Annotated in this window: 39 protein-coding genes, 5 tRNA genes and 2 pseudogenes; 29 read left to right on the top strand and 17 right to left on the bottom strand. The window is 71.6% G+C overall.

Annotated features, from left to right (window positions below; all coding sequences use genetic code 11):
- From ADL34_RS28350 to ADL34_RS28315, 8 genes and pseudogenes are all read right to left on the bottom strand, one after another.
- On the bottom strand, positions 1 to 427 hold a 427-nt coding region (locus ADL34_RS28350), incomplete at its 3' end, for a GTP-binding protein (protein ID WP_060881415.1).
- Entirely contained in the window at positions 408 to 977 is a 570-nt protein-coding gene (locus ADL34_RS28345) for a DUF742 domain-containing protein (RefSeq protein WP_062666611.1), read from the bottom strand. The genes ADL34_RS28350 and ADL34_RS28345, both read right to left, overlap by 20 nt.
- A gap of 95 nt (positions 978 to 1,072) precedes the next feature.
- A complete protein-coding gene (locus ADL34_RS28340) occupies positions 1,073 to 1,486 on the bottom strand; it encodes a roadblock/LC7 domain-containing protein (protein WP_004983065.1) in 414 nt (137 codons plus the stop codon).
- A 10-nt stretch (positions 1,487 to 1,496) separates the two neighbouring features.
- On the bottom strand, positions 1,497 to 4,757 hold the full coding sequence (locus tag ADL34_RS28335; RefSeq protein ID WP_062666613.1) for a nitrate- and nitrite sensing domain-containing protein: 3,261 nt from the start codon (positions 4,755 to 4,757) through the stop codon (positions 1,497 to 1,499).
- 385 nt (positions 4,758 to 5,142) lie between these two features.
- A pseudogene (locus ADL34_RS28330) lies at positions 5,143 to 5,666 on the bottom strand (GTP-binding protein).
- Entirely contained in the window at positions 5,647 to 6,045 is a 399-nt protein-coding gene (locus ADL34_RS28325) for a DUF742 domain-containing protein (RefSeq protein ID WP_003997626.1), read from the bottom strand. The pseudogene ADL34_RS28330 and the gene ADL34_RS28325 overlap by 20 nt, the downstream one beginning before the upstream one ends.
- Before the next feature lie 113 nt (positions 6,046 to 6,158).
- A complete protein-coding gene (locus ADL34_RS28320; protein WP_055624380.1) occupies positions 6,159 to 6,572 on the bottom strand; it encodes a roadblock/LC7 domain-containing protein in 414 nt (137 codons plus the stop codon).
- A 9-nt stretch (positions 6,573 to 6,581) separates the two neighbouring features.
- Complete coding sequence (locus tag ADL34_RS28315) at positions 6,582 to 10,301, bottom strand: nitrate- and nitrite sensing domain-containing protein (protein WP_062666616.1); 3,720 nt, start codon at positions 10,299 to 10,301, stop codon at positions 6,582 to 6,584.
- A gap of 618 nt (positions 10,302 to 10,919) precedes the next feature.
- On the opposite strand from ADL34_RS28315, the gene ADL34_RS28310 reads away from it, so the two are divergent.
- The 10 genes and pseudogenes from ADL34_RS28310 to ADL34_RS28265 all read left to right on the top strand — a co-directional run bounded on the left by ADL34_RS28310 (position 10,920) and on the right by ADL34_RS28265 (position 15,822).
- On the top strand, positions 10,920 to 11,090 hold the full coding sequence (locus tag ADL34_RS28310) for a hypothetical protein (RefSeq protein WP_179199268.1): 171 nt from the start codon (positions 10,920 to 10,922) through the stop codon (positions 11,088 to 11,090).
- 165 nt (positions 11,091 to 11,255) lie between these two features.
- The gene (locus ADL34_RS28305) at positions 11,256 to 12,041 is read left to right on the top strand and encodes a fumarylacetoacetate hydrolase family protein (RefSeq protein ID WP_062666621.1); all 786 of its coding nucleotides are present in this window, start codon (positions 11,256 to 11,258) and stop codon (positions 12,039 to 12,041) included.
- Complete coding sequence (gene gltX / locus ADL34_RS28300; protein ID WP_079034078.1) at positions 12,034 to 13,521, top strand: glutamate--tRNA ligase; 1,488 nt, start codon at positions 12,034 to 12,036, stop codon at positions 13,519 to 13,521. Before ADL34_RS28305 ends, gltX begins: the two co-directional genes overlap by 8 nt.
- Positions 13,522 to 13,646: 125 nt before the next feature.
- Complete coding sequence (locus ADL34_RS28295) at positions 13,647 to 14,321, top strand: DUF4241 domain-containing protein (RefSeq protein ID WP_062666625.1); 675 nt, start codon at positions 13,647 to 13,649, stop codon at positions 14,319 to 14,321.
- A gap of 71 nt (positions 14,322 to 14,392) precedes the next feature.
- Positions 14,393 to 15,218 (top strand): annotated as a pseudogene (locus tag ADL34_RS28290) (HAD family hydrolase).
- Positions 15,219 to 15,309: 91 nt separating this feature from the next.
- Positions 15,310 to 15,381 (top strand) — tRNA-Gln (locus ADL34_RS28285).
- Positions 15,382 to 15,421: 40 nt separating this feature from the next.
- A tRNA-Glu gene (locus tag ADL34_RS28280) sits at positions 15,422 to 15,494 on the top strand.
- A gap of 62 nt (positions 15,495 to 15,556) precedes the next feature.
- Positions 15,557 to 15,629 (top strand) — tRNA-Glu (locus ADL34_RS28275).
- Positions 15,630 to 15,649: 20 nt separating this feature from the next.
- Positions 15,650 to 15,721, top strand: a tRNA-Gln gene (locus tag ADL34_RS28270).
- Between the two features lie 28 nt (positions 15,722 to 15,749).
- Positions 15,750 to 15,822, top strand: a tRNA-Glu gene (locus tag ADL34_RS28265).
- A gap of 281 nt (positions 15,823 to 16,103) precedes the next feature.
- Here the strand turns inward: ADL34_RS28265 and ndgR are convergent.
- Positions 16,104 to 16,820, bottom strand: a complete 717-nt coding sequence (gene ndgR, locus ADL34_RS28260) for an IclR family transcriptional regulator NdgR (protein ID WP_055623332.1) — start codon at positions 16,818 to 16,820, stop codon at positions 16,104 to 16,106.
- 203 nt (positions 16,821 to 17,023) lie between these two features.
- Here ndgR and leuC point away from each other — a divergent pair, with 203 nt between their 5' ends.
- The 4 genes from leuC to ADL34_RS28240 all read left to right on the top strand — a co-directional run bounded on the left by leuC (position 17,024) and on the right by ADL34_RS28240 (position 20,341).
- A complete protein-coding gene (gene leuC, locus ADL34_RS28255) occupies positions 17,024 to 18,454 on the top strand; it encodes a 3-isopropylmalate dehydratase large subunit (protein ID WP_062666627.1) in 1,431 nt (476 codons plus the stop codon).
- A gap of 6 nt (positions 18,455 to 18,460) precedes the next feature.
- Positions 18,461 to 19,054 (top strand): 3-isopropylmalate dehydratase small subunit, encoded by a 594-nt coding sequence (leuD, locus tag ADL34_RS28250; protein ID WP_062666629.1) that lies wholly within the window; start codon positions 18,461 to 18,463, stop codon positions 19,052 to 19,054.
- A gap of 263 nt (positions 19,055 to 19,317) precedes the next feature.
- On the top strand, positions 19,318 to 19,548 hold the full coding sequence (locus ADL34_RS28245) for a hypothetical protein (RefSeq protein ID WP_062666631.1): 231 nt from the start codon (positions 19,318 to 19,320) through the stop codon (positions 19,546 to 19,548).
- A gap of 139 nt (positions 19,549 to 19,687) precedes the next feature.
- Positions 19,688 to 20,341, top strand: a complete 654-nt coding sequence (locus ADL34_RS28240) for an HU family DNA-binding protein (protein WP_062666633.1) — start codon at positions 19,688 to 19,690, stop codon at positions 20,339 to 20,341.
- Between the two features lie 70 nt (positions 20,342 to 20,411).
- Here the strand turns inward: ADL34_RS28240 and ADL34_RS28235 are convergent, their stop codons facing one another.
- Positions 20,412 to 20,615, bottom strand: coding sequence for a hypothetical protein (locus tag ADL34_RS28235; RefSeq protein ID WP_055623327.1), 204 nt, complete (start codon positions 20,613 to 20,615; stop codon positions 20,412 to 20,414).
- A 70-nt stretch (positions 20,616 to 20,685) separates the two neighbouring features.
- Positions 20,686 to 21,324 (bottom strand): 2-phospho-L-lactate guanylyltransferase, encoded by a 639-nt coding sequence (gene cofC / locus ADL34_RS28230; protein ID WP_062666635.1) that lies wholly within the window; start codon positions 21,322 to 21,324, stop codon positions 20,686 to 20,688.
- Positions 21,325 to 21,536: 212 nt separating this feature from the next.
- Between cofC and ADL34_RS28225 the strand changes: the two genes are divergently transcribed.
- The 3 genes from ADL34_RS28225 (at position 21,537) to ADL34_RS28215 (ending at position 24,605) form a co-directional block, all read left to right on the top strand.
- A complete protein-coding gene (locus ADL34_RS28225) occupies positions 21,537 to 22,325 on the top strand; it encodes a lysophospholipid acyltransferase family protein (RefSeq protein ID WP_062666637.1) in 789 nt (262 codons plus the stop codon).
- The gene (locus tag ADL34_RS28220) at positions 22,322 to 23,332 is read left to right on the top strand and encodes an NAD(P)H-dependent glycerol-3-phosphate dehydrogenase (protein WP_062666639.1); all 1,011 of its coding nucleotides are present in this window, start codon (positions 22,322 to 22,324) and stop codon (positions 23,330 to 23,332) included. Before ADL34_RS28225 ends, ADL34_RS28220 begins: the two co-directional genes overlap by 4 nt.
- A gap of 115 nt (positions 23,333 to 23,447) precedes the next feature.
- On the top strand, positions 23,448 to 24,605 hold the full coding sequence (locus tag ADL34_RS28215; protein ID WP_062666641.1) for a D-alanine--D-alanine ligase family protein: 1,158 nt from the start codon (positions 23,448 to 23,450) through the stop codon (positions 24,603 to 24,605).
- A gap of 19 nt (positions 24,606 to 24,624) precedes the next feature.
- Here ADL34_RS28215 and ADL34_RS28210 read toward each other — a convergent pair whose 3' ends face one another.
- Together ADL34_RS28210 and ADL34_RS28205 are read right to left on the bottom strand one after the other, a co-directional pair.
- Positions 24,625 to 25,134, bottom strand: coding sequence for a DUF3515 domain-containing protein (locus tag ADL34_RS28210; RefSeq protein WP_062666643.1), 510 nt, complete (start codon positions 25,132 to 25,134; stop codon positions 24,625 to 24,627).
- 20 nt (positions 25,135 to 25,154) lie between these two features.
- Positions 25,155 to 25,388, bottom strand: coding sequence for an Lrp/AsnC family transcriptional regulator (locus ADL34_RS28205; RefSeq protein ID WP_055623321.1), 234 nt, complete (start codon positions 25,386 to 25,388; stop codon positions 25,155 to 25,157).
- 206 nt (positions 25,389 to 25,594) lie between these two features.
- Here ADL34_RS28205 and ADL34_RS28200 point away from each other — a divergent pair, with 206 nt between their 5' ends.
- Both ADL34_RS28200 and thiD read left to right on the top strand, forming a co-directional pair.
- Entirely contained in the window at positions 25,595 to 26,563 is a 969-nt protein-coding gene (locus ADL34_RS28200) for a thiamine-phosphate kinase (RefSeq protein WP_062666645.1), read from the top strand.
- Positions 26,560 to 27,342, top strand: a complete 783-nt coding sequence (gene thiD, locus ADL34_RS28195; protein ID WP_062666647.1) for a bifunctional hydroxymethylpyrimidine kinase/phosphomethylpyrimidine kinase — start codon at positions 26,560 to 26,562, stop codon at positions 27,340 to 27,342. Before ADL34_RS28200 ends, thiD begins: the two co-directional genes overlap by 4 nt.
- 158 nt (positions 27,343 to 27,500) lie before the next feature.
- Here the strand turns inward: thiD and rpmB are convergent, their stop codons facing one another.
- The gene (gene rpmB / locus ADL34_RS28190) at positions 27,501 to 27,686 is read right to left on the bottom strand and encodes a 50S ribosomal protein L28 (RefSeq protein ID WP_004924906.1); all 186 of its coding nucleotides are present in this window, start codon (positions 27,684 to 27,686) and stop codon (positions 27,501 to 27,503) included.
- A gap of 255 nt (positions 27,687 to 27,941) precedes the next feature.
- Between rpmB and ADL34_RS28185 the strand changes: the two genes are divergently transcribed.
- Positions 27,942 to 29,609 carry a DAK2 domain-containing protein gene (locus ADL34_RS28185; RefSeq protein ID WP_062666648.1) on the top strand — a complete coding sequence of 556 codons (1,668 nt, stop codon included), beginning with the start codon at positions 27,942 to 27,944 and terminating at the stop codon, positions 29,607 to 29,609.
- 15 nt (positions 29,610 to 29,624) lie between these two features.
- Here ADL34_RS28185 and ADL34_RS28180 read toward each other — a convergent pair whose 3' ends face one another.
- Both ADL34_RS28180 and ADL34_RS28175 read right to left on the bottom strand, forming a co-directional pair.
- A complete protein-coding gene (locus tag ADL34_RS28180) occupies positions 29,625 to 32,564 on the bottom strand; it encodes a hypothetical protein (RefSeq protein ID WP_062666650.1) in 2,940 nt (979 codons plus the stop codon).
- Positions 32,564 to 34,399, bottom strand: a complete 1,836-nt coding sequence (locus ADL34_RS28175) for an HSP90 family protein (protein WP_062666652.1) — start codon at positions 34,397 to 34,399, stop codon at positions 32,564 to 32,566. The genes ADL34_RS28180 and ADL34_RS28175 overlap by 1 nt, the downstream gene beginning before the upstream one ends.
- A 190-nt stretch (positions 34,400 to 34,589) precedes the next feature.
- On the opposite strand from ADL34_RS28175, the gene recG reads away from it, so the two are divergent.
- The 8 genes from recG (at position 34,590) to mutM (ending at position 41,869) form a co-directional block, all read left to right on the top strand.
- Entirely contained in the window at positions 34,590 to 36,794 is a 2,205-nt protein-coding gene (gene recG, locus ADL34_RS28170) for an ATP-dependent DNA helicase RecG (protein ID WP_062666654.1), read from the top strand.
- A gap of 106 nt (positions 36,795 to 36,900) precedes the next feature.
- On the top strand, positions 36,901 to 37,488 hold the full coding sequence (gene rsmD / locus ADL34_RS28165; RefSeq protein ID WP_062666655.1) for a 16S rRNA (guanine(966)-N(2))-methyltransferase RsmD: 588 nt from the start codon (positions 36,901 to 36,903) through the stop codon (positions 37,486 to 37,488).
- A gap of 26 nt (positions 37,489 to 37,514) precedes the next feature.
- A complete protein-coding gene (gene coaD, locus ADL34_RS28160) occupies positions 37,515 to 37,994 on the top strand; it encodes a pantetheine-phosphate adenylyltransferase (protein WP_062666657.1) in 480 nt (159 codons plus the stop codon).
- A gap of 58 nt (positions 37,995 to 38,052) precedes the next feature.
- Positions 38,053 to 39,162, top strand: coding sequence for an ATP synthase F0 subunit B (locus ADL34_RS28155; RefSeq protein WP_062666660.1), 1,110 nt, complete (start codon positions 38,053 to 38,055; stop codon positions 39,160 to 39,162).
- A 142-nt stretch (positions 39,163 to 39,304) separates the two neighbouring features.
- Positions 39,305 to 39,946, top strand: coding sequence for a YceD family protein (locus tag ADL34_RS28150; protein WP_062666662.1), 642 nt, complete (start codon positions 39,305 to 39,307; stop codon positions 39,944 to 39,946).
- Positions 39,947 to 39,948: 2 nt separating this feature from the next.
- Complete coding sequence (gene rpmF / locus ADL34_RS28145; RefSeq protein WP_003951102.1) at positions 39,949 to 40,122, top strand: 50S ribosomal protein L32; 174 nt, start codon at positions 39,949 to 39,951, stop codon at positions 40,120 to 40,122.
- A gap of 19 nt (positions 40,123 to 40,141) precedes the next feature.
- Positions 40,142 to 40,927, top strand: a complete 786-nt coding sequence (gene rnc / locus ADL34_RS28140) for a ribonuclease III (protein WP_062666663.1) — start codon at positions 40,142 to 40,144, stop codon at positions 40,925 to 40,927.
- A gap of 81 nt (positions 40,928 to 41,008) precedes the next feature.
- On the top strand, positions 41,009 to 41,869 hold the full coding sequence (gene mutM / locus ADL34_RS28135) for a bifunctional DNA-formamidopyrimidine glycosylase/DNA-(apurinic or apyrimidinic site) lyase (protein WP_062666665.1): 861 nt from the start codon (positions 41,009 to 41,011) through the stop codon (positions 41,867 to 41,869).
- On the opposite strand, the gene ADL34_RS28130 is transcribed toward mutM, so the two are convergent.
- Entirely contained in the window at positions 41,842 to 42,243 is a 402-nt protein-coding gene (locus ADL34_RS28130) for a winged helix-turn-helix transcriptional regulator (protein ID WP_062666667.1), read from the bottom strand. The two genes, mutM and ADL34_RS28130, sit on opposite strands and share 28 nt — an antisense overlap.
- Before the next feature lie 193 nt (positions 42,244 to 42,436).
- Between ADL34_RS28130 and ADL34_RS28125 the strand changes: the two genes are divergently transcribed.
- The gene (locus ADL34_RS28125) at positions 42,437 to 43,024 is read left to right on the top strand and encodes a flavodoxin family protein (RefSeq protein ID WP_062666669.1); all 588 of its coding nucleotides are present in this window, start codon (positions 42,437 to 42,439) and stop codon (positions 43,022 to 43,024) included.
- Positions 43,025 to 43,121 lie beyond the last annotated feature (97 nt).

Genomic DNA, 43,121 nt, shown 5'->3' with positions numbered 1-43,121 from the left:
CGAAGCCGTTGAGGGCGATGACGAAGGGCAGGCCGCTGTTCTCGAAGTAGTCGACCGCGGGGAAGCAGTCGGCGAGACGGCGGGTGTCCACCAGCACGATCGCGCCGATGGCGCCGCGCACGAGGTCGTCCCACATGAACCAGAAGCGGTCCTGGCCGGGCGTACCGAAGAGGTACAGGATCAGGTCCTGGTCCAGGGTGATACGGCCGAAGTCCATGGCCACCGTGGTGGTGGTCTTGTCCCCGGTGTGGGTGAGGTCGTCGATGCCCGCCGAAGCAGACGTCATCACGGCCTCCGTGCGCAGCGGGTTGATCTCCGAGACGGCGCCGACGAACGTGGTCTTGCCCACGCCGAAGCCGCCCGCCACCACGATCTTCGCGGAGGTGGTGGAGCGGGAAGGACCGCCGCTAGAGCTTGCGAAGTCCACTGAGCACCCTTTCGAGCAGTGTCACGTCTGGCTGGCCGCCGGCGTTCTCGTCGCCGCCGGGCTGATGGATCGCGACCAGTCCTGCCTCCGCCAAGTCGGCGACGAGGATCCTGGCCACGCCGAGGGGGATCGTGAGGAGGGCCGAGACCTCGGCCACCGACTTGATCTCCCGGCAGAGGTTGCAGATCCGCTGATGCTCGGGCAGCTGGCCCTGCATCTGGTGCGGCTGCGCGGTGGTGTGCACCAGCGCCTCGATGGCGAGCTGGTAGCGCGGGCGGGTCCGGCCGCCGGTCATGGCGTACGGACGCACCAGGGGGTTGTTCGACGCCCCGGCGGGCGTCGGCTCAGGGGCGCGTCGCTGCGGCTGCACCGGCTGGATGCGCGGCGCCGGCGGCTGGTCGTACGGCGAGGGTCCGGGACCCTGCGGGGCGTACGGCTGCCGCTGGTTCGGCTGGGAGGGGAAGTACCGGTTCTGGGAACCGTCGTTCTGACCCTGGGCAGGGCCGTACGACCAGTTGCCCGATGACGAACCGTCTGGGGGTGTTGCCACTTTCTCTCCTCCTCCGACTGTGCCTGGCACCCATCATGTGGAGCCGCGTCCCGAAACCTTACGGCCCCGGGACGCCAAGACGCACCGCTGTCCGTTCAGTTGAGCAGGCTCCCTTGGAGTTCCGCACGCAGATCCGGCGTCAGGACCGTACCGGCGCGGTCGACCAGAAGCGCCATCTCGTACCCGATGAGGCCGATGTCCGCCTCGGGATGTGCGAGGACGGCGAGGGACGAACCGTCGGAGATGGACATGATGAAGAGGAATCCCCGCTCCATCTCCACAACCGTCTGGTTCACGCTGCCACCCTCGAAGATGCGCGAGGCACCGGCGGTCAGCGAGGTCAGACCGGAGGCGACGGCCGCGAGCTGGTCGGCGCGGTCGCGCGGGAAGCCTTCGGACATCGCCAGAAGGAGTCCGTCGGCGGAGACCACCACCGTGTGGGACACCCCGGGGGTGTTGTCCACGAAGTTGGTGATCAACCAGTTCAGGTTCTGCGCCGCCTGGCTCATCGGGCTCACACTAACGCTCCTGGTTGTAGGTGCTGTCAGGACCGAAGCCCTGGCCGTTCGTTTCACTTCCCGCGCTGCGACCCCGCTGGACACCGCGGCGCAGGTTGCTCAGCCTGCCCCGGACGTCCTCGGGAGCACGGGAGACCTGTGGGCCCCCCTGGGGGGTGGTTTCGGCGGCTCCCTGGACCAGGTTGGCCTTCGGGACCCGCCGCGGCAGGCCGGAGGAGGTGACCCCGCCCGCCTTGGGCTTGCGGAGCGCCGAGGCCTGCTGCCAGCGCTCGTCGTTCTGGGAGCGCCAGGCGCTGTCGCCGTTGCTCTCCGGTGTGGGAGCCGGTGCCGGCGCGTCCTGCCGCGCGGGCCGCGTGCCGTTGGTGCCGCTCGCGGCGGCGCCGCGACGCGGAAGCCCGGCGTCGGTCATTGCGTGGGGCGCGGACTGGGCCGGTCCCGGACGGTCGAAGCCTACGCCGTCGGACTCGCCGGCGTCACTGGCCTGCGCGGATTCCGCTTCCGGAGCGTACTGCTCCTGGTAGCCGTCGCGGTAGCCGCTCTGCTGGGGCCAGTCGTCCTGGTGGCGGCGCTGGTCGAAGGCGGTGAAGCCGTCCTGCGCGGACCCGTTGCGCGCCACCGGCTCCTCGGCCGTGGGCTCCGCATAGCCGGAGTCCGGGTAGCCGTTCGGGGACGAGAACGTTTCGTCGCGCGGGAGGCCGCCGTTCGGCGCGTAGTACGTGTCGTCGTACGACGCCTGCTGGGGCTCCTCGTAGGCGGAGTGCTGCTGCTCGCCGTACGCCTGCTGCTGGTCCTCGTAGGACTGCTGCCGCTGCTCGTCGTACGCCTGCTGCTGGTCGTAGCCGTCCTGCTGCCCCGCGTAGCCGTTGCGCTCGTCGTAGGCGGGCCGGCCGAACTCGTCGTAGGCGGGCGCCTCGGTGCCGTCCGGGCCCTGCGCCTCGGCCTCGAGGGCCGCGCGGCGCTCCTCGCGCATCAGCGAGCGGCCGACCGGGTCGAGCTCGCGGATGTCGTCCGGGACCTCGGTGTAGGCGCTGTCGTCGAAGCCGAGCTCGGCCGCCGTGCGCATCGGCTGGCCGAAGTTCTCGCCCTGGTACTGCTGCTGCTCCGGGATGATCTGCGAGACGGTGAACTCGTCCTGCAGCGGCTGCTGTTCGCCGCCGCCGCCACCGTGCGTGATGGCGTCCGGGAGCATGACCAGCGAGGTGGTGCCGGCCTGCTCGCCCGAGGGGCGCAGCTGGACGCGGATGCCGTGCCGGTCGGACAGCCGGCCGACCACGAACAGGCCCATGCGCTGGGATATCGCCGCGTCGACGGTGGGCGGGTTCGCCAGCTTGTGGTTGATGTCCGCGAAGTCCTCGGCGGTGAGGCCGATGCCCTTGTCGTGGATCTCGATCATCACGCGGCCGTCGGGGAGACGGGTCGCGGTGACGCGCACCTTGGTCTGCGGCGAGGAGAACGTGGTGGCGTTCTCCAGCAGCTCGGCGAGCAGGTGCACGAGGTCGGTGACCGCGCGGCCGTGGATCTCGGCCTCCGGGACGCCGGACAGCTCGATGCGCTCGTACTGCTCCACCTCGGAGGAGGCGGCGCGCAGCACGTCGACCAGCGGGACCGGCTGGTCCCAGCGGCGGCCGGGCTCCTCGCCGGCGAGGACCAGGAGGTTCTCGCCGTTGCGGCGCATACGGGTCGCGAGGTGGTCCAGCTTGAAGAGGTTCTCCAGCTGGTCCGGGTCGGCCTCGTTGTTCTCCAGGTCGGTGATCAGGGTCAGCTGGCCCTCGATCAGCGACTGGTTGCGGCGCGACAGGTTGGTGAAGATCGCGTTGATGTTGCCCCGCAGCAGGGCCTGCTCGGCGGCGAGCCGGACGGCCTCGCGGTGGACCTGGTCGAAGGCGCGGGCGACTTCGCCGATCTCGTCGCGGGTGGTGATCGGGATGGGCGCGACCCGGGTGTCGACGCGGCCGGGGTCGGTGCGCGAGAGCTGGTCGACCAGCATCGGCAGGCGCTGCTCGGCGATGCCGAAGGCGGCGTTGCGCAGCTGGCGCATCGAGCGGGACATCTGGCGGGCCACCATGCCGGCCAGGATGAACGCGGCGAGCAGGGCGACCACGACGGCGGCACCGGTGATGAGCGCGTCGGTCTTGGCGTCCTCGGAGACGCTCGCGGCCTCGTCCACGGCCTTGCTGACGAGGTCGGTCTCGATCTCGCGGTAGCCCTCGAACTTGGCGGTGGAGGCGCCCAGCCACGCCTTGGGCGTGACGCCCTTGGCGGCGAGCTGCTCGGGGGTGAAGGTGCCCGCGGCGATGCCCTGGAGCATGGCGTCGGCGGCCGGCATGGCGGTGTAGGCGCCGCCCTGCGTGGAGCTGCTGTCACCGGCGTCGACGGCGGGGCCCTTGTCGCCGATCTTCTTTCGCTGCGCGGCCATGATGCCGTCGAGCTGATCGACGTCGTCCTGGGTGGCACCCGAGACGAACTCGTTGATCGCGATGCCCTCGAGGTAGCGGTACGACACGAGGGAGACGCTCTGCTGACGGACCACGGCCTCCTTGGTGCTCGGCCGGATCAGCATGTGCACGCCGATCGAGCGCTGGAGGGAGACGGCTGCCTTGGCGAGCGAGACGGCGTAGACGGTGCGGCCGTAGGAGGTGATGTTGCCGGTGCCCAGACTGAGCTCGTTGGCGAACTCCATCAGGGAGTGCTGGACGGCGACGTAACCCTCTTCGGTCTTCACCGGGTCCATCGCCTTGGTGTAGGCGGCCTGGCGCAGGGGCGACAGCTTGGTCTCGTTGGACCGGAAGAGCTGCATACGGCGGTCGAGCGCGGCCGTGTGCGGGAGGTTCTGTGCCGCCTGGTCGAACTTCTCCTTGGCGCTGTCGGTCGCCGAGCGCAGCTGCGTCACGGTGTCCGTGGTGCCCTTGCCCTGGAGCAGGTCGGCCGCGGTGAGGTCGCGTTCGTCCAGCAGGGCGTTGCCGTATTCCTCGGCGGCGCGCACCAGGAGGGCCACGTTCTCGGCGTCCTCGGCCTGCTGCCAGGTGTCGATCGAGCTCTTCACCTGGAAGCCGCCCATGACGAGGCCGACCATCACGGGTATGAGCAGGATCGCGTTCAGCCTGGTGGGCACACGCCAGTTGCGCGGCGAGAAGCGGCCGCCGCTCTGGGCCGGCGCGGCCGTGGGCTCGGATCCTGGCACAGGGGCGGGCGCCGCTCCGCGCGGCGGCGGGGTGAAGTTGCCCCGGGCCGACGGCTCGGGACTGTTCTTGCTTCGCCTCACTCGACCAACAACCTTCCGGCGGGGTCGGCACCTAGGTCGTGCCGCTGTGTCTCAGAGCCCATCGCCTTGAAGTACGCATTACTGATGAGTACGTCTTCGGCCAGTGGGCAGTTCTGGCATTCCAGCACGGGGGCCCGCGCTCCTCCAAACAGTGGAAGAGGAGGATTCCATGCGATGTAAGTCCCAGATAAAACGGTCATAAAGAGCGAGCCCCGTCAAAAGACGGGGCGGTTGTGCGCGCAGCGAGACCGGTTGACCGCGACGAGTTGCCGTACCACCCGATTCCTCTGCCGAAACGTTATGAACAGCGGAGCCGACCGTGTCAAAGGCCACAGCCGGCTCCGGGACATCTACGACAAGTGCCGTATGTGCCCGCAGACTTCCACTACCGCAGCCGCGCCATGAGCGCGTGCTCCACCAGCGTGATCAGCGCACTCTTGGCATCGGCCCGGTGCCGGGCGTCCGTCGTGATGATCGGCGCGTCCGGTCGAAGCCGTTGAGGGCGATGACGAAGGGCAGGCCGCTGTTCTCGAAGTAGTCGACCGCGGGGAAGCAGTCGGCGAGACGGCGGGTGTCCACCAGCACGACGGCGCCGATGGCACCGCGCACCAGGTCGTCCCACATGAACCAGAAGCGGTCCTGGCCCGGCGTACCGAAGAGGTACAGGATCAGGTCCTGGTCCAGGGTGATACGGCCGAAGTCCATGGCCACCGTGGTGGTGGTCTTGTCCCCGGTGTGCGTGAGGTCGTCGATCCCCGCGCTCGCGGAGGTCATGACGGCCTCCGTGCGCAGCGGGTTGATCTCCGAGACGGCACCCACGAACGTGGTCTTGCCCACGCCGAAGCCACCCGCCACCACGATCTTCGCGGAGGTGGTCGCCCGGCTTGGTTCAGAGCTTGCGAAGTCCACTGAGCACCCTTTCGAGCAGCGTCACGTCCGGTGCGCCACCGTTGTTCTCGTCGCCACCCGGCTGGTGGATGGCGACCAGGCCCGCCTCGGCGAGGTCCGCCACGAGGATCCTGGCCACGCCCAGCGGCATGGACAGGAGGGCGGAGACCTCGGCGACCGACTTCACCTCGCGGCACAGGTGGCAGATGCGCTGGTGCTCCGGGAGGAGCCCCATCAGCGCCGCCGGGTCGGCCGTGGTGCTGATCAGGGCCTCGATGGCCAGCTGGTAGCGCGGCCGGGTCCGGCCGCCGGTCATCGCGTACGGACGTACCAGCGGCTGGTCGCCCTCATCCTCGTACGGCTCCGCGTACGGATCATGAGAGGCGGTGGGCGGGGTCATGAATCCTCCGGGCTGGGACACAAGTCGGTCGGTCAAGCCGTCGGGTGAGGGGCCAGTGGGGGGATTGTGGCGGCCGGACGGTGATTTGGTGAGACGGGTGGATCCGGGAGATGTCAGTGGAGCAGACTGCCTTGCAGTTCGGCACGCAGGTCGGGGGTGAGGACCGCGCCCGCACGGTCGACCAGGAGTGCCATCTCGTACCCGACGAGGCCGATGTCCGCCTCCGGGTGAGCGAGGACGGCGAGGGACGACCCGTCCGAGATGGACATGAGGAAGAGGAATCCCCGCTCCATCTCGACGACGGTCTGTGCGACGTCCCCGCCTTCGAAGATCCGGCTGGCTCCTGCCGTCAGCGAGGTCAGACCCGACGCGACGGCCGCCAGCTGGTCGGCACGGTCGCGGGGGAAGCCCTCCGACATGGCCAGCAGAAGGCCGTCGGCGGACACGACGACGGTGTGGGACACCCCGGGGGTGTTGTCCACGAAGTTGGTGATCAACCAGTTGAGGTTCTGTGCCGCTTGGCTCATCTGGCTCAACTAACGCTCCTGCTGGTGAGTGGGGCTCGGGAAGCTGCCGGTCTGGCCGCTGCCGGCCTGGCGGCCCTGAGCGATGCCCCGACGGAGATTGGTCAGCCGGCCGCGTACGTCATCGGGCGCACGCGAGACCTGCGGACCACTTTGGTGCTGTTGCTGCTGAGCCGTGCCGGGGACGAGGTTCGCCCGGGGCACCCGGCGCGGCAGGCCGGAGGTGGTGACTCCGCCCGCGGCGGGCTGCCTGACGCGTTCAGCCTGCCGGACGAGGTCGTCGTTCGGTGAGCTGCGCCAGGCGGTCGACGCGGAGCGCTGGGGGGCGGAGGACGGCTGGGGCCGCTCCGCGGGGGCCGGACGCTCCTGCTGCGGAGCGGCGGCGGGGGTGTCGGTGCCCGGCTGGCGTCCCTGCGGACCGCCGTGGAACCAGTTGGTCTCGAGCGTGTCGTACAGCGGGGTACGGCCGTCGCCGGGACCGGTCGCCGGCGGCAGGGCCTCGGGCTCCTGACGCACGGGACGCTGCTGCGGGCGCTGCGGCGGCACGGGGGGCTGCTGACCGGCGCCGTAGCCGGTGTTGCCGCCGTACGAGCCGTTGCCGTTGACCTGGGGCCGCTCGAACTGGCCGGTCGACTCCGGGCTCTGCCGGCCCGGCAGCGAGTGCCGACCGGTCGAGCTGTTGTCGTAGGCCTGCGGCACGGCGAACTGGCCCGTCTGCGAGGCGTTGTACTGCCCCGAGCCGTTGGTGCCGAAGACGTCCGGGCGGACGAACTGGCCGGTGTCCTGCTGCGCGTCGGCACCGGGGCGGGCGAACTGACCCGTGTTCTGCGGGTCGTAACCGCCGGGCGCCTGGGCGTCGAAGTCCGGGCGGGCGAACTCCGAGGTGGAGGCCGGGCCCTGCCGGTCGTCGATCCGCGGCATCCGCGAGGTCTGCTGCGCCGGGTCCTCGTCGTGCCCGCGCGGGGTGTCGAGCGAGGCGCGCGGCACCGGGGGCTGCGCGTTCTCGTCGCTCCAGCTGGGACGCGAGGGCTGGTTGCCGCCGGGCAGCTCGGCCCGCGCGCCACCGCGCGGCGGCAGCTGCGGCCGGCGGCCACGGCGGGGGCCCTGCTCGCCGGCGGCGGGCTGCGCCTGCGGAGGTGTCGGGGCGCCCTGGCGGGACTGGTCGCGTCCGGGGGCGGTCCCGCGGGAGCCGAACATGTCCTGACCGGAGCCGTTGCTCTGCATGCCCTGCCCGGCGCCCTGCGAGGGGCCGCCGTACCCGGCACCGGCCTGCGCCGGCCGGCCCTGCGCGGGAGCACCGGGACCGCCCTGCGGTCCGCGCGGCGCGCCCGGTCCACCCTGCGCACCGGCGCCGTCACGTCCGGGCAGCGCCGCACGCGGGCCCTGACCGGCGCCGAGCCGGCCACCGCCCGGGGCACCGCCGCCGAGGGCACCGCCACCCGGCGCACCCCCACCGAAGGCACCGCCACCGGACTGCACCTGACGGCGCGCGGCGGCAGCGCCGGCGGCGGCCTGCGCGGCGGCGGGGCCGCCGGAGGCACCGGGGCCGTTCGGGCCGGGCTTGGCACCGGCCGGCTTCTTGCCGCCCTGGGCGACGTCGACGGGCAGCATGACCAGCGCGGTCGTACCACCGGAGTCCGACGGGCGGAGCTGGATGCGGATGCCGTGGCGCTGCGACAGACGGCCGACCACGAACAGACCCATGCGGCGGGAGACGGAGACGTCCACGGTGGGCGGCGAGGCGAGCCGCTCGTTGATCGCCGCGAGGTCCTCGGGGGAGAGGCCGATACCGGTGTCGTGGATCTCGATCAGCACACGGCCGTCGGGCAGTGCGTGACCGGTGACCTTGACCTTGGTCTGCGGCGAGGAGAACGAGGTCGCGTTCTCCAGCAGCTCGGCGAGGAGGTGCACGAGGTCGTTGACCACGCGGCCGGCCACTTCGGTGGTCGGCACGGCGGCCAGCTCGATGCGCTCGTACTGCTCCACCTCGGACGCGGCGGCGCGGAGCACGTCGACCAGGGGGACCGGGCGGGTCCACCGGCGGCCGGGCTCCTCACCCGCGAGGACGAGGAGGTTCTCACCGTTACGGCGCATACGCGTCGCGAGGTGGTCGAGCTTGAACAGCGAGGACAGCTGGTCCGGGTCGGCCTCGCGGGACTCCAGTTCGGAGATGAGCGAGAGCTGACGCTGGATGAGGCCCTGGGAGCGGCGCGAGAGGTTGGTGAACATCGCGTTGACGTTGCCCCGCAGGAGGGCCTGCTCGGCGGCGAGGCGGACCGCCTCGCGGTGCACGTCGTCGAAGGCCGCGGCCACCTGGCCGATCTCGTCCCGGGAGTGCACACCGACCGATTCCACGGACGTGTCGACGTCCTGCGGGTCGGCCTCGGAGAGCTGCTTGACCAGCTCGGGCAGACGGTCCTGGGCGACCTTGGTGGCGGTCTCCTCCAGCCGGCGCAGCGAGCGGATCATGGAGCGGGCCACGACGAAGGCGCCGACCAGCGACACACCGAGCACGAGCAGGATCAGCGCACCGGAGATGATCGCCTCGCGCTCCGACTCGTTGCGCAGCTCGCGGGCCTTCTGCTCCATCTCCTCGAGCAGCGTGGTCTCGATGGCGCGCATGCCCTGGATCTTGGTGGTGCTGTCGTCCACCCAGTCCCGGTAGGAGCGCTTGTCCAGCGAGGCGAGGCCGGTGGCCGAGGTCAGGGCGCGGGTGGCGTAGGTGTCACTGGCCTTGATCGTCGGGTTGCCGTCACCGATCGGCTTCAGCAGCTCCTCGGCGGGCTCGCTGCCGTAGATGCTCTTGAAGGAGCGGAGCTCGGACTTCTGGCTCTCCAGCGCGGAGTCGGCGTAGAGGCGGTCGTTGTCCGAGAGGTCGGCGTCGGTGGTGTTGTTCGCCGGGAGGGCCGCCGCGAGGACCGCGCGCTGGATGGAGGCGTACTCCTTGGCGGAGGAGAACGACGCCAGGGCGCGGGTGCTCTGGATCATGTCCGGGTTGCTGGTCGCCTCGGCCATGTCCTGGGAGAGGTCCAGCAGGTGGGTGATCAGCCGGTGGTAGGCCTCCACGGTCTGCGTGGAGTTGCCGTCGGCCTGGTACGCCGTGCCGCGGACCTCGGAGAGCGTGCCGAGTTCGCGGATGAGCTGGACGATGTTGTCGCGGACGCCCTTGAGGCTGCCGTCCTTGCTCTGGTCGTCGATCTCCTCGGAGGCGTCGCGGAAGCTCTGCGCGGCGCGGTCCGTCTTGTCGCGGTAGCCCTTGACCGTGTAGTCGGTCGACTTGGCGCCGTGGGCGAGCGGACCGGCGGACTGGTCGCGCTCCTCCTGGAGCGCGTGGGCGAGCTCGGTGGCCCGCTTCGTCATGTCCGTCAGCAGCCGCATGTTCTCCAGCTGCTGGATGTCGTCCATGTTGTCGCTGATGCGCAGGGCGCCCAGCGAGGTGGCCGCGACCACGGGGAGCGTCAGCAGCGCGACGAGGCGCGTGGAGATACGCCAGTTGCGCAGGGCTATTCGTGAGCCCGGGCCGACCTCGCCCCTGGCCGGCTTCTTCGTCGGAGGCGGGGGAACCGCGGCACCCGGGGACGCCGACACGGCGGGGCGCCCGGAGCGCTCACCGCTGTCGACCGACGGGGCCGGGCCCTGGGTCTGGGCGTGCTGGGGCGAGGGACCTCGGTCGGTCCCGCCGTGCTCCGGCTCCGCCGAAGCGCTGCCATCCCTCTTGAAACGTCCCTGCACTAGCGTCGCAACCTCTGGACCAGGCGCCCTTCCGCGTGAGCGGTCGGACACGGTGTCGGCGTATTGGGGAGCGTCCTGAACACGCTCCCTGGTGGTCGTGAGTGACCGGCGCTGGCTCCCCCTTCTCGCCGCCACTCGGCGCGTCGATGCGCCCCCTGTGCGCCGGCTCGATCCTGCGGCGGTCCGTGGAATTCCAGCACAGTGCAGGATTCCCAACAAGGCCCGTAGGTCGAGCCGTGACATACGTGACACCGCGTGAGTACGGGATTACCTGCCGTGGAACCTTATTCGCCCCAGAACGGACATAGGTCCGCGAGTCGCTTTCGCGTGAAAGGTGCCCCAGTCGCGATGATCAGGAGCGGAATGATGGGTTCAGAGGGCGATTGTCCGTTTCCTCGCCTGGGAGGGCAGGCCTGAATTGCCCGGATTGGGTATCGGGGCGTGAGCAAACTCACACCCAGATCAAGGGGTCTTCACGACTTCTCCGGGAAGCGGATGTTTAGCCTGACGCTTTACAAGAGGGATGTTTCTGCCCACTCGCGTCCGGACGCAGGCCCCGAGAGGCCCGTATCCGGGCGCTTCGTCACGACAGGACTCAGTACGACCGTGAAGACGACGATGATCCACACCATAGCCAACCCGCGGCGCACGAAGCTGGCCCACCTCGACAGCGCCGGCGAACTGCGTCTCCCCGAGCAGCCGGAGCACTCCCTCGACCTCCCCGCTCAGACCGCCAATCCCAAGCGCACCATCCTCCAGGAACTCCCCGCGACCACCGTCGCCGGTTAGTACGGACACGGGCGGCATGTCGTTCATCGTGGGACGACCGCCCGTCGGAGCTATCCGTCACGACGGCCCAGGCGTCCGCGCCGCTCGCGCGAGGCGCGGACGCCTCACCGCGCTAGCCTGGAGCGTCAGACTCCAGCCGGCTTCAAGTGAGGGGCGCAGGATCCCGTGCGCATCGCCAGATTCTCCATCGACGGGAACGTCGCCTTCGGCGCGGTCGAGGGCGACAGGCCGGACGAATACGTCCTCGACATCATCAAGGGCATCCCGTTCACGGACTTCGAGCTCTCCGGCACGAAGGTGCCGCTGAGCAAGGTCAGGCTGCTGCCGCCGGTCCTCCCCAACAAGGTCGTGGCCTTCGGCCGCAACTACGCCGAGCACGCCCGTGAACTCGGCAACGAGGTGCCCGACGCCCCGTTCGCCTTCTTCAAGCCGTCCACCTCGGTGATCGGTCCCGGCGACGAGATCCAGTACCCGTCCTTCACCCAGGACCTCCACCACGAGGCGGAACTCGCCGTCGTCATCGGCCGGCTGTGCCGGGAGGTCCCGCGCGAGCGCGTCAAGGACGTGATCTTCGGCTACACCTGCGCCAACGACATCACCGCGCGGGACGTCCAGAAGCGCGAGAAGCAGTGGGCGCGGGCCAAGGGCTTCGACAGCTCCTGCCCGCTCGGCCCCTGGGTCGAGACCGGACTGGACATCGGGACGGCGTCCGACCTGACGATCCAGCTCACGGTCAACGGCGAACAGCGCCAGCTCGGCCGCACCAGCGAGATGATCCACTCCATCGAGGACCTGGTCGTCAACATCTCCGAGGCCATGACGCTGCTCCCCGGCGACGTCATCCTCACGGGCACCCCGGCAGGCGTCGGACCCCTCAGCGTCGGCGACGAGGTCGCCGTCACCATCGAAGGCATCGGCACTCTCACCAACAAGGTTGTCAAGCGTGGCTAGCGCATCAGGCTCCCCAGTACGCGTCCGTTTCTGCCCGTCGCCCACCGGTAACCCCCACGTGGGCCTGGTCCGCACCGCCCTGTTCAACTGGGCGTTCGCCAAGCACCACCAGGGCACGCTGGTCTTCCGTATCGAGGACACCGACGCGGCCCGCGACTCCGAGGAGTCCTACAACCAGCTGCTGGACGCCATGCGCTGGCTGGGCTTCGACTGGGACGAGGGCCCCGAGGTCGGCGGCCCGCACGCGCCGTACCGCCAGTCGCAGCGGATGGACCTCTACAAGGACGTCGCCGCCAAGCTGCTGGACGCCGGCCACGCCTACCACTGCTACTGCTCCCAGGAGGAGCTGGACACCCGCCGCGAGGCCGCCCGCGCCGCCGGCAAGCCGTCCGGCTACGACGGGCACTGCCGCGACCTCACCGGCGCCCAGGTCGAGGAGTACAAGGCCCAGGGCCGCACGCCGATCGTCCGCTTCCGGATGCCCGACGAGCCGATCACCTTCACGGACCTGGTCCGCGGCGAGATCACCTACCTCCCGGAGAACGTCCCGGACTACGGCATCGTCCGTGCCAACGGCGCCCCGCTGTACACGCTGGTCAACCCGGTCGACGACGCGCTCATGGAGATCACCCACGTCCTGCGCGGCGAGGACCTGCTCTCCTCCACGCCCCGCCAGATCGCCCTCTACAAGGCGCTCGCCGAACTGGGCATCGCCAAGCAGACCCCGGCCTTCGGCCACCTGCCGTACGTGATGGGCGAGGGCAACAAGAAGCTCTCCAAGCGCGACCCGCAGTCCTCGCTGAACCTCTACCGAGAGCGCGGCTTCCTGCCCGAGGGCCTGCTCAACTACCTGTCGCTGCTCGGCTGGTCGCTCTCCGCCGACCAGGACATCTTCGGCATCGACGAGATGGTCGCGGCCTTCGAGATCGAGGACGTCAACCCGAACCCGGCCCGCTTCGACCTGAAGAAGTGCGAGGCGATCAACGCCGACCACATCCGCCTGCTCGACGTGAAGGACTTCACCGAGCGCTGCCGCCCGTGGCTCCAGGCCCCCGTCGCCCCGTGGGCCCCGGAGGCGTTCGACGAGGCCAAGTGGCAGGCGATCGCCCCGCACGCGCAGACCCGCCTCAAGGTCCTGTCCGAGATCACCGACAACGTCGACTTCCTGTTCCTGCCGGAGCCGGTCTTCGACGAGGCGTCCTGGACCAAGGCCATGAAGGAGGGCAGCGACGCCCTGCTCCGCACGGCCCGCGAGAAGCTGGACGCCGCCGACTGGTCCTCCGCCGAGTCGCTGAAGGAGGCCGTCCTGGCCGCCGGCGAGGCCCACGGCCTCAAGCTCGGCAAGGCGCAGGCCCCGGTCCGTGTCGCCGTCACCGGCCGCACGGTCGGCCTGCCGCTCTTCGAGTCCCTGGAGGTCCTGGGCAAGGAGAGGACGCTCGCCCGGATCGACGCGGCGCTGGCGAAGCTGTCCGCGGCCTGATCCGCACGCGTGCCCGTGAGGGGCGGCACCCGCATCGCGCGGGAGCCGCCCCTGCGTCGTCGGCGATGTCAGTGGGCCCCACTACGGTCGTCCCACCGAGTCCTTGATCAGGAAGGCGCGCCGCCATGCCGATGTCCCCTCGCGACTACACCTGGCTGTTCACGCCGGGCAGCACGTTCAGCCACTCCTCCGGGACGACCGGCGTGACCCACGTGGCCGACGGCGGCGAACTGGACCTGCCCACCGGCCGGGTCGTCGCCTGCGACCCCTTCGTCTACCTCGGCACCGGCGACATCGAGCCCTTCACGGTCACCGTCGCCCCCGGCCGCTACCGCGTCGAGGCCGCCGTCGCCACCCTCACCCGCGCCGGCGAGGCCCCGTCCGACCACCCGCACCGCCGGGTGGCGGCGGCCCGCCTGGTCATCCGCGACGAACCCACCGTGACGTGGGAGTTGGCCCTGCTCCCCGGCCAGGACCCGGCCGACCTCGGGGACGACGAGTTCTACGGCTACGGCGTCGACGCCGGCACCGGCTGCTTCTACGACGCCGCGGCCGAGCAGGGCTTCCCGGAGGCGCAGGAGGACGAGGGGCCGCTGTGGGACGCCTTCGAGGACAGCGACTGGTCCGGGGGACCCCATCTGATCAGGTCCCCCGGCACCGGGCACACCCTGGCCGCCTTCACCTCGGGCTGGGGCGACGGTGCCTACCCGACCTGGACGGGCCGCGGCGCCGACGGCGAGGTCACCTGCTTCGTCACCGACTTCCTCGTGGCCCCGGCCGAGGCCGGCGCCCCCGTCTGACCGGCCCGGTCTGACTGCCCGCGCGGCACGATCCCCGGACAGGCCGCGCAGGCGCGCGCTACCGTCGGATCATGGGCATTCGCGCGGTGGTCTGGGACGTGGACGACACGCTCTTCGACTACACCGCGGCCGACCGAGCCGGGATGCGCGCCCACCTGGCGGCCGAGGGGCTGCTCGAGCGGTACGGGAGCGCCGAGCGGGCCCTGGCGCTCTGGCGCGAGGTCACCGAGGCGCAGTGGGCCCGCTACGCGGCCGGCGAGGCGACCTTCCAGGGGCAGCGCCGCGACCGGGTGCGGGTCTTCCTCGGCGAGGAGCTGGGCGACGCCGGGGCGGACGCCTGGTTCGACCGGTACGTCGCCCACTACGAGACGGCCTGGGCGCTGTTCCCGGACGTCCTGCCGGTCCTGGACGCCCTCGCGGCCAGCCACCGGCACGCCGTCCTGTCCAACTCCAGCCTGCACGTCCAGGACCGCAAACTGCGGGTGCTGGGCGTCCACGACCGCTTCGAGGCCATCCTGTGCGCCGCCGAGCTGGGCGTGTCCAAGCCGGAGGCCGGTGCCTTCCACGCCGCCTGCGCGGCCCTGCGGCTCGCCCCGGACCAGGTGGCCTACGTCGGCGACCATCCGCTGATCGACGGGCGGGGCGCCGCCGACGCCGGGCTGCTGTCGGTCTGGATCGACCGTCACCGCCGGGCTGCTGTCGGTCTGGATCGACCGTCACGGCGTCGACGGGCGGGGCGCCGCCGACGCCGGGCTGCTGTCGGTCTGGATCGACCGTCACGGCGTGTACACCGCCGATGACGCGGCCGCCGGCCCCCACCGGATCGCCTCGCTCGCCGAACTCCCGGCGCTGCTCGGCGCCGATACCCGTTTTGGAGCCCGGCCCACGTTCAGGTAATGTTCTTCCTGCGCCGCCGGGGAGCGGGCCGAAAGGCCGGGAACCGGGGGAGCGAACTAGAACAAGATCCCCTCAGGGGCTTGCGTTCCAGTGGCCTATGGTGTAATTGGCAGCACGACTGATTCTGGTTCAGTTAGTCTTGGTTCGAGTCCAGGTAGGCCAGCTCGCAGAGCTCATCTGCGCCGCGGAGACCAATCCGCAAAGCCCCCGTTGTGTAGCGGCCTAGCACGCTGCCCTCTCAAGGCAGTAGCGCCGGTTCGAATCCGGTCGGGGGTACAGATCCTTCCCGCGAGGACGGTTCGGGTAGCTCCCGCCGACCTCGATGCAGGATCGCTAGGGCCCCCGTTGTGTAGCGGCCTAGCACGCCGCCCTCTCAAGGCGGTAGCGCCGGTTCGAATCCGGTCGGGGGTACAAACTGGTCTAAACCACATTGGTCTATGGTGTAATTGGCAGCACGACTGATTCTGGTTCAGTTAGTCTTGGTTCGAGTCCAGGTAGACCAGCTCGGATCTGCGGAAACGTACGATCCTCGCCCCCGTTGTGTAGCGGCCTAGCACGCCGCCCTCTCAAGGCGGTAGCGCCGGTTCGAATCCGGTCGGGGGTACAGCGAGAAGGCCCTCCGCTTCGGCGGGGGGCCTTCGCCGTGTTCCCGCTCACTCGAAGCCGTACCGCCGCTGGGCCGGCCGGTGCGGGGCCTGGAGCATCGGCTCAACAACCGGGCGCAGGGCAGCGGCAGTTGAGGGTCCCAGTCGTGGCCGAGGCGCGGTGGGGCCACCACGGGAGCGCGTTCTCGTAGCGCCAGAGGTTCCGTCGGTCCGGGAGCCGCCGCGGCGTTGGGGCGGCTCCCGGACCGACGGCGTGGACCGTCGGGAGGGGGAGGGGCGGTCAGCCCGTGCGGCGCAGGGCCTCGGACAGCCGGGAGGCGGCGTCGATGACCGCCTGGGCGTGCATGCGGCCGGGGTGGCGCGTGAGGCGCTCGATGGGGCCGGAGACCGACACGGCGGCCACCACGCGGTTCGACGGGCCGCGCACCGGCGCGGAGACGGACGCGACGCCCGGCTCGCGCTCGCCGATCGACTGGGCCCAGCCGCGGCGCCGGACGCCGGAGAGGGCGGTGGCCGTGAAACGGGCGCCCTGCAGGCCCCGGTGCAGCCGCTCCGGCTCCTCCCAGGCCATCAGGATCTGCGCGGACGAACCCGCCTTCATCGTCAGCGTCGAGCCGACCGGGACCGTGTCCCGCAGACCGGACAGGCGCTCCGCCGCGGCGACGCAGATGCGCATGTCGCCCTGGCGGCGGTAGAGCTGGGCGCTCTCGCCCGTGACGTCCCGCAGATGTGTGAGGACCGGGCCGGCGGTCGCGAGGAGACGGTCCTCACCCGCCGCCGCGGCCAGTTCCGCGAGGCGGGGGCCGAGAATGAAACGGCCCTGCATGTCGCGCGCCACCAGTCGGTGGTGTTCCAATGCCACGGCCAGTCGATGGGCCGTGGGTCGTGCGAGTCCGGTGGCCGAGACAAGTCCCGCGAGGGTGGCCGGGCCGGACTCCAGGGCGCTCAGGACAAGGGCTGCCTTGTCCAGGACGCCGACGCCGCTACTGTTGTCCATGCAACGATACTCGCGTCTCACTCTGTGAAACGCAAGTTCAATTTCTCGTGGAACACGCCACTCTGGATGTCACGAAGGCACAGCGGCCCGTGGACCAGAACGGGCCTGGCGGCGGACGTCCGGAAGCAGGGGCACGGACGGCGGTCGCCTTCTCAAGATCTCTAGTTGGGCCGGTGGACCGTAGACCGGCCGAAGGGAAAGCGATGGGTAGGACACTCGCGGAGAAGGTCTGGGACGACCACGTCGTCCGGCGCGCCGAGGGCGAGCCCGACCTCCTCTTCATCGATCTGCACCTGCTGCACGAGGTGACCAGCCCGCAGGCCTTCGACGGTCTGCGCAAGAGCGGCCGGCAGGTGCGCCGGCTCGACCTCACCATCGCGACCGAGGACCACAACACCCCGACCCTCGACATCGACAAGCCCATCGCGGACCCCGTCTCCCGCGTCCAGCTGGAGACCCTGCGCAAGAACGCCGCCGAGTTCGGCGTCCGGCTGCATCCGCTGGGCGACGTCGAGCAGGGCGTCGTCCACGTCGTCGGCCCGCAGCTCGGCCTGACCCAGCCGGGCATGACGGTGGTCTGCGGCGACTCGCACACCTCCACGCACGGCGCGTTCGGCGGCCTGGCGTTCGGCATCGGCACCTCCCAGGTGGAGCACGTGCTGGCCACCCAGACGCTGCCCCTGACCCGCCCGAAGACCATGGCCATCACGGTCGACGGCGAGCTGCCCGAGGGCGTCACCGCCAAGGACCTGATCCTGGCGATCATCGCCCGGATCGGCACTGGCGGCGGCCAGGGCTACGTCCTGGAGTACCGCGGCTCCGCCATCGAGAAGCTCTCGATGGAGGCCCGCATGACCATCTGCAACATGTCGATCGAGGCCGGTGCCCGCGCGGGCATGATCGCTCCCGACCAGACCACCTTCGATTACCTCGAGGGCCGTCCGCACGCGCCGAAGGGCGAGGACTGGGACGCGGCCGTCGCCTACTGGAAGACGCTGAGGACGGACGACGACGCCGAGTTCGACGCCGAGGTGGTCATCGACGCCTCCGAGCTGTCGCCGTTCGTCACCTGGGGCACCAACCCGGGGCAGGGCGCGCCGCTTTCGGCGTCCGTCCCCGACCCGGCTTCGTACGAAGACGCTTCGGAGCGCCTGGCCGCCGAAAAGGCCCTGGAGTACATGGGGTTGGAGGCCGGCCAGTCGCTGCGCTCCATCAAGGTGGACACCGTCTTCGTAGGCTCGTGCACCAACGGCCGCATCGAGGACCTGCGCGCCGCCGCCGAGCTGGTCAAGGGCCGCAAAGTCGCCGACGGCGTACGGATGCTGGTCGTCCCCGGCTCCGCGCGGGTCGGTCTGCAGGCCGTCTCCGAGGGCCTGGACGTCGTCTTCAAGGAGGCCGGCGCCGAGTGGCGGCACGCGGGCTGCTCGATGTGCCTGGGCATGAACCCCGACCAGCTGGCCCCCGGCGAGCGCTCGGCGTCCACGTCCAACCGCAACTTCGAGGGCCGGCAGGGCAAGGGCGGTCGTACGCATCTGGTGTCTCCGCAGGTCGCGGCGGCCACCGCGGTCCTGGGCCACCTGGCCTCCCCGGCCGACCTGTCCGACGCCGAGACCCGTACGCCCGCTGGAGTCTGATCAGTCATGGAAGCATTCACCACGCACACCGGCCGGGCCGTCCCGCTGCGCCGCTCGAACGTCGACACCGACCAGATCATCCCTGCTCACTGGCTCAAGAAGGTGACCAGGGACGGCTTCGAGGACGGGCTGTTCGAGGCCTGGCGCAAGGACCCGGAGTTCGTGCTCAACCGCCCCGAGCGCGAAGGCGCCACGGTGCTGGTCGCCGGCCCCGACTTCGGCACCGGCTCCTCCCGTGAGCACGCGGTGTGGGCGCTGCAGAACTACGGCTTCAAGGCCGTGATCTCGTCCCGCTTCGCCGACATCTTCCGCGGCAACTCGCTGAAGAACGGCCTGCTCACGGTCGTGCTGGACCAGAAGATCGTGGACGCGCTGTGGCAGCTCACCGAGAGCGACCCCACGGCCGAGGTCACGGTGGACCTCGAGGCGCGCGAGGTGCGCGCCGAGGGCATCACCGCCTCCTTCGAGCTGGACGAGAACTCCCGCTGGCGGCTGCTGAACGGCCTCGACGACATCTCGATCACCCTGCAGAACGAGGCCGACATCGCGGCCTTCGAGGCGAAGCGGCCGTCGTTCAAGCCGCGCACCCTCCAGGGCTGATCCGGACGCCGCGCAAGGCGACTTTCGGCCACGCCAACACACCCGCAGTACCCCCGATCGGTCCGATCGGGGGTACTGCCATGTCTGCACCCGAACGGCCCTGCGCGTTCCCGGCGCCGCTCACAACACCCCACGTTATGGCGGGTGTTGCGGGGGTACGCGAGGGGAGTCACCGCGGCTTCCGCAAGTGCCCGGAAGGCCAACTGAGGCCGGAGTTGCACCCCTGGCAGGCGACAACTCGCCCCAGATGGCACAATCTGTGCATGGAACACGACGGCCAACTCGAGCTCTATGCGGCGGTCGCGGACCAACTCAAGGAAGCGCACGCGACTGTGCGCGCACTGCAAGTCCCGGAGGGCGTACGGATGGCGCTGACCCGGAAGCTGCTGGTCATTACGGCCGCGGCCAAGCACGACGTCGCCGAAGCGGCAAGGCGTCTGGAGCGGTTCGTCGCGGACCTCGACGCGGGGCGATTCCCCGAAGAGGAACGCTGAGAACACCTTCGAGGCAGTCGAGTCTGTTGCGGCACAAGGGTGATTAGCCCGTTTCGTGTTTGATTTGCGGTATATATCTGCCTAACGTGCGAAAAAGCTTGAACACTTTCGTTCTGGCGATGTCTCCGAAGGGGAAGACGTGAACAAGGCGCAGCTCGTAGAAGCGATTGCCGACAAGATGGGCGGCCGCCAGCAGGCCGCCGATGCTGTCGACCACGTACTGGACGCCATCGTCCGCGCCGTCGTGGCGGGGGAGCGGGTCTCGGTCACCGGCTTCGGTTCGTTCGAGAAGGTCGACCGCCCGGCCCGGTACGCCCGCAACCCTCAGACGGGCGAGCGGGTTCGGGTCAAGAAGACCTCGGTTCCCCGCTTCCGCGCCGGTCAGGGCTTCAAGGACCTGGTGAGCGGCTCGAAGAAGCTGCCGCGCGGCGGAGAGGTCTCCGTGAAGAAGGCGCCCAAGGGCAGCCTGACCGGCGGCGCCTCGGCCACGGTCAAGAAGGCCGCCGCCAAGAAGACCACCAAGGCCGCCGCGAAGAAGACCACGGCCGCCGCCAAGAAGACGACGGCGAAGAAGACCGCGGCGACGGCGAAGAAGACGGCCGCGAAGAAGACGCCGGCGAAGAAGACGACGACGGCCGCCGCCAAGAAGACGACGGCGAAGAAGACCACGGCGACGGCGAAGAAGACGGCGGCCAAGAAGGCCCCGGCGAAGAAGGCCACCGCCAAGAAGGCGCCCGCCAAGAAGTCGACGGCTCGCAAGACCACCGCCAAGGCGACCGCCCGCAAGAGGTAGAACCGCAGGGGCACTCACGCGCCGGGCCGGACTCCGCACGGAGTCCGGCCCGCGGCGTTTCCGGGCCCCGTCAGAAGGTCTGGAGCGTCACCAGCGTCACGCGCAGCGAACCGCCGTCGCCCTCCGTCTCGATGCGGACCCGCTGTCCGGGCCGCAGCAGCCGCAGGCCGCCCGCGTCGAAGGCCGGGGCGTCGAAGGGGACCGGTGTGCCGTCGTCCAGCAGCACACTGCCGGAGCGGGTGTCGGCGTCGTAGGTGTATGCGGTGGCCTGCATGTTCGCAGCCTATGCGCTCTGCCGGGGGGCCGCGAGGGGGTGTTCGCCCGGCACGGTGCCGCTCCGGACCCTACGCGCCCTCGGTGAGCAGCCCGGCCGCCACCTGGGCCGTGCGCGGGCCCACACCCAGCGCCAGGGCGGCCCGCAGATCCGCGCCGGTGTCCACGTCCTGGCGTACGGAGTCCACCTCATGGAGGCGCAGTTCCCGTGCGCCGGAGGCGTGGTGCCGGGAGCGCGAGTTCTCCCCGAACTCAGGCCCCAGCGCGTTTCCGGGCGCCGCCGTCAGCAGCGTCGTACCGGTGCCCGCCGCGTCGGCGAGAAAAGCGCGCGGGAATTCCGCCGCCGCGTCCAGGACCCGGGCCAATTCCAGCGGGCGCAGCGCGGGGAGGTCGGCGTTCAGCGCGGCCACCGGCGCCTCGGGGCGGGAGGAGCGCACGGCGGCGGCCGCGTGCGTCAGTGCGGCGTTGAGACCGCCGCGCGGTTCGTCGGGGACGATGTGCGCGCCGAGCAGCGCCAGCTCGCGGCCCGCCCGCACGTCGTCCGTGACGACGGCCACATCCTTCACCGCCGAGCAGGCCAGCGCCGCCGCGACGGTGTCCTGGGCGAAGGCGAGGGCGAGCTCCGGGCGCAGTGCTCCGGCCGCGGTGTCCGACAGCCTGCTCTTCGCCCGTGCCAAGGGCTTCAGGGGTACGACCAAGGTCCACTGCACCGGCGTTCCGTCTCTCTCTCGTCGCCGTCATTGTCGCGCAGCCGGCGCCGGGGGCGTCCGGCGGCCGCGGCCCCGGCGGCGGACGGAGGGCCCGGGAGGGGTGGGGGGCGCGCAACGGGCGGGCGTAGTGTTCTCGACAGACCGGCGGCCTGGGGCGACACTTGTGCGGCCCCCCGGCCCGATGTCTTTGATTCCTAGAGGAAGGTGTCCGCGTGCCCCGCCGCAGAATCGGCTTCTGGTACCGCTTCGCCGCGGTGATCTGCAAACCGCCGCTGGTGGTTCTGATCAAGCGGGACTGGCGTGGAATGGAGCACATTCCGGCCGAGGGCGGATTTATCACCGCGGTGAACCACAATTCGCACATCGATCCCTTCGCGTACGCGCACTTTCAGTACAACACCGGCAGGGTTCCGCGATTCCTGGCGAAGAGCGGCCTTTTCAAGAAGGGATTCGTCGGTGCCGCGATGCGCGGTACCGGGCAGATCCCTGTCTACCGGGAGACCACGGACGCGCTGAGCGCCTTCCGAGCGGCGATCGACGCGGTCGAGCGCGGCGAGTGCGTGGCGTTCTACCCGGAGGGCACCCTCACTCGCGACCCGGACCTGTGGCCCATGACCGGCAAGACCGGTGCCGCGCGGGTCGCCCTGCAGACCAAATGCCCGGTGATCCCGGTCGCCCAGTGGGGCGCCAACGAGCTGCTGCCGCCGTACGCCAAGAAGCCGCACCTGTTCCCGCGCAAGACGCACCGCGTGCTCGCCGGCCCTCCGGTCGACCTCTCGGCGTTCTACGACCAGGAGATGACTCCCGAGCTGCTGAAGGAGGCGACCGAGGTCATCATGGCCGCGATCACCCGCCACCTCGAGGAGATCCGCGGGGAGAAGGCGCCCGACGTGCCCTACGACCCGCGCCGTGAGCGCATCGAGCAGCGCCGCAGGACCACCGCGCAGAGCCGGCGGCCCCGGGAGGAGCAGGCCGAGCAGGAGGAGGGGCAGGGCACGTGAGCAAGCCCGTCAAGGCGGCCGTCATGGGCACGGGATCGTGGGGCACCGCCTTCGGCATGGTCCTCGCCGACGCCGGCTGCGAGGTGACCCTGTGGGCCCGGCGCGCCGGCCTGGCCGACGCGGTCAACTCCACCCGGACCAACCCGGACTACCTCCCCGGCGTCGAACTGCCCCGCAACCTGCGGGCCACCACGGACGCCGCCGAGGCCACCCGCGACGCCGACTTCACCGTCCTCGCCGTCCCCTCGCAGACCCTGCGCGCCAACCTCGCCGACTGGACCCCGCTGCTCGCCCCGGGCACCGTCCTCGTCTCCCTGATGAAGGGCGTCGAACTCGGCTCCGCGATGCGGATGAGCGAGGTCATCGAGGACGTCGCCAAGGTCGGCCCGGACCGCATCGCCGTGGTCACCGGACCCAACCTGGCGCGGGAGATCGCCGCGCGGATGCCGGCCGCAGCGGTCGTCGCCTGCACCGACGAGGCGGTCGCCCAGCGGCTCCAGGCCCACTCCCACACGCCGTACTTCCGGCCGTACACCAACACCGACGTGGTGGGGTGCGAGCTGGGCGGCGCCGTGAAGAACGTCATCGGCCTCGCCGTCGGCATCGCGGACGGCATGGGTCTCGGCGACAACGCCAAGGGCTCCCTCATCACCCGCGGCCTCGCCGAGACGACCAGGCTCGGGATGGCGCTGGGCGCCGACCCGCTGACGTTCTCCGGGCTCGCCGGCCTCGGCGACCTGGTGGCCACCTGCTCCTCGCCGCTGTCGCGCAACCACACCTTCGGCACCAACCTCGGCAAGGGCATGACCCTGCAGGAGACCATCGCGGTCACCAAGCAGACCGCCGAGGGCGTCAAGTCCTGCGAGTCAGTGCTGGATCTGGCCCGCAGGCACGGGGTGGACATGCCGATCACGGAGACCGTCGTCGGCATCGTGCACGAGGGCAAGCCGCCCGTCGTCGCGCTGAAGGAGCTGATGTCGCGCAGCGCGAAGCCGGAGCGGCGCTGAGCGGCCGGGGCCGGGAGCACGGCGCCGCCGCGCACCCTTTCGGGGCATCTCTCGAACCGCCACCCGTCAACGGACGCTGACTCGGCCCCGTACCACCGGGTACTCTCATCGCGATATGAGCACCGAGAACCTCCCCCAGAGCCCCGACCGGCCGGCGCGCAAGCCGCGGGTGGCCGTCGTCTTCGGCGGACGCAGCTCCGAGCACGGGATCTCCGCGGTCACCGCGGGAGCCGTGCTGCGCGCGATCGACCGGACCACGTACGACGTCCTGCCGATCGGCATCACGCAGAGCGGCCGCTGGGTGCTCACCGCCGACGATCCGGACCGCATGGCGATCAGCGATCGCAGTACGCCCAGCGTCGACCAGCTCGCCGAGTCGCACGACGGCGGTGTGGTGCTGCCCGTCGACCCGGCGAACCGCGAAGTCGTCTACAGCGAGCCCGGTTCGGTGCCCAAGGCGCTGGGCGAGATCGACGTCGTCTTCCCGGTGCTGCACGGCCCCTACGGAGAGGACGGCACCCTGCAGGGGCTGCTGGAGCTCTCCGGTGTGCCGTACGTGGGTTCGGGCGTGCTCGCCTCGGCCGTGGGCCAGGACAAGGAGTACATGAAGCGGGTGTTCACGTCGTTCGGGCTCAAGGTGGGCCCGTACGTGGTGATCCGGCCGCGTGAGTGGGAGCAGGACGAGTCCGCCGCCCGCAAGAAGATCATCGACCTCGCGGGCGACCACGGCTGGCCGCTGTTCGTGAAGCCCGCCCGCGCGGGCTCCTCCATCGGCATCACCAAGGTCGACGACCTGTCCGGCCTGGACGAGGCGATCGCCGAGGCGCGCCGGCACGACCCGAAGATCCTCGTGGAGGCGGCCCTGCGCGGCCGGGAGATCGAGTGCGGGGTGCTGGAGTTCGAGGACGGCCCGCGGGCCTCCGTCCCCGCCGAGATCCCGCCGCCGGACGCCCACGCGTACTACGACTTCGAGGCCAAGTACATCGACTCGACGCCCGGCATCGTCCCGGCGCCGCTGACGGCCGAGGAGACGGCCGAGGTGCAGCGCCTGGCGGTGGACGCGTTCGAGGCGGCCTCGTGCGAGGGCCTGGTGCGGGCGGACTTCTTCCTCACCGAGGACGGGGAGTTCGTGATCAACGAGATCAACACGATGCCCGGCTTCACGCCGATCTCGATGTACCCGCAGATGTGGCAGGCCAGCGGTGTCGCCTACCCGGAGCTGATCGACCGGCTCATCAAGGCGGCCCTGCGGCGCTCCACCGGACTGCGCTAGCGGACATCCGGGCGGGGGCTCAGTCGGCGATCCCTTCGGGGATCGCCTTCTTGATGGCCGGGGCCAGGTCGATCAGCACGCCCGAACTGTCCCGGCCCCCGGGCACGTCCACCTCGACGTACGCCCTGCGCAGGGCCGAGGTGAACCGGTACCCCCCGTCGTCGCGCTTCTCCATCAGCCAGCGGACGCCTTCCACACCGCCGGCCACGGCGTCGGGGTCCCTGCCCTCGGCCACCCTCGGGTCCAGCATCTTGGGCGGCCGTTCCACACCGCACCGCAGTATGATCGCCGGGTCTCCCCAGCCCGCGGTCAACGCGGACGCGGGCGAGGGATCCTCACGGTCCGCCCCGTCCACCTCGGCCGGCAGCGCCTTGTCGAGGTTCCGGCACAGCTCCGTGGCTTTCGCACCGGGACTGGGAACCGCCGCCGACGCACCGCCGTCTGCTGAGGAGCAGCCCGCGGCGGTGACGAGAACGGCGAGTGCGGGCAGCCCGAGGACGACAGCGCGCCGGTGACGGAAAGAGTTCACCGGCCAAGGGTAGACGGGGGCTACAGATGGACGACGGGGCAGGTCAGCGTGCGGGTGATGCCGTCCACTTGCTGGACCTTGGCGACCACCATGCGGCCGAGGTCGTCGACGGTGTCGGCCTGGGCGCGCACGATGACGTCGTACGGTCCCGTCACGTCCTCGGCCTGGATGACTCCAGGGAGCTTGCCGATCGTCTCGGCGACGGTCGACGCCTTGCCGACCTCGGTCTGGATCAGGATGTACGCCTGTACCACGGAACCTCCAGGGCGGCCACGAGGATCATGTGGGGAAAAGGAACGCCACGGTATCGCGTCGCCGCTCGCCGCGGGGAGACCCGAGAGGGCCGGGGCTTGCGCGCCGGGGTGCACGCACGGCAGAAGTTGACGTGCACCTCGACCGTAGCGAGGGCAGCAGAGACGCGCGACCGGGTGCGAACAGGGACAGAAGGGGCGTAAGGGCAATGAAGGGCACTGTTGGTGAGCTAGGGGAGTTCGGGCTCATCAGGGAGCTCACCTCCCGTCTCACCACCACCCCGGCGGTCCGGGTCGGCCCGGGCGACGACGCCGCGGTGGTGGCCGCCCCCGACCGCAGGGTGGTGGCCAGCACCGACATCCTCGTCGAGGGGCGGCACTTCCGCCGCGACTGGTCCACCGCCTACGACGTCGGCCGCAAGGCCGCCGCCCAGAACCTCGCGGACATCGCCGCCATGGGCGCGGTGCCCACCGCGCTGCTGCTCGGGCTGGTCGTGCCGGCCGAACTCCCGGTGACCTGGGCGAGCGAGCTGATGGACGGCCTGCGCGACGAGTGCCAGGTCGCGGGCGCCTCGGTGGTCGGCGGCGACGTCGTGCGCGGCGACTCCATCACGGTGTCCATCACCGCCCTCGGCGATCTGCGCAACCAGGAGCCCGTCACCCGCGCCGGCGCCCAGCCCGGCGACCTCGTCGCCGTCACCGGCTGGCTGGGCTGGTCCGCCGCCGGATACGCCGTCCTCTCCCGGGGCTTCCGCTCGCCCCGCGCCTTCGTGGAGGCGCACCGGCGCCCCGAGCCGCCCTACCACGCGGGTCCGGCCGCGGCCGGACTCGGCGCGACCGCCATGTGCGACGTCAGCGACGGCCTGATCGCCGACCTCGGGCACATCGCCGAGGCCAGCAAGGTGCGCATCGACATCCGCTCCGGCGCCATCGACATCCCCACCCAGATGAACGACATCGGGCAGGCCGTCGGAGTCGACCCCATGCAGTGGGTGCTGACCGGGGGAGAGGACCACGCGATCGTGGCGACCTTCCCGCCCGACGTGAAGCTCCCGGCCCGCTGGAAGGTCATCGGGGAGGTCCTCAACCCGTCGGCGCTCCCGCAGGTCACGGTCGACGGGGCGCCCTGGACCCGCAAGGGCGGCTGGGACCACTTCGGAGGGGACATCGAGTCGTGATACCGGGTGTGCTCACGGTGGCCGGGTCCGACTCCGGCGGCGGGGCCGGCATCCAGGCCGACCTGAAGACGATGCTGGCGCTGGGCGTGCACGGCATGAGCGTGATCACCGCGGTCACCGCGCAGAACTCGCTCGGCGTCCAGGGCGCCTGGGAACTGCCGGTCGAGGCGGTCCGCGCCCAGTACCGCAGCGTCGTCGACGACATCGGCGTGCGGGCCGTGAAGACGGGGATGCTGTCCTCGGTCGAACTCGTCCACGCGGTCGCCGAATTGATCGGGGAGACGGACGCGCCGGCCGTGGTCGACCCGGTCGGGGTGTCCAAGCACGGGGACCCGCTGCTCGCCCCGTCCGCGCTCGACTCCGTCCGCACCGCGCTGCTGCCGGTGGCGACGGTGGCCACCCCCAACCTCGACGAGGTCGCGCACCTCACCGGGGTGCGCGTCGAGTCGGAGGACGACCTGAGGCGGGCGGCGGAGGCCGTGCTGGCGTACGGGCCCCGCTGGGTCGTCGTGAAGGGCGGCCATCTCGCGGGCGACGCAGTGGACCTGCTCACGGACGGCTCGGAGGAGCACTGGCTGCGCGCCCCCCGCCACGACAACCGGCACACCCACGGCACCGGCTGCACCCTCGCCTCCGCGATCGCCTCGCAGCTCGCCAAGGGGCAGTCCGTGCCGGAGGCGGTCACGGCCGCCAAGGAGTACGTCACCGGGGCGATCGCCGCCGGGTTCGCCCTCGGCGCCGGGATCGGGCCCGTGCACCACGGCTGGGTCTTCGGCTAGGCCGGGGCCCGTCCTCGATCAGGGGCAGCTTGTCGATCGGGCACAGCTTGTCGATCGGGCACAGCTTGTCGATCGGGCACAGCGAAAAGCCGGCCCACCCGAGGGTGGACCGGCTGTTTGCAGCGAACCAGCAGTGGCCGCGCGCTCAGCTGTGGGCGTCAGCGCGAGACCTTGCCGGCCTTGATGCACGAGGTGCAGGCGTTCACGCGCTTCGGCGTCCCGCCGACCACGGTACGCACGCGCTGGATGTTCGGGTTCCAGCGACGGGGCGTACGGCGGTGCGAGTGCGAGATGTTGTTGCCGAAGCCCGGCCCCTTGCCGCAGACGTCGCAGTTGGCAGCCACGGGTCACTCCAAAGACTTCAGATGCACTTACGGTTGATCCCGGCAGGCCGGGATCGAGATCGTAGGATCAGAGATCTGAGTGGCGTTGCCAGGGGAATGGCCCGATTGGATCGGGCAACCGGAGCAGCATACAACGGCTGCGCCAGTACAACGAAACTACCATGGCTGCCCGGGGGGCGGTCCCGGCCCACCTCCGGCGGTCCCCGGCCCTGGGTCTACGCTGCGTCCCACGTCCAGCAGTCCGAGGAGGCGCAGGTGGCGCAGGTGCCGCAGACATTCTTCGATGCTCTCGCGGTGCGTACCTGGTGCGGCCTCGCGCTGGAATCGCTGGGCCGGGCGCGCGAGGAGATCGACGCGATCAACGTCTACCCCGTGGCCGACGGGGACACCGGGACGAACCTGTACCTGACCGTGGAGTCCGCGGCCGCGGCCGTGGAGGCCGTCTTCACCGCCTACGACGTGGGCAAGCCCACACTCGCCGACGCCGTCCGCGCCATGGCGCACGGCGCCCTGATCGGGGCGCGCGGCAACTCCGGGACGATCCTCGCCCAGCTGCTGCGGGGCATGGCCCAGGTGCTCGCCGCCGAGCGGGAGACGGCCCACACCGACGGAACCGGACTGCGGCTGGCGCTGCGGACCGCGGCGGACTCGGCCCGCCAGGCCGTCGCCCACCCCGTGGAGGGCACCGTCCTCACCGTGGCCTCGGCGGCCGCCGACGCGGCCGGCGCGGCCACCGGCGACGACTGCGGGGCGATCGCCCGGGCCGCCTTCGACGGGGCGCGCGCGGCGCTGGCCGCGACCCCCGGGCAGCTGGCCGTGCTGGAGCGCGCCGGGGTGGTCGACGCAGGAGGGCGCGGCCTGGTCGCGGTCCTGGGCGCACTGGTCGAGACGTTCACCGGGGAGGCGGCCCCCGTGGTCGCCGGGGCGGTTACGCGCGTGCGTGCCGGCACGGAGGACGATCCGGCCGGGGCCGAGGACTGTGCCGACGACCCAGGCGAGGGCGGGCCCGCCTTCGAGGTCATCTACCTGCTGGAGGCCGAGGACGCGGCCGTGGCCCGGCTGCGGGACCGCCTCGACGCGCTAGGCGACTCCCTCGTGGTCGTCGGCGGGGACGGCCTGTGGAACGTCCACGTCCATGTGGACGACGCGGGCGCCGCCGTGGAGGCCGGGGTCGAGGCCGGACGGCCGTACCGGATCCGGATCACCCACTTCGGCGCCGGGGCCGCGCACAGCACCGGCGAGCGCACGCCCCGCGAACGGGTCCAGCGGGCCGTCGTGGCCGTCGTACCCGGCGAGGGCCTGGCCGGGCTGTACGGCGAGGCCGGCGCGACCACGGTGCTGGCCCGCCCCGGGGAGCCCCCGGCCAGCGGGGAGCTCGTGCAGGCCGTACGGCGGGCCCACGCGCGCGAGGTCGTGCTGCTCCCCAACGACGCCGACCTGCGGCACACCGCCGCCGCGGCCGCCGAGCAGGCCCGTGCCGAGGGCATCCGCGTGGCCCTCATCCCCACCCGCTCAGCCGTCCAGGGCATCGCGGCGCTCGCCGTGCACGAGCCCGAGCGGCGCTTCGACGAGGACGTGGTGTCGATGACCTCCGCGGCCGGCGCCACCCGGCACGCCGAGGTCGCCGTCGCCGAGCACCGGTCCTGGACCTCGGCCGGCATCTGCCAGGCCGGGGACGTCCTCGGCCTCATCGACGGCGACGTGGCCGTGATCGGCGCCGACGTCACCGCCGTCGCGGAGACCGTCCTCGACCGCATGCTCGCCGCCGGCGGCGAACTCGTCACCCTCGTCCTCGGCGACGACGCCCCCGAGACGATCGCCGGCCACCTCGAGACCCGCGTACGGGAGACGTACCTCGCCGTCGACACGGTGATGTACCGGGGCGGACGCCAGGGAGCGCTGCTGCTCATCGGCGTGGAGTGACCCAGGCCCCCCACGTCACCCCTGGTCCGGTTCCTCCACGACCTGGAGCATCTGCTCGGCCTCGGCCCGGCGCCCCCGGACGGTCTCGTCCCGGTGGTCGGCACCCTCGTAGGCGGCGAGCACGGCACGCGCGTGTGCCGCCGCCTCGGCCGGCCGGCTGAGGTCCGCCTGCAGCCAGCCCGCGGCGAGTTCGGCGCCGGTGCGGCTGTGCAGGGCGTGGTCACCCAGGGACGCGAACACAGCGACGGCCCGGGTCATCTGGGCCAGGGCCTCCTCCAGCGCCGTCCGGATCGAGTCGTCCTCCGCGTCCTCGGCCGCCGAGCGCGCCAGGAGGTCCCCGAACTGGCGGTGCGTCTGGCCGAGTTCGGCGACCAGCCGCTCCCGTGCCTCCTCGTCGGCGGCCTCGTCCAGCGCGGCCGCGCACTCCTCGACCGCGCCCGCCATCAGCCCGGCCGCACGCGCGCCGTCGCCGTCCTCCACCCGCAGCGCCAGCCACGCGCGGGCGCGCAGCGAGCGGACCAGACCGTGGACGTTGCCCAGAGAGCGCCACAGCTCGCCCGCGCGCGTGTAGGCGCGGTCGGCCTCCGTGTGCAGGCCGGCGTGGCCCAGCGACTCGGCGGCCAGGTGCGCCAGCGTCGCGTGGTCGTGCTGCTCGGGCCACTCCCGGGCGATCGCGGCCGCCTGCAGCCGCCGCTCCGCCGCGTCCCGGTGGTCGCCGAGCTCGCCCAGGCAGTCACCGAGCCACCACAGCGTCTGGACGACCGCGCCGTCGCCGTGCGTCTCGGCGGACAGGTCGGGCAGCGCCGACTCCAGCACCTCCGCCGCCTCGGCGAAACGTTGCTGCCTCACCAGGAACCCACCGAGCTGGTGCCGCGCCCAGGCGCCCAGCGTGCGGCTCTCACCCGCCTCGTCGGCCCAGTGCGCCGCCTCCAGCGCGTGCTCCGCGGCCTCCTCGGAGACCCCGGTGCCGCCCAGCACCTCGGCCAGCTGGAGGTGCAGCTGGGCCCGCCCGGTCGCCTCCAGGTACGGCCCGCCGTGCTCCAGGGCGGCCCGCAGCGCCCGCTCGGCCCGGGCCGTGTCGCCGAGATGGTGGGCGAGACCGGCCAGCCGGGCCTCGTACTCCACCGCGAACCACGGCAGCCCCGCCCCGACGAACTCGCCCGAGGCCCGCGCGAACAGCTCGGCGGCCCCCTCCACGTCACCGGTGAGCGCCGCCAGCTCGGCCAGCATCGCCCGGGCCTCCGCGACCCGGGCGAGCAGCCGTACGTCGTCCCCGGTGCGCCCCGAGACGAACGCCAGCACCTCCCGGACGGCCGACTCCGCGGCGGACAGCGCGGCGCCCTCGGCGCCCTCCTCCGCCTCGTGCGCCCGGCGCATCAGGATCCGCGCCCGGCTCATCAGGACGGCCGCCGTCTGCCGCACGCCCGTGCCGTCCTCGGCGTACAGCGCGAGGATCCCGTCGTACAGGGTCCCGATCGCGTCGAGCGCCGCGGACACCTCGCCGGTCAGCGCCCGGACGTACGCCCCACGCGCGCGTGCCGCCAGCGCCTCGCCGGGATCACCCGCCTCCGCGTACAGCGCGGCGGCCTCCTCGAACAGCGGGACACCCTCGGGACCGAGGTCCATCGCCCGGTGGTCGGCGATCTCCGCCCGGTCACGCGCGTCCAGCTCGACGCCCTCGGCGGCCCGGGACACCGCCGCCCACGCCTCGATGGCGCTGGGCCGCAGCGTGTCCGACAGCCGCCGCGCCCCGGCGAGCAGCTCCGGCAGGTCCAGAGCCTCGTCCGCTGCGGCCGGGGCGGGCGCCACGGGGGCCGCCGGGGGTGCCGACGCCGGGCGGTTCGCCGTCCGCACGCCCAGCGGCAGCCGCTCCACCAGCGGTTCCTGCGCCATGCGCAGCCGCGCCCGCTCGCTCGTGTACGACGTGCCGTTGCGCTCGTCGAAGCGCGCGGCCAGCGCCAGCGCCTCCGCACGCGTGTGTGCGGCCAGTTCGCGCGCCGTCCACGTCCGGTCCGCCGGGCCGGGCACCTGCTGCCCGCCCAGCCCCAGCGCGGTCAGCCGGTCCATGAGCAGGGTCACCGCCGCCATGAAGTCCAGCCTGCTGCGCGGCTGCCCGTCGTCCGTGAAGTACGCCGGACGCTCCGCCAGCAGCTCCAGGCCGCGCGCCTCGTTGCCCGTCAGCGCGCAGAACTCCACGTGGTCCGCGTACGCGCCCCGCATGCTCTCCATCGGCCGCACCAGCCGGAAGCCCCGCAGATGGTTGGCGCGGGCCTCGTCCACGCGGCCCAGGCGCAGCAGCGGGGCCAGCGACGACGCGAGGACGGTGTGCGGTTCGTGGGCGCAGGAGTACTCGCCGTCCAGGACCGGCCGCCACAGCCGGACCGCCTCCGCGTCCCGGCCCCGCACGGCCTGCCACCAGCCCTGCCCGTGCAGCTCGCACGCGTGGCAGTCGGCCATGGAGTCCCGGTCGGCCGCCAGCCACGCCGCGTACGCCCGCTCCGCCCGCTCCAGGTCGCCGATGTGCGCGGCCACGCTGAACTCGGCGCCGCGCACCGCCCGCTCGGAGTGGCCGGCCAGCCGGTAGCGGTGCTCCATCTCGCCGAGCCACTTCTCGATCGAGGGGAGCGGGATGTGCGGCTGGTCGAGCATCCCGGCCGACATCCACTTGAAGACCCAGTGCAGGCTGTGCGTCTCGTACTCGTCGAAGTCCTCGGGCCGCTCGTCCCACATGCGCAGCAGCCGCGCGAACGGGACGAACATCTTCGCCTTCTCGGAGCTGTAGTTGTAGACCTTCAGCTGGTGCCCGAGCGCCTCGATCACGGCGAGGGGCTCGCCCAGCCGCTCCGCCTCGGCGAGCAGCCGCTCCGCGCGCGCGTTGCGGGCCGGGCCCTCCGGCTGCTCGCCGTTCTCCGCCATCGCCCGGCGCAGTGCGTCGAGGTCGGTGATCTCCGTCATCAGCGGTCCCCCTCCCCGTTCGTGGCCCACTCCAGCAGGCCGATGAAGGCCCGGTTCAGCAGCGCCGAGTCCGTGGGCCTGAGCGGGCGCTGCGCCATCAGCAGGGCCTGCCCGTACAGGGACTCCACGGCGGTGCCGATCAGTTCCGGCTCGCCCAGCGAGCCGATCCGCCGGATCAGCGGACTGAGGTGGTTGAGCACCAGACGCGCGCGGGGCGCCTCTCCGCGCAGCGAGCCGAGGATGCCCGCCCACAGGTCGTCGGCCTCGTCCTCGGCCTGCGCGCGGGCCTGCTCGTGCCGGGCGGCCCGGTCGTCCAGGTGCAGCGCGGGCACCGACAGCGGATGGAAGGCGCGCAGCACGACGTCGCAGCCCAGCGGGTCGAGCGCGGCCCGCGCGGTCGCGAGGAAACCCGACAGGGCCAGCTCCACCGTCGGGTCGACGGCGTCCAGATGGGCGGTCACGGTGTCCGCGTCCAGCTCGGCCACGACCGTGCCCGGCCGCACCGACGGCAGCGCCTCCACGAGCTCGCTGTCGTACGTGTAACCGCCGTTGATCACGCCGACGCCCTGCGCGGACGCGATCGGCGCGACCTGGCGGTACTCCTCGACGGTCCGGGTGAAGTGCACGACCCGGTGCCGCCGCGCGAACTCCTCCAGGGACAGCCGGCCGTCGGTCGTCTCGAACGGCAGCCAGGGCAGCATCGTGCGCAGCATCTCCCGGTCGTGCCGCGCCAGGGACTTCACGCCCAGGTGGTGCACCGCGAGGAACGCGGCCAGCCGCTCAGGGTCACCGGCCGCCAGACCCGTCAGCCAGGCCCGGAGCCGTTCCCCCAGCGCCTCCCGCACCGCCGCCAGTGTCTCGTCCTCGTACAGCGCCTCGCGCGACGCCGTCGGCCGCAGGCTGTCGGTGTCCAGCACGCACCGCACGAAGAACGCCCAGTCGGGCAGCAGCTGTTCGGCGCGCTCGGTCAGCAGCATGCCCTTGAGGTGGACGCGATGGCCCGCCCGCTGGGCCGGGCTGACCGCCGACGGCAGGACGTACGCCACCCCGCGGATCCCCGCGAGCGGCACGTCCAGCTCGATCGCGTCCAGCGGTGTGAAGCCGAACAGGTCGTGGCAGTGCCGCCCGAGCGCCACCCGCCGGGCGGCGGGGGAGGGGTACGGCCGGTCCCAGGGCGCCGGCAGGTCGGTGACCGCCTCCTCGCCGACCCGCACGTCGTACGGCAGCAGCGAGCCGAAGTCCCGCGCCAGCGCCAGCACCCGGTCCTCGGCCAGCCACTCGGCCGCGCCGGCCCGGGCCACCAGGTGCACGGTCGTGCCGGGCTCCGGGCGCGCGTCATGCGGCAGCGTGCGCACGGTGTACGAACCGTCGTCCGTCGCCGTCCACTCCACGGGGGCCGCGTCCGGCGTCCGCGCGCTGCGGCTGACCACCCGGATCCGCTCGGCGACGACGAAGCAGGCGAGCAGCCCGATGCCGAACTGGCCGAGGAATTCCGACCGCGCTTCCTGAAGTCCCTCCGCCCGTTTGGAGCTGCGCCCGATCGTCGCGAGGAGGTCGTGCACGTCCGCCTCGGTCAGCCCGATCCCGGAGTCCTCGACGCGCAGCGCGCCCGGCTCGGTGAACAGCCGCACCCGCGCGGGCGCGTCCGGCTCGGCGGCGCGCCGGGCGGTGATGGCGTCGACCGCGTTCTGGAGCAGCTCGCGCAGGTAGACCTTCGGACTGGAGTACAGGTGGTGGGAGAGCAGGTCCACCAGACCGCGCAGGTCGACCTGGAAGGAACGGGGTGACGGGGAGGCCGGGGAGGCCGGGGATGACTTGGAGGTCTGGGAGTCCATCGTCGCAGCGCCGGCGGGGGGAAGGGCGACGGCGCGGGGTCGGGCGGTCCCGGTGAGGCGGTGACCGCGAAAGGGATGGCCGGGGCGCGTCATCCTAGATCCGAGACGAACCGGCTGACCAGGGGTTTCCGGGACGTTTACCCACAAGGCCACGGCGGCGCCCGACACGATGTCAGTGTTGTGGTGTGGAATGGATCTCGTGCCCGCACTGGACGAACCACTGAAGAAGGTGCTCGGCCCCCCCACCGCGAAGGTGATGGCCGAGCACCTCGGCCTGCACACCGTCGGGGACCTGCTCCACCACTATCCCCGCAGATACGAGGAGCGCGGTCAGCTCACCCACCTCGCCGACCTCCCCATGGACGAGCACGTCACCGTGGTCGCCCAGGTCGCGGACGCCCGGCTGCACAGCTTCGCCTCCGCCCGGGCGCCGCGCGGCAAGGGCCAGCGCCTGGAGGTCACCATCACGGACGGCAGCGGCCGCCTCCAACTGGTCTTCTTCGGCAACGGCGTCCACAAGCCGCACAAGGAGCTCCTGCCCGGCACCCGCGCGATGTTCGCGGGCAAGGTCTCCGTCTTCAACCGCCGCCTCCAGCTGGCGCACCCCGCGTACGAACTGCTGCGGGCGGACTCCGAGGAGGCCGTCGAGACCTGGGCCGGCGCGCTGATCCCGCTCTACCCGGCCACCGCCAAACTGGAGTCCTGGAAGATCGGCAAGGCGATCCAGACGGTCCTGCCGAGCGCCCAGGAGGCCGTCGACCCGCTCCCGGAGTCCCTGCGCGAAGGCCGCGGCCTGGTCCCCCTCCCGGAGGCCCTGCTCAAGATCCACCGCCCGCACACCAAGGCCGACATCGAGGACGCCCGCGCCCGCCTCAAGTGGGACGAGGCCTTCGTCCTCCAGGTGGCGCTCGCCCGCCGCCGGCACGCCGACGCCGAACTCCCCGCCGCCGCCCGGCGCCCCGCGCCCGACGGACTGCTCACCGCCTTCGACGCCCGCCTCCCCTTCACCCTCACCGAGGGCCAGCAGCAGGTCTCCCGGGAGATCTTCGCCGACCTGGCCACCGAGCACCCGATGCACCGGCTGCTCCAGGGCGAGGTCGGCTCCGGCAAGACAATGGTGGCGCTGCGCGCGATGCTCGCCGTCGTCGACGCCGGTGGGCAGGCCGCGATGCTCGCGCCCACCGAGGTGCTGGCCCAGCAGCATCACCGGTCGATCGTCGAGATGATGGGCGACCTCGCCGAGGGCGGCACCCTGGGCGGTGCCGAGCACGCCACCAAGGTCGTGCTGCTCACCGGGTCCATGGGAGCCGCCGCCCGCCGCCAGGCCCTGCTCGACCTCGTCACCGGCGAGGCCGGCATCGTCATCGGCACCCACGCGCTGATCGAGGACAAGGTGCAGTTCCACGACCTCGGCCTGGTCGTCGTCGACGAGCAGCACCGCTTCGGTGTGGAGCAGCGCGACGCCCTGCGCGGCAAGGGAAAACAGCCCCCGCACCTGCTGGTCATGACGGCCACCCCCATCCCGCGCACGGTCGCGATGACCGTCTTCGGCGACCTGGAGACGTCCGTCCTCGACCAGCTCCCCGCCGGCCGCTCACCGATCGCGTCCCACGTCGTCCCGGCCGCCGACAAGCCCCACTTCCTCACCCGCGCCTGGCAGCGGGTGCGCGAGGAGGTGGAGAACGGACACCAGGCGTACGTCGTCTGCCCCCGCATCGGCGACGAGGAGGACGACCCGAAGAAGGCGAAGGCCGCCTCGCCCGAGGACGACGCCGAGAAGCGCCCGCCGCTGGCCGTCCTCGACGTGGCCGACCAGCTCGCCAAGGGCCCCCTCCAGGGCCTCGCGGTAGAAGTGCTGCACGGCAGGATGCACCCCGACGACAAGGACGCCGTGATGCGCCGCTTCGCCGCCGGCGACACGGACGTCCTGGTCGCCACGACCGTCATCGAGGTCGGCGTCAACGTCCCGAACGCCACCGCCATGGTGATCATGGACGCCGACCGCTTCGGCGTCTCCCAGCTGCACCAGCTGCGCGGCCGCGTCGGCCGCGGCTCGGCACCCGGCCTGTGCCTCCTGGTCACCGAGATGCCCGAGGCGAGCCCCGCCCGGCAGCGCCTGGACGCCGTCGCCTCCACCCTCGACGGCTTCGAGCTGTCCCGGATCGACCTGGAGCAGCGCCGCGAGGGCGATGTCCTCGGCCAGGCCCAGTCCGGCGCCCGCACCAGCCTGCGGATGCTGGCCGTCATCGAGGACGAGGAGATCATCGCGGAGGCCCGGCAGGAGGCCGCCGCCCTCGTGGAGCGGGACCCGGAGCTCACGGGGCTGCCCGGCCTGCGGACCGCCCTGGACGCCCTCCTGGACGAGGAACGGGAGCAGTACCTGGAGAAGGGGTGAGGCGAGCCGGTCCGGGGGACGCGACCGGATGGACCAGGCGGGTACCCGGGCCCGTGCGCGACCGGCCACACTGATACCCACAACCGCCCACACCCGAGGACAGAAGATGACCCGCGTGATCGCCGGAGCCGCCGGCGGACGTCGACTGGCCGTGCCGCCCGGCACGGGGACCAGGCCCACCTCCGACCGCGCGCGCGAAGGTCTCCTCTCCACCTGGCAGTCGCTCCTCGGCGGCCCGCTGGACGGGGAGCGGGTCCTCGACCTCTACGCCGGCTCCGGCGCCGTCGGCCTCGAAGCCCTCTCGCGCGGCGCGGGCCACACCCTGCTCGTCGAGGCCGACGCCCGGGCCGCCCGCGTCGTCCGGGAGAACGTGAAGAGTCTCGGCCTCCCCGGCGCCGAGGTGAGGTCGGGCAAAGCGGAACAGATCATCCGCACGGCGGCGCCGAGCGAGCCGTACGACATCGTCTTCCTCGACCCCCCGTACGCCGTCTCCGACGACGATCTCCGGGAGATTCTCCTCACACTCCGTACCGGGGGCTGGCTCGCCCCGGACGCGCTCGTCACCGTGGAGCGCAGCACCCGAGGCGGGGAATTCCGGTGGCCGGACGGTTTCGAGGGTCTCCGGGCCCGCCGGTACGGCGAGGGAACGTTTTGGTACGGTCGCGCCGCCTCTACGTGCGAAGACGCACGATGATCGGACCGGAGAGCGAGGGATCGCAAGTGCGCCGCGCCGTATGCCCCGGGTCGTTCGACCCCATCACCAACGGACACCTGGACATCATTTCCCGAGCCTCCAGGCTGTACGACGAGGTCTATGTCGCCGTCATGATCAACAAGTCCAAGAAGGGCTTGTTCGAGGTCGACGAGCGACTGGACCTGATCCGCGAGGTCACCGCCGAGTACGGCAACGTCCGGATCGAGGCGTTCCACGGCCTCCTCGTCGACTTCTGCAAGGAGCGCGACATCCCGGCCATCGTGAAGGGCCTGCGCGCGGTCAGCGACTTCGACTACGAGCTGCAGATGGCCCAGATGAACAACGGCCTCTCGGGCGTCGAGACCCTCTTCGTCCCGACCAACCCCACCTACAGCTTCCTGTCCTCCTCCCTGGTCAAGGAAGTGGCGACCTGGGGCGGCGACGTCTCCCACCTCGTCCCGCCGGTGGTCCTGGAGGCGCTGAACAAGCGCCTGCGGCACAGCTGATGGGGCTACAGTCGTCCCGTCCGTCTCCATCACAGCTGTAGAGAGTGGCGAGCACCCGGTGGACGTGCAGAACAAGCTCGACGAGATCGTGTCGGCGGTCTCCAGTGCCCGGTCGATGCCGATGTCGGCCTCGTGCGTGGTCAACCGCGCCGAACTGCTCTCAATGCTCGAAGAGGTCCGCGCGGCCCTGCCCGGCTCGCTCGCCCAGGCCCAGGAGCTGATCGGCGACCGCGAGCAGATGGTCGAGCAGGCCCGCCAGGAGGCCGAGCGGATCATCCAGGGCGCCCACGCCGAGCGCGGCTCCCTGCTCTCCGACACCGAGGTGGCCCGCCGCTCCCAGGCCGAGGCCGACCGCATCCTCGCCGAGGCCCGTCAGGAGGCCGAGGAGATCCGCGCGGAGGCCGACGACTACGTCGACTCCAAGCTCGCCAACTTCGAGGTCGTCCTCACCAAGACCCTCGGCTCCGTCGGCCGCGGCCGCGAGAAGCTCCTGGGCACCGGCCCGGGCACCGACGAGAACGGCTACGAGGACGAGGACGCCCCCGAGCGCAGCCACGACCCGGAGACCCTGCGCCGCAGCGCCGACGAATACGTCGACGTCAAGCTCGGCGCCTTCGAGGCGGTGCTCGCCAAGACCCTGGAGGCGGTCGGCCGCGGCCGGCAGAAGCTGCACGGCCGGATCGCCACCGACGACCTCGGTGCCCTCGCCGACGACATGAGCACCGTCCAGCACTCCAGCGACGCCGACTACCTCGCCGACCTCGCCGCGCTCGCCCAGCAGGACGCCCCGGCCGCCGCCCCCGCCGAGCCGCCGGCGGCCGTACCGCCGCAGCCGCAGTACGACCCCGGCGCCGCGCAGCCCGCGTACGGCTACCAGCAGCAGAGCGCCGACCCGTACGGCTACCAGCAACAGGGCTACGGCGGCCAGCAGGACGCCTACGGCTACCAGCAGGCCGACCCGTACTCCCCCACCTCCGGCTACGCTGCGGCGGGAGGTGTCCCCTTCCAGGGCTACGACACAGGGCAGCAGGCGTACGACCCGCAGCAGCAGCCCCAGCAGCCCCAGCAGAACCACCAGTCCTACGCGCTCGACGAGACCAGCCTCTTCGACACCAGCATGATCACTCCGGAGCAGCTGAGGGCGTACGAGCAGGGGCGCGGCCAGTAGCGCGACCACCGGATTGGGCCGTGAGCGAAAGGTCCAGTATCCTGGCTCTTCGGTCGCGCGTACGTCCGCGATCAACGCTGCCCACAAGGCACCACTGGGCGGCAGAACCCCCTGAGCTCAGCAGATCGAAAGCAGGAACGGCGTGACAGCCCGCCTCGACCACCGCAACCCCCTCGTGTTCGACACACACGAGCTGGGCCGGCGGCCCGGTGCGCTGCAGCGCCTGACCCGCACGGTCGACGCCCCCAAGGATCTCGGGATCCCGAAGGTCGTCGGAGTGCCGGAAGGCGCTCCGCTGGAGCTCGAACTCCGGCTCGAGTCGGTCATGGAAGGTGTGCTTGTCACAGGCACCGGCCGTGCACGGGCCGAGGGGGAGTGCGTAAGGTGTCTGGAGCCGCTTCAGCTCGATGTGGAAGCGGACTTCCAGGAGATGTTCTCGTACCCTGACGCCGACGACCGGGGCCGTGCGCACCGCGCGGAGCCCGGCGACGACGCCGAGGACGACGAGGACAGGCTCTTTCTCGAGGACGGCCTGTTCGACCTCGAGCCTGTGCTGCGTGATGCGGTGGTGCTCGCACTGCCGATGCAGCCGGTGTGCCAGGAAGACTGCCCGGGACTGTGCGCCGAGTGCGGCGTGCGTCTCGCTGACGACCCGGACCACCACCATGACGCCGTCGACATCCGTTGGGCGGCACTGCAGGGACTCGCCGATTCACTCGAACCCGGCGATAAGGACGACAAGAGCGGCGCCGAACCGGGCGTCGACGAGAAGCAGGAGAAGTAGCCGTGGCTGTTCCGAAGCGGAAGATGTCGCGCAGCAACACGCGCCACCGCCGGTCGCAGTGGAAGGCTGCGGTCCCCACCCTGGTTGCGTGCGAGCGCTGCCACGAGCCCAAGCAGCAGCACATCGCGTGCCCGTCTTGCGGCACCTACAACAAGCGCCAGGTCCTCGAGGTCTGAGCGGCTGGTGAGAGGCACTGTGTCCACGCCCAAGAAGAACGCAGCGGACAACCAGGCCTCGTCCCACACGCTGTTGGAAGGGCGGCTCGGGTACAAGCTCGAGTCCGCCCTTCTGGTGCGTGCGCTGACCCACCGCTCCTACGCGTACGAGAACGGCGGTCTGCCCACCAACGAGCGGCTGGAGTTCCTCGGGGACTCCGTGCTCGGCCTGGTGGTCACGGACACGCTGTACCGCACCCACCCCGATCTGCCGGAGGGCCAGTTGGCCAAGCTCCGGGCCGCGGTGGTCAACTCGCGTGCGCTGGCGGAGGTGGGCCGCGGGCTCGACCTGGGCGCCTTCATCCGGCTCGGCCGTGGTGAAGAGGGCACGGGCGGCCGGGACAAGGCGTCCATCCTCGCCGACACCCTGGAAGCGGTGATCGGCGCGGTCTATCTCGACCAGGGCCTCGACTCGGCGGCGGAGCTGGTGCACCGCCTGTTCGACCCCCTGATCGAGAAGTCCTCGAACCTCGGTGCCGGCCTGGACTGGAAGACCAGTCTCCAGGAGCTCACCGCGACCGAAGGGCTCGGCGTTCCCGAGTACCTGGTCACGGAGACCGGCCCCGACCACGAGAAGACCTTCACTGCTGCCGCCCGCGTCGGAGGCGTCTCGTACGGCACCGGCACCGGCCGCAGCAAGAAGGAGGCGGAGCAGCAGGCCGCCGAGTCCGCATGGCGGTCCATCAGGACCGCGGCGGACGAGCGCGCCAAGGAGGCGGCGAACGCCGCCGCCGAACCCGACGCCGACGCGTCGGCCTCCGCCTGACCGAACAGCGCGATCCGAGCGCCCGTCCCGGCCCCGGGGCGGGCGCTCGGCCCGTATCCGCACGGTGTGAGGAGGTAGACCATGCCCGAGTTGCCCGAGGTCGAGGTCGTCCGGCGCGGCCTGGAGCGGTGGGTCGCCCACCGCACGGTCGCCGACGCCGAGGTGCTGCACCCGCGCTCCGTGCGCCGGCACGTCGCGGGCGCCGACGACTTCGCGCACCGCCTGAAGGGCCATCGCGTCGGTGTCCCCAGCCGGCGCGGCAAGTACCTGTGGCTGCCCCTGTCCGACACCGGCCAGGCGATCCTGGCGCACCTCGGCATGAGCGGCCAACTCCTGGTGCAGCCGCACACGGCTCCCGCGGAGAAGCACCTGCGCATCCGGGTGCGCTTCGCCGACGCCCTCGGCACCGAACTCCGATTCGTCGACCAGCGGACCTTCGGCGGCCTTTCGCTGCACGACACGACCCCCGACGGCCTGCCCGACGTCATCGCGCACATCGCCCGCGATCCCCTGGACCCGCTCTTCGACGACGAGGCGTTCCACCAGGCGCTGCGGCGCCGGCGCACCACCGTCAAGCGGGCCCTGCTCGACCAGTCGCTGATCAGCGGGGTCGGCAACATCTACGCGGACGAGGCCCTGTGGCGCGCCCGCCTGCACTACGACCGCCCGACGGCGACGCTCACCCGGCCGCGCACGATGGAGCTGCTGGGCCACGCCCGGGACGTGATGAACGCCGCCCTCGCGGTCGGCGGCACCAGCTTCGACAGCCTCTACGTGAACGTCAACGGCGAGTCCGGCTACTTCGACCGCTCGCTCGACGCGTACGGCCGTGAGGGCCTGCCGTGCAAGCGCTGCGGCACACCCATGCGGCGCCGGCCCTGGATGAACCGGTCCAGCTACTTCTGCCCGAAGTGTCAGAGGGTGCCGCGCGTCTCGTCGTAGTGCCGTCGTGCCGTGAGCACGTCGTCCATCTGCCCCTCAACGAACTGGATGAGGCTCATCAGCCGCTCGGCCACCCCGCGGCCCAGCGGGGTCAGCTCGTAGTCCACGCGCGGTGGGTTCGTCGGCTGCGCGTCCCGGTGCACCAGGCCGTCGCGCTCCAGCGCGTGCAGCGTCTGGGACAGCATCTTCTCGCTGACGCCGTCGACCCTGCGCCGCAGCTCGTTGAACCGCAGCGACCCCTCGTACAGGGCGCCCAGCGTGAGTCCGCCCCACCGTCCCGTGACGTGCTCCAGCGTGCCGCGTGAGGGACACGTCCTAGCGAACACGTTGTACGGAAGCTGCTGCTCCGCCGTGCGGTCCTGGGTGCTCTCCATATGCATAGCGTACTCGCATACAGCGCTGTCGCGGCGCTTGCGCTTTCGTGCAGGCCGCACTCGCCCAAGAGTGGCGCTTTCCTCAAGCTTGCGCTTTCTAGTAGTTAGTGCTTTCCTCTGGTTACTGTCATTGACCGGCGGCACGTCATCGCCGTTCGGTCCCTCTGCCGTCTCCCGCACCCAGGAGTGCCCTGTGACCACCCCTGTCGTTTCCATCGCCTACCACTCCGGCTTCGGCCACACCGCCGTCGTCGCCGAGGCCGTGCGCACCGGTGCCGCCGAGTCCGGGGCCGAGGTGCACCTGATCAAGGTGGACGAGATCACGGAGGAGCAGTGGACCCTCCTCGACCGCTCCGACGCGATCGTCTTCGGCTCGCCGACGTACATGGGCACCGCGTCCGGCGCCTTCCACACCTTCGCGGAGGCCACATCCAAGCGCTGGGCCGCGCAGGCATGGAAGGACAAGCTGGCGGCCGGCTTCACCAACTCCGGCTCCAAGAGCGGCGACAAGCTGCACACCCTGCAGTTCTTCCAGATCCTCGCCGGGCAGCTCGGCATGCACTGGATCAACCTCGGACTGCTCCCGGGCTGGAACCACAGCACCGCCTCCGAGAACGACCTCAACCGCCTCGGCGTCTTCGCCGGCGCCGCCGCCCAGACCGACGTCGACGCGGCCCCGGACGCCGTCCACAAGGCCGACGTGGCGACGGCGGAACACCTGGGCCGCAGGGTGGCGGAGACGGCGAGGACGTTCGCCTTGGGGCGCGCGGCGGCGGCCTGACGGTCCCGAAATCCCGCACGCACCCGTGCCGGAGCCCGCAGTAGCGTGGCCCACCGAGCCGGCCGGTGAGGTCATGGCCGGGGGCCGGGGGCCGGGG

This window comes from Streptomyces sp. NRRL WC-3605, from assembly GCF_001509795.1.
In the GTDB taxonomy this organism is placed as follows: Bacteria; Actinomycetota; Actinomycetes; order Streptomycetales; family Streptomycetaceae; genus Streptomyces; species Streptomyces viridochromogenes.
The sequence above is the reverse complement of the archived record's forward strand: the minus strand, read 5'-3'. Positions and strand labels throughout refer to the sequence as shown.

Excerpts from the sequence above, each read along its gene's own strand:
- ADL34_RS28340 (WP_004983065.1), bottom strand. The coding sequence starts at position 1,486 with ATGAGCCAGGCGGCGCAGAACCTGAACTGGTTGATCACCAACTTCGTG.
- ADL34_RS28325 (WP_003997626.1), bottom strand. The coding sequence starts at position 6,045 with ATGACCCCGCCCACCGCCTCTCATGATCCGTACGCGGAGCCGTACGAG.
- ADL34_RS28320 (WP_055624380.1), bottom strand. The coding sequence starts at position 6,572 with ATGAGCCAAGCGGCACAGAACCTCAACTGGTTGATCACCAACTTCGTG.
- ADL34_RS28310 (WP_179199268.1), top strand. The coding sequence starts at position 10,920 with ATGATCCACACCATAGCCAACCCGCGGCGCACGAAGCTGGCCCACCTC.
- ADL34_RS28295 (WP_062666625.1), top strand. The coding sequence starts at position 13,647 with ATGCCGATGTCCCCTCGCGACTACACCTGGCTGTTCACGCCGGGCAGC.
- ndgR (WP_055623332.1), bottom strand. The coding sequence starts at position 16,820 with ATGGACAACAGTAGCGGCGTCGGCGTCCTGGACAAGGCAGCCCTTGTC.
- leuC (WP_062666627.1), top strand. The coding sequence starts at position 17,024 with ATGGGTAGGACACTCGCGGAGAAGGTCTGGGACGACCACGTCGTCCGG.
- leuD (WP_062666629.1), top strand. The coding sequence starts at position 18,461 with ATGGAAGCATTCACCACGCACACCGGCCGGGCCGTCCCGCTGCGCCGC.
- ADL34_RS28245 (WP_062666631.1), top strand. The coding sequence starts at position 19,318 with ATGGAACACGACGGCCAACTCGAGCTCTATGCGGCGGTCGCGGACCAA.
- ADL34_RS28235 (WP_055623327.1), bottom strand. The coding sequence starts at position 20,615 with ATGCAGGCCACCGCATACACCTACGACGCCGACACCCGCTCCGGCAGT.
- ADL34_RS28215 (WP_062666641.1), top strand. The coding sequence starts at position 23,448 with ATGAGCACCGAGAACCTCCCCCAGAGCCCCGACCGGCCGGCGCGCAAG.
- ADL34_RS28200 (WP_062666645.1), top strand. The coding sequence starts at position 25,595 with ATGAAGGGCACTGTTGGTGAGCTAGGGGAGTTCGGGCTCATCAGGGAG.
- ADL34_RS28180 (WP_062666650.1), bottom strand. The coding sequence starts at position 32,564 with ATGACGGAGATCACCGACCTCGACGCACTGCGCCGGGCGATGGCGGAG.
- ADL34_RS28175 (WP_062666652.1), bottom strand. The coding sequence starts at position 34,399 with ATGGACTCCCAGACCTCCAAGTCATCCCCGGCCTCCCCGGCCTCCCCG.
- recG (WP_062666654.1), top strand. The coding sequence starts at position 34,590 with ATGGATCTCGTGCCCGCACTGGACGAACCACTGAAGAAGGTGCTCGGC.
- rsmD (WP_062666655.1), top strand. The coding sequence starts at position 36,901 with ATGACCCGCGTGATCGCCGGAGCCGCCGGCGGACGTCGACTGGCCGTG.
- mutM (WP_062666665.1), top strand. The coding sequence starts at position 41,009 with ATGCCCGAGTTGCCCGAGGTCGAGGTCGTCCGGCGCGGCCTGGAGCGG.
- ADL34_RS28130 (WP_062666667.1), bottom strand. The coding sequence starts at position 42,243 with ATGGAGAGCACCCAGGACCGCACGGCGGAGCAGCAGCTTCCGTACAAC.